This is a genomic window from Streptomonospora nanhaiensis, from assembly GCF_026642255.1.
GTDB classification, from domain to species: Bacteria; Actinomycetota; Actinomycetes; order Streptosporangiales; family Streptosporangiaceae; genus Nocardiopsis; species Nocardiopsis tropica.
This window is the reverse complement of record NZ_CP113264.1, coordinates 2,639,459-2,697,129: the sequence shown is the minus strand read 5'-3', so window position 1 is coordinate 2,697,129 and position 57,671 is coordinate 2,639,459. Positions and strand designations below refer to the sequence as shown.

Annotated in this window: 40 protein-coding genes, 2 pseudogenes and 1 other annotated feature (2 of these 43 running past the window's edge); of the genes and pseudogenes, 21 read left to right on the top strand and 21 right to left on the bottom strand. The window is 73.1% G+C overall.

What is annotated here, in order from left to right; genetic code table 11:
- Both OUQ99_RS11555 and OUQ99_RS11550 read right to left on the bottom strand, forming a co-directional pair.
- Nucleotides 1–575, bottom strand: the 5' end (the start) of a protein-coding gene (locus tag OUQ99_RS11555; protein ID WP_267949436.1) for a glycerate kinase. It extends 625 nt beyond the left edge of the window; 575 of the gene's 1,200 nt are visible here — the first part of the coding sequence; its start codon is at nt 573–575; its stop codon lies off the left edge, out of view.
- 64 nt (nt 576–639) lie between these two features.
- A complete protein-coding gene (locus OUQ99_RS11550) occupies nt 640–1,740 on the bottom strand; it encodes a CdaR family transcriptional regulator (RefSeq protein ID WP_267949435.1) in 1,101 nt (366 codons plus the stop codon).
- A gap of 155 nt (nt 1,741–1,895) precedes the next feature.
- Between OUQ99_RS11550 and OUQ99_RS11545 the strand changes: the two genes are divergently transcribed.
- Nucleotides 1,896–2,540: a VOC family protein gene (locus tag OUQ99_RS11545; protein ID WP_267949434.1), complete on the top strand. Its 645-nt coding sequence runs from the start codon at nt 1,896–1,898 to the stop codon at nt 2,538–2,540.
- A gap of 423 nt (nt 2,541–2,963) precedes the next feature.
- On the opposite strand, the gene menD is transcribed toward OUQ99_RS11545, so the two are convergent.
- From menD to menB, 3 genes are all read right to left on the bottom strand, one after another.
- Nucleotides 2,964–4,676, bottom strand: coding sequence for a 2-succinyl-5-enolpyruvyl-6-hydroxy-3-cyclohexene-1-carboxylic-acid synthase (gene menD, locus OUQ99_RS11540; protein ID WP_267949433.1), 1,713 nt, complete (start codon nt 4,674–4,676; stop codon nt 2,964–2,966).
- A gap of 169 nt (nt 4,677–4,845) precedes the next feature.
- On the bottom strand, nt 4,846–5,832 hold the full coding sequence (locus tag OUQ99_RS11535) for an o-succinylbenzoate synthase (RefSeq protein WP_267949432.1): 987 nt from the start codon (nt 5,830–5,832) through the stop codon (nt 4,846–4,848).
- Nucleotides 5,829–6,668 (bottom strand): 1,4-dihydroxy-2-naphthoyl-CoA synthase, encoded by an 840-nt coding sequence (gene menB, locus OUQ99_RS11530; RefSeq protein WP_267949431.1) that lies wholly within the window; start codon nt 6,666–6,668, stop codon nt 5,829–5,831. Before menB ends, OUQ99_RS11535 begins: the two co-directional genes overlap by 4 nt.
- Nucleotides 6,669–6,905: 237 nt before the next feature.
- Between menB and OUQ99_RS11525 the strand changes: the two genes are divergently transcribed.
- From OUQ99_RS11525 to OUQ99_RS11515, 3 genes are all read left to right on the top strand, one after another.
- Nucleotides 6,906–8,162, top strand: coding sequence for an AMP-binding protein (locus OUQ99_RS11525; RefSeq protein ID WP_431061498.1), 1,257 nt, complete (start codon nt 6,906–6,908; stop codon nt 8,160–8,162).
- 532 nt (nt 8,163–8,694) lie between these two features.
- Nucleotides 8,695–10,104, top strand: a complete 1,410-nt coding sequence (locus tag OUQ99_RS11520; protein WP_267949430.1) for a sigma-70 family RNA polymerase sigma factor — start codon at nt 8,695–8,697, stop codon at nt 10,102–10,104.
- A gap of 136 nt (nt 10,105–10,240) precedes the next feature.
- Nucleotides 10,241–10,597, top strand: coding sequence for a hypothetical protein (locus tag OUQ99_RS11515; RefSeq protein ID WP_267949429.1), 357 nt, complete (start codon nt 10,241–10,243; stop codon nt 10,595–10,597).
- Between the two features lie 28 nt (nt 10,598–10,625).
- On the opposite strand, the gene OUQ99_RS11510 is transcribed toward OUQ99_RS11515, so the two are convergent.
- Together OUQ99_RS11510 and OUQ99_RS11505 are read right to left on the bottom strand one after the other, a co-directional pair.
- Nucleotides 10,626–10,988, bottom strand: a complete 363-nt coding sequence (locus OUQ99_RS11510; RefSeq protein WP_267949428.1) for a GntR family transcriptional regulator — start codon at nt 10,986–10,988, stop codon at nt 10,626–10,628.
- Between the two features lie 112 nt (nt 10,989–11,100).
- Entirely contained in the window at nt 11,101–11,487 is a 387-nt protein-coding gene (locus OUQ99_RS11505) for a hypothetical protein (protein ID WP_267949427.1), read from the bottom strand.
- A gap of 144 nt (nt 11,488–11,631) precedes the next feature.
- Here OUQ99_RS11505 and OUQ99_RS11500 point away from each other — a divergent pair, with 144 nt between their 5' ends.
- Together OUQ99_RS11500 and OUQ99_RS11495 are read left to right on the top strand one after the other, a co-directional pair.
- Nucleotides 11,632–12,231: a TetR/AcrR family transcriptional regulator gene (locus OUQ99_RS11500; RefSeq protein ID WP_267949426.1), complete on the top strand. Its 600-nt coding sequence runs from the start codon at nt 11,632–11,634 to the stop codon at nt 12,229–12,231.
- Between the two features lie 135 nt (nt 12,232–12,366).
- Nucleotides 12,367–13,146 (top strand): sporulation protein, encoded by a 780-nt coding sequence (locus OUQ99_RS11495; RefSeq protein WP_267949425.1) that lies wholly within the window; start codon nt 12,367–12,369, stop codon nt 13,144–13,146.
- 110 nt (nt 13,147–13,256) lie between these two features.
- Here OUQ99_RS11495 and OUQ99_RS11490 read toward each other — a convergent pair whose 3' ends face one another.
- Together OUQ99_RS11490 and OUQ99_RS11485 are read right to left on the bottom strand one after the other, a co-directional pair.
- Nucleotides 13,257–15,065, bottom strand: coding sequence for an ABC transporter ATP-binding protein (locus tag OUQ99_RS11490; RefSeq protein WP_267949424.1), 1,809 nt, complete (start codon nt 15,063–15,065; stop codon nt 13,257–13,259).
- 102 nt (nt 15,066–15,167) lie between these two features.
- Entirely contained in the window at nt 15,168–16,181 is a 1,014-nt protein-coding gene (locus tag OUQ99_RS11485; RefSeq protein WP_267949423.1) for an ABC transporter permease, read from the bottom strand.
- A 369-nt stretch (nt 16,182–16,550) separates the two neighbouring features.
- On the opposite strand from OUQ99_RS11485, the gene OUQ99_RS11480 reads away from it, so the two are divergent.
- Nucleotides 16,551–16,895 carry a hypothetical protein gene (locus OUQ99_RS11480; RefSeq protein WP_267949422.1) on the top strand — a complete coding sequence of 115 codons (345 nt, stop codon included), beginning with the start codon at nt 16,551–16,553 and terminating at the stop codon, nt 16,893–16,895.
- Nucleotides 16,896–17,939: 1,044 nt separating this feature from the next.
- Here OUQ99_RS11480 and OUQ99_RS11475 read toward each other — a convergent pair.
- Nucleotides 17,940–18,242, bottom strand: a complete 303-nt coding sequence (locus OUQ99_RS11475; RefSeq protein WP_267949421.1) for a hypothetical protein — start codon at nt 18,240–18,242, stop codon at nt 17,940–17,942.
- An 8-nt stretch (nt 18,243–18,250) separates the two neighbouring features.
- Nucleotides 18,251–18,427, bottom strand: a complete 177-nt coding sequence (locus tag OUQ99_RS11470; protein ID WP_267949420.1) for a hypothetical protein — start codon at nt 18,425–18,427, stop codon at nt 18,251–18,253.
- Nucleotides 18,428–18,666: 239 nt separating this feature from the next.
- Here OUQ99_RS11470 and OUQ99_RS11465 point away from each other — a divergent pair, with 239 nt between their 5' ends.
- Nucleotides 18,667–18,975, top strand: coding sequence for an HNH endonuclease (locus OUQ99_RS11465; RefSeq protein ID WP_267949419.1), 309 nt, complete (start codon nt 18,667–18,669; stop codon nt 18,973–18,975).
- Between the two features lie 182 nt (nt 18,976–19,157).
- Here the strand turns inward: OUQ99_RS11465 and OUQ99_RS11460 are convergent, their stop codons facing one another.
- Complete coding sequence (locus OUQ99_RS11460; RefSeq protein WP_267949418.1) at nt 19,158–20,969, bottom strand: ABC transporter substrate-binding protein; 1,812 nt, start codon at nt 20,967–20,969, stop codon at nt 19,158–19,160.
- Nucleotides 20,970–21,051: 82 nt separating this feature from the next.
- Complete coding sequence (locus tag OUQ99_RS11455) at nt 21,052–22,077, bottom strand: ABC transporter permease (RefSeq protein ID WP_267949417.1); 1,026 nt, start codon at nt 22,075–22,077, stop codon at nt 21,052–21,054.
- Nucleotides 22,078–22,370: 293 nt separating this feature from the next.
- Between OUQ99_RS11455 and OUQ99_RS11450 the strand changes: the two genes are divergently transcribed.
- Complete coding sequence (locus OUQ99_RS11450) at nt 22,371–23,087, top strand: nucleotidyltransferase domain-containing protein (protein ID WP_267949416.1); 717 nt, start codon at nt 22,371–22,373, stop codon at nt 23,085–23,087.
- A gap of 255 nt (nt 23,088–23,342) precedes the next feature.
- Here the strand turns inward: OUQ99_RS11450 and OUQ99_RS11445 are convergent, their stop codons facing one another.
- The 3 genes from OUQ99_RS11445 to OUQ99_RS11435 form a co-directional block, all read right to left on the bottom strand.
- Entirely contained in the window at nt 23,343–24,965 is a 1,623-nt protein-coding gene (locus OUQ99_RS11445) for an ABC-F family ATP-binding cassette domain-containing protein (RefSeq protein ID WP_267950344.1), read from the bottom strand.
- Nucleotides 24,966–25,457: 492 nt separating this feature from the next.
- A complete protein-coding gene (gene pgi / locus OUQ99_RS11440) occupies nt 25,458–27,158 on the bottom strand; it encodes a glucose-6-phosphate isomerase (protein WP_267949415.1) in 1,701 nt (566 codons plus the stop codon).
- Between the two features lie 212 nt (nt 27,159–27,370).
- On the bottom strand, nt 27,371–28,210 hold the full coding sequence (locus tag OUQ99_RS11435; protein WP_267950343.1) for an ion transporter: 840 nt from the start codon (nt 28,208–28,210) through the stop codon (nt 27,371–27,373).
- Between the two features lie 274 nt (nt 28,211–28,484).
- On the opposite strand from OUQ99_RS11435, the gene OUQ99_RS11430 reads away from it, so the two are divergent.
- Nucleotides 28,485–28,733: a hypothetical protein gene (locus tag OUQ99_RS11430; protein WP_267950342.1), complete on the top strand. Its 249-nt coding sequence runs from the start codon at nt 28,485–28,487 to the stop codon at nt 28,731–28,733.
- 25 nt (nt 28,734–28,758) lie between these two features.
- On the opposite strand, the gene OUQ99_RS11425 is transcribed toward OUQ99_RS11430, so the two are convergent.
- Nucleotides 28,759–29,514, bottom strand: a complete 756-nt coding sequence (locus tag OUQ99_RS11425; protein WP_267950341.1) for a FadR/GntR family transcriptional regulator — start codon at nt 29,512–29,514, stop codon at nt 28,759–28,761.
- A 1,075-nt stretch (nt 29,515–30,589) separates the two neighbouring features.
- On the opposite strand from OUQ99_RS11425, the gene OUQ99_RS11420 reads away from it, so the two are divergent.
- The 5 genes from OUQ99_RS11420 (at nt 30,590) to OUQ99_RS11400 (ending at nt 35,967) form a co-directional block, all read left to right on the top strand.
- The gene (locus tag OUQ99_RS11420; protein WP_267949414.1) at nt 30,590–31,282 is read left to right on the top strand and encodes a 7-cyano-7-deazaguanine synthase; all 693 of its coding nucleotides are present in this window, start codon (nt 30,590–30,592) and stop codon (nt 31,280–31,282) included.
- Nucleotides 31,283–31,676: 394 nt separating this feature from the next.
- Nucleotides 31,677–32,462 carry a (Fe-S)-binding protein gene (locus tag OUQ99_RS11415; RefSeq protein WP_267949413.1) on the top strand — a complete coding sequence of 262 codons (786 nt, stop codon included), beginning with the start codon at nt 31,677–31,679 and terminating at the stop codon, nt 32,460–32,462.
- Entirely contained in the window at nt 32,459–33,886 is a 1,428-nt protein-coding gene (locus OUQ99_RS11410; RefSeq protein ID WP_267949412.1) for a lactate utilization protein B, read from the top strand. The genes OUQ99_RS11415 and OUQ99_RS11410 overlap by 4 nt, the downstream gene beginning before the upstream one ends.
- A gap of 86 nt (nt 33,887–33,972) precedes the next feature.
- Complete coding sequence (locus OUQ99_RS11405) at nt 33,973–34,596, top strand: LutC/YkgG family protein (RefSeq protein ID WP_267950340.1); 624 nt, start codon at nt 33,973–33,975, stop codon at nt 34,594–34,596.
- Nucleotides 34,597–34,743: 147 nt separating this feature from the next.
- Nucleotides 34,744–35,967, top strand: coding sequence for an alpha/beta hydrolase family protein (locus OUQ99_RS11400; RefSeq protein ID WP_267949411.1), 1,224 nt, complete (start codon nt 34,744–34,746; stop codon nt 35,965–35,967).
- A gap of 16 nt (nt 35,968–35,983) precedes the next feature.
- On the opposite strand, the gene OUQ99_RS11395 is transcribed toward OUQ99_RS11400, so the two are convergent.
- Complete coding sequence (locus OUQ99_RS11395; protein ID WP_267949410.1) at nt 35,984–37,501, bottom strand: cytochrome P450; 1,518 nt, start codon at nt 37,499–37,501, stop codon at nt 35,984–35,986.
- 439 nt (nt 37,502–37,940) lie between these two features.
- Here OUQ99_RS11395 and OUQ99_RS11390 point away from each other — a divergent pair, with 439 nt between their 5' ends.
- Nucleotides 37,941–39,242, top strand: a complete 1,302-nt coding sequence (locus OUQ99_RS11390; RefSeq protein WP_267949409.1) for a DUF2786 domain-containing protein — start codon at nt 37,941–37,943, stop codon at nt 39,240–39,242.
- A 223-nt stretch (nt 39,243–39,465) separates the two neighbouring features.
- Here OUQ99_RS11390 and OUQ99_RS11385 read toward each other — a convergent pair whose 3' ends face one another.
- Entirely contained in the window at nt 39,466–40,341 is an 876-nt protein-coding gene (locus OUQ99_RS11385; RefSeq protein ID WP_267949408.1) for an IS3 family transposase, read from the bottom strand.
- Nucleotides 40,270–40,383, bottom strand: a sequence feature (AL1L pseudoknot). (Overlaps the previous gene by 72 nt.)
- A 56-nt stretch (nt 40,384–40,439) precedes the next feature.
- On the opposite strand from OUQ99_RS11385, the pseudogene OUQ99_RS11380 reads away from it, so the two are divergent.
- Nucleotides 40,440–40,988 (top strand): annotated as a pseudogene (locus tag OUQ99_RS11380) (peptidoglycan recognition protein family protein); the annotation flags it as partial.
- Nucleotides 40,989–41,081: 93 nt separating this feature from the next.
- On the opposite strand, the gene OUQ99_RS11375 reads toward OUQ99_RS11380, so the two are convergent.
- Nucleotides 41,082–42,248, bottom strand: a complete 1,167-nt coding sequence (locus OUQ99_RS11375; RefSeq protein ID WP_267949407.1) for a DUF418 domain-containing protein — start codon at nt 42,246–42,248, stop codon at nt 41,082–41,084.
- A gap of 177 nt (nt 42,249–42,425) precedes the next feature.
- On the opposite strand from OUQ99_RS11375, the gene OUQ99_RS11370 reads away from it, so the two are divergent.
- From OUQ99_RS11370 to OUQ99_RS11360, 3 genes and pseudogenes are all read left to right on the top strand, one after another.
- A complete protein-coding gene (locus OUQ99_RS11370; protein ID WP_267949406.1) occupies nt 42,426–43,736 on the top strand; it encodes a sensor histidine kinase in 1,311 nt (436 codons plus the stop codon).
- Nucleotides 43,693–44,346: a response regulator gene (locus OUQ99_RS11365; protein ID WP_267949405.1), complete on the top strand. Its 654-nt coding sequence runs from the start codon at nt 43,693–43,695 to the stop codon at nt 44,344–44,346. Before OUQ99_RS11370 ends, OUQ99_RS11365 begins: the two co-directional genes overlap by 44 nt.
- A 209-nt stretch (nt 44,347–44,555) precedes the next feature.
- Nucleotides 44,556–45,008, top strand: a pseudogene (locus OUQ99_RS11360) (DUF2786 domain-containing protein); the annotation flags it as partial.
- Between the two features lie 1,138 nt (nt 45,009–46,146).
- Here OUQ99_RS11360 and OUQ99_RS11355 read toward each other — a convergent pair.
- The gene (locus tag OUQ99_RS11355; RefSeq protein ID WP_267949404.1) at nt 46,147–46,374 is read right to left on the bottom strand and encodes a hypothetical protein; all 228 of its coding nucleotides are present in this window, start codon (nt 46,372–46,374) and stop codon (nt 46,147–46,149) included.
- Between the two features lie 95 nt (nt 46,375–46,469).
- On the opposite strand from OUQ99_RS11355, the gene OUQ99_RS11350 reads away from it, so the two are divergent.
- On the top strand, nt 46,470–57,671 hold the 5' portion of the coding sequence (locus OUQ99_RS11350; protein ID WP_267949403.1) for an ADP-ribosyltransferase. The gene runs 2,187 nt beyond the window's last position; the window shows 11,202 of its 13,389 coding nt (coding positions 1–11,202); the start codon lies at nt 46,470–46,472; its stop codon lies beyond the right edge, outside the window.

The window sequence follows — 57,671 nt, the reverse complement described above, 5'->3', positions numbered from 1 at the left end:
TCGACGCGGTCCAGGCCGGTGAGGGCCCCTCCCCCGTCGGGGAGCTCGGAGCCGTCCGCGTCGAGGAAGCGCGCCCCCAGCGCGGCGAGGAGGCCGGTGCCCCCGTCGGTGGTGGCGGAGCCGCCGATGCACAGGAGGATCTCCTCCACACCCGCGTCCAGCAGCGACGACACCAGGGGACCGATGCCCCGGGTGGTCGCGGTCAGCGGCCGGAGGGGGACGTCGGAGACCGCGGGCAGCCCGTTGGCCTCGGCGGCCTCGATGACGCCCGTCAGGTGGTCGGGGGAGAGCCCGTACCTGGCCCGGACGGGCCTGCCGAGGGCGTCGGTGGTGTCCGCGGTCAGCGCGGTCGTGCCCCAGGCGCCGAGCAGGGCGTCGAGGGTGCCCTCGCCGCCGTCGGCGAAGGGCAGGGTCCGGACCGCCACCGGCGTGCCCTGCTCGTCGAAGGCGTCCTGGACGCCCCGGGCCATCGCCGCAGCCACGTCCACCGCCCCGGCACTCCCCTTGAAGGAGTCCGGGATGATGGCGACGCGGAGGGGGGATGCCTCGTCATGTGTGCGAAACGCTGTGGACATGCAGGAGAGCCTAAGCACATCACCGGTGCGTTTCGACGGTGATTCGCCCAGTCTTCCTGGGACTTTATGTGAACCCTGTGTGCGATTCGCCCAGAGCATCACACGCGTACAGGGCCATCTGGAGCGTGGTCAGGTGGTCGGCCCGGCGGATGTCCAGACCCGTCACGGACCGGATCCGCTCCACCCGCTGGAGCAGGGTGTTGCGGTGGACGTACACCGAGTCCGCCGCGGCCTGCATCGAGGTCGTCGAGGCCACCGCCACGACCGTGCGGCGCAGCGCGCCGTTGAGCTCCGCGACCCTTCCCGCCAGGTTCTCCAGGGTGCGCGGGGGCAGGTGGGCGACGGCCACGGCGATCGTCCGCGACCACGGCACGCCGCTCGCCGCGGCGGGGATCAGCCCGGCGTAGCGGCACAGGGCGCGCGCCTCCTCCGCGTGGGCGAGCAGGACGCCGACATCGTCGGTGGGCGCGGTGGCGGTGTGGCGGCTCTCGGGCGGCAGGCCCGGGGCGCGCGGCGCGGGGGCGGCACCGGAACCGACCAGCCAGAGGGCCCCGTGCAGGACGGCGGCCCGGTGCCCGGCGTCGGCGTTGATGCGGACCACGGCCGTCTCGGCCAGGCCAGGAGGGGCGGCGGAGCCGTCCGGGCGCGGGGCGGCGGCCGCCCACAGGGCCAGCGACCAGGGCGGGGCGAGCCCGGCGGCGGCCAGCCGGGCCCGGGCCGCCGCAGGGCGGGCGGTGCCCGAGCTGAGGGCGGCGATGAGGTCGCGGGCCTCGGTGTGGCGCCGGGTGACCGCGTCCTGCTCGTACTCCTGGGCGAGGAGGAGCTGGACGGTCAGCGCGACGACCCGGGCCAGCGGCGCGACCTCGTGCGGGTCCCCCGTCACCCCGACCACACCGCGCAGCTCACCGTCCACCACCAGGGGCTCGTTGGCCCCGGGCCGGTCGGAGGTGCCCGGCTCGGGGGACGTGACGAGCACCCCGCGCCCCTCGGCGATCACCCTCTGGGCGCCGCGGTGGAGGGTGCCGCGCCGGTCGGGGTCCAGGCAGGCGATGATGGTGCCGTGCTCGTCCATCACGTTGATGTTGTGGCTGATCGTCGGGGCGATCAGGTCGACCACGCGCTGGGCGAGGTCGCCGCTCAACGGTGGCCTCGCGTGTTCGGCCATGGCCCACAGGATAGGCGCAGGTGGGAGGGCGGCGGGCCGGGCGGGGGCGTCCCGGCCCCGCCGGTCGGCGCGGCCGGGGCGTGCCGCCGCGGGGCGGGTCCGCTCCCCGGCGCCGTGGGCGGCGCGGTGTCGGAGCCGTGGCCTATCGTCGGAACATGGCAGAGCAGACCACCCGCCCCGGGGTCCACCGGGCCGGTCCGGCCGACTGGCGATGGCTGCTGGGAGCGTTGCGCGCCCGGTTCGAGACCGCCTCGTTCGGAGCGGGGGCCGCGTTCGTCGCCGCCGTGGGACGACTCGCCCAGGAGGCCGACCGTCCGCCCGACGCCGACCTGCGGGCGGGGCACGTCCAGCTCGCCCTGCGCGGCCAAGACGCCGGCGGCGTGACCGCACAGGATGTCCGGTTGGCCGAGCGCATCAGCGCGCTCGCGTCCGACCGGGGGCTGTCCGCGCGACCGGACCGGGTACAGGTGCTGGAACTGGCCCTGGACACGCCTGCGCCGGAGGCGGTGCTGCCGTTCTGGTCGGCCGTTCTCGGCGGATGCGGGGCGGACGGCAGCGTGGTCGACCCGGCGGGAGGACTCCCGCCGCTGTGGTTCCAGGCGACCGGCTCGACCGCACCCGGCCGGCAGCGCTTCCACCTCGACGTCACCGTCCCCCCGGAAGCCGCCGACCGGCGGATCGCCGCAGCGGTCGCCGCAGGCGGACGCGTCGTCGACGACAGCCGCGCACCGGCCTTCGTCGTGCTGGCCGACCCCGACGGGAACAGGGCCTGTGTCTGCACCGAGCTCGGGCGGGACTGAACCCCGCCCGCACGGGGCGTGCGCACCGGACCCGTCGCGGTTCCGGCCGACCGCCCTGTCCACCGGGGGCGCGATCGGCGCCGTGCCGACGCACGCGGGCGGCCGTGGAGCCGGTCGGCGCCTTCCGGCCCGGAGCACCGTCCCCGCACGTGTCCGGGTCACGGGCCCGGACGCCGTGGCGGGCCCTGCCGACAGACCTGATGATCCGGTCCGACATCGGTCCGGCCCCGGACGCCGGGGCGGGCTCCCGGTCGGCGTCGCTGTGGACCGTGGTCCGGACGGTGCCCGCGAGGGCTCCGGCGACGCCCCCTCCGCGATCGCACCGCGGCCGTCCCTGCCCCGGAGGGGCCGCGGGACGGGGCCCGTGTCACGGTCGCGCCCGCACGGCCGGCGCCGGTCGCGTGCGACGGCTCCGGCAGGTCCTCACAGGGCCGCTTCGACCGCCGCGTCCACCGCCGACTGCAGCCTGCGGCGCAGCGCGGCGCTCTCCGGTCTCTTCGTGCACACCTCGATGACCCGCAGGCCCTCCCCCAGGAGCGCCTTGGGCAGGTCGGTGGCCCACTCCAGCCGCGTGTAGGGCAGGTCGGCCACGGCCGCCACACGCTCCATCGACACCCCGTGCGGCGTGCCGAAGACCCGCTCGAAGTCGGGGTGCCCCGCCTGCTCCAGGCCGGAGAAGATCCCGCCCCCGTCGTTGTTGACCACCACGACGGCCAGGTCGGGCCGGGGCTCCCCCGGGCCGATGATCAGACCGTTCTGGTCGTGCAGCAGCGCCAGGTCGCCCAGCAGCGCGTAGGCCTGGCCGCCGTCCGCGCCCTGGTGGGCGAGCGCGGCCCCCACGGCGGTGGACACGGTGCCGTCGATCCCGCTCACGCCCCGGTTGCCGACCAGGCGCACGCCGCAGCGCGCCCGCATGGTGGCGTCCAGGTCGCGGATGGGCATGCTCGACCCGGCGAACAGCAGCGAGCCCGCTGACAGGTGGGAGGCCAGGTCGCGGGCGAGCCTGGGCTCGCTCAGCACCTCGTCCCCGTCCAGGACCGCGTCCAGCGCGCCGCGCGCGGCGGCCTCGGCGAGCCGCCACCTCTCGGACCACGCCGTGCGCGGCGGGGAGGCCGGGTCCAGACCCGCCGGCGGCGCGACCGCCGCGACCACGTCGGTGGCGGTGCGGGCCGGGTCGGAGAACGCGTTGGCCAGGCTTCCCGCGGGGTCGCCCACCGCTCCGGCGGTCACCGCGACGTGCCGATCGGCCCTGCGCAGGAACGCCAGGATCTGGCGGGACAGGTTCGGGCGCCCCACGCTCACCACCAGTTCCGGGGCCTGCCCGGAGACGAAGAGGGGCGAGGCCAGGAGCTGGCGGTAGGTGGAGACGGCGTCCCCCCTGCGCGCGTTGGAGGTGGGCTCGGCCAGGAGCGGCCACCCGGTCAGCTCGGCCAGCGCCAGGAACGGCACCGGGTCGTAGTCGCCGTCGCCGCACACGATCACGCCGCGCTCCGCGGCGGGCAGGACGAAGGGTTCGGGCCGGGAGGGCGGTCCGGGGCGGTTGATCCACGGCCGGCGGTGCGGGCGCCCCTCCAGGGGCTCGGGCCACGCGTCGGCGGAGTCGTCGGGGGTCAGGGGGTCGCGGAAGGCCACGTTGAGGTGGACCGGCCCGGGTCTGCCCCCCACCGCCGCACCCCAGGCGCGGCAGGCCAGGGAGCGCCAGTAGGCGACCATCCCCGGCACCGGGTCGGGGGTGCCCACCTCGGCGAACATGCGCACGGCGCCGCCGTACAGGCCGATCTGGTCCACCGTCTGGTTGGCCCCGGTGCCCCTCAGCTCCGGAGGCCGGTCGGCGGTCAGCACCAGCAGGGGCACCGCGCTCTCGTCGGCCTCCATCACGGCCGGGTGGAGGTTGGCGGCCGCCGTGCCGGAGGTGCACACCACCGCCACCGGGCGCCGGGACGCGCGGGCCAGGCCGAGTGCCAGGAACGAGGCGGAGCGCTCGTCGACGCGCACGTGGACGCGGATCTCGGGGTGGGCGACGAGGGCCAGGGCGAGCGGTGTCGAGCGCGACCCCGGCGCGACCACGGCCTCGACCAGGCCGCCTCGGGCCAGCTCGTCGACGAGGACCCGCGCCAGGGCGGTAGACGGATTCATCAACTCTCTCGATCGTCTCAAGGTGTACCAAGTATCGCCGCGTGGACTCGTCCCCTCCAGTCAACCCCCACCCGGGGCGGAGGTCGAACGAATCCCGCTGTTGTTCCCGGCACATCCGCGCCGGGCGCGCCGCTGCCCGACGCGTCGGCGCCGGTCCGCCGGGCCGGGGCTAGCCGGTTCCGAAGACCTCGTCCGCCGCGGCGCGGGCCGCCTCGGCCCGGGCACGCCATCCGGCGGGGTCCACCTCCACCGCGCGCAGGCTCTCCTCGTCCACCGCCACCGGCCGGACCGGCAGGAACCCGTCCAGGGGCAGCAGCGGGTCCGCGGTGACGTCGGCGGTGAGCATCTGCCCGGTGGCGAGCCCGCACGCGTGGGGCAGGTCCGGCAGCGCCGCGGCCAGGGCCACCCCGGCCGCGAGCCCGACGGAGGTCTCCACGGCGCTGGAGACCACCACGGGAAGCCCGCACGCCTCGGCGACCCGCAGCGCGGCCCGCACCCCGCCCAGGGGCTGGACCTTGAGGACCACGATGTCGGCCGCGCCCGCGGCCCTGACCCTGAGGGGGTCCTCGGCCCGGCGGATCGACTCGTCGGCGGCCACCGGGACGTCGACGCGGCGGCGCACCTCGGCCAGCTCCTCCAGGGTCGCACACGGCTGTTCGACGTACTCCAGGCCGAACCGGTCCAGGGCCCGGACCATGCGCACCGCGGTGTCCACGTCCCAGCCGCCGTTGGCGTCCACGCGCACCTTCCCGGAGGGGCCGAGGGCGTCGCGGACGGCCTCGACGCGGGCCAGGTCCTGCGCCGGGTCCTGCCCCCTCTCCGCGACCTTGACCTTGGCGGTCGCACAACCGCCCGCGGCGACGATCGCGCGGGCCCGCTCCGGGCCCAGCGCGGGAACCGTCACGTTGACCGGCACCCGGTCGCGGACCGGTTCGGGCCAACCGAGGAAGGCGGCCTCGTGACAGGCCGCCCACCAGCGGGAGGACTCGCGCGGACCGTACTCGGCGAAGGGCGAGAACTCGCCCCAGCCGGAGGGCCCGCGCACGAGCATCCCCTCCCGGACGGTGACGCCGCGGAAGCGGTCGCGCAGGCCGACCGCGAAGGCGCGCCCCCCGGCGGGGGCGCCCTCCGGGCCGGGCCCGACGGGGGGCGTCACGGGCGGCGCGGGAACTTGTCGAACTCCGGACGCCGCTTCTCCTTGAACGCGTCCCGGCCCTCCTGGGCCTCCTCGCTCATGTAGTAGAGCATCGTGGCGTCACCGGCGAACTGCTGCATCCCGGCGGCGCCGTCGCTGACCGCGTTGATGGCGCCCTTGAGCATGCGCAGCGCCAGGGGGGACTTCTCCAGGAGCTCGCGCGCCCAGGCGACGGTCTCCTTCTCCAGGTCCTCCAGCGGGACCACGGTGTTGATCATGCCCATGTCCAGCGCCTCCTGCGCGCTGTACTGGCGGCACAGGTACCAGATCTCGCGGGCCTTCTTCAGGCCGACGGTCTCGGCGAGCAGCCAGGAACCGTAACCGCCGTCGAACGAGCCGACCTTGGGGCCGGTCTGGCCGAACTTGGCGTTGTCGGCGGCGATGGTCAGGTCGCAGCAGACCTGGAGGACGTTGCCGCCGCCGATGGACCAGCCCGCGACCATGCAGATGACGGGCTTGGGCAGGCGGCGGATCTGCACCTGCAGGTCGAGGACGTTGAGCCGGCCGATGCCCTGGCGGGCCACGGCGTCGTCGCCGATGTACCCGTCGTCGCCGCGGATCTTCTGGTCGCCGCCGGAGCAGAACGCCTGGTCGCCGGCGCCGGTGAAGATGATCACGCCGACCCCGGAGTCGTCGCGGGCGATGTTGAACGCCTGCTGGAGCTCGAACAGGGTCTGGGGCCGGAAGGCGTTGTGCCGCTCCGGGCGGTTGATCGTGATCTTGGCGATGCCCTCCGCGGTCTCGTAGATGATGTCGGAATACTCGCCCGACCGCTGCCAGTCGATCACGCTGCTCACGGCTACTACTTCTCCTCACGGGGACACTGGGGACGACGCGGACGCGCCTTCGTCGGCCGCGTCCAAGCGTCAACCCTACGCATTCTGCCAGGCGAGCCGGGACGAACAGGCACGCACCCGGCCACCCGGTGCCCCGGGGTGCCCCGCCCCCGGTCGCCGCCCGGGGCGCGGGGCCCCGGCCCGGGGTGCGCGGAGCCCGCGGGCGCGGTGGCGGCGGACGGGCGTACCCTGGCGGGCGTGGCACGCGAGAATCAGGTCGAAACCCAGGTCGAGGTCCCCCCGTCCGAGGAGGGCCGCCCCCTCCAGGCCGTCCTCGGACTGGCGCCGGAGCGGTTCGGGGACCTGCTCGCCCGCGCCCTGGACGGCGAGGGCCCCGCCCTGCTGCCCGTCCCCGCGGGCACCCCCGACGCGCGGGTGCGCGACCTGCTCGCCGCGATGCGGCCCTCCTCCCTGCGCGGCCCGGACGGCGTGACCGCGCTCGGGGGCTCCGCGCCGGCGGGCGCCGACACCGCCCTGGTCGTCACCACGTCGGGCTCCACCGGCGCTCCCAAGGGGGTGGAGCTGTCCGCGGAGGCCCTGCGCTCCTCCGCCCGCGCCTCGGTCGCGCGGATCGGCGCCCTCCCGGGCGATCCGTGGCTGTGCGTGCTGCCCGCCGGACACATCTCCGGCATCCAGGTGATGATGCGCGCCCTCGTGACGGGGACCCGGGCGGTGCACGCCCCCTTCGACGTGGACACGGTGCGGGAGGCCGCCGAGCGGCTGCGGCCGCACGTGTCCCTGGTCCCCACGCAGCTGCGGCGGCTCATGGCCGCCGGGGTGGACCCCTCCCTGTTCGGGTCGGTCCTGCTCGGCGGGGCCGCCGCCGAACCCGCGCTGGTCGGGGCGGCCCGCGCGGCGGGTGCGCGGGTGGCGACCACCTACGGCATGAGCGAGACCTGCGGCGGATGCGTCTACGACGGCGTCCCCCTGGACGGCGTCCGGGTGCGGATCGACGCCGAGGCCCCCGGCGGGCCCGGGCGGATCCTGCTGTCGGGGCCGGTGCTCCTGAGCGGGTACCGGCTGCCCCCGGGCAGCCCCGACGATCCGGGAGCGCCGGCCGCCGACGGCGACGGGCGGCTCTGGCTGCGCACCAACGACCTGGGCCGCCTGGACGCGGACGGCCGCCTGACCGTGCTGGGCCGTATGGACGAGGTCGTCAACACCGGCGGCCACAAGGTGGTGCCCGGCCAGGTCAACGCCCTGCTGATGGAGCACCCGGCGGTGGCCGAGTCGGTGGTCGTGGGCCGCCCCGACCCGGAGTGGGGCGAGCGGGTGAGCGCGGTGGTGGTGCCCGCAGACCCGGACGCGCCCCCGACGCTGGAGCAGCTGCGCGCGTGGGTGCGCGAGCGCCTGCCCTCCTACGCGGCGCCGCGGGAGCTGGACCTGCGCGGGTCCCTGCCGATGCTGGCCTCGGGCAAGCCGGACCTGGTGGCGCTGCGGGGCGCCGCCTCCTGAGACCGGGGCCCGACCGGGGCCCGCCCGCCCCGCCGTTACCGCCGCACTCCGCACGCGTGGGACCCTGGGCCCGCCGGGTACCGCGCTCCGCTCCGCGGAGAGGGGCGCTGACCTGGGGGTCGTCGGCGCCGTCCGCCGGCGGTGCCGCCACGGCCGACGACAGCCGGGCCCGGATGGCGGGGAACTTCCCGGAGGTCCCCCGCGTCTACCTGAGTATCCGGTCCCTTCGGCCCCTCTCCCAAGGAGGTCCGCAGTTGGCGCCAGCCATCGGTCCACCCGTTCGTGTCCCTGCGCCCTCCTCGCGGCCCGGCCGGGCAACCGGGCCGGGGCGCGGCCGCACCCGAGCGGGCTCCTTTACCCGCTCGCGCACACGCTTCGCCACTCTCCACCCAGTGATCTGTACCACTCTCGACGATATCCAATCGAGACAGGGAACATTTGACTCCCCGACACGTTGGACATATTGGCGCGTCCAGTCGGCGGGAACCCTCCGCCACGTGCCATACGTCTTGGAAGGGAGGGAGGTGCCCAGATGACGAGCACTGCCCTAGCCGCTTCGGCACACACCGCCGAGGCCCCCGACGGCCCCGCTCAGAACGAGGACGCGGCCGCCGACGCGGCCCTGGCCGACCTGATCACCCGCGGACGCGCCCAGGGACACCTGTCCCTCTCCGAACTGCGTACCGCTTTCACCGCGGCCGGGGTCTCCTCCGGAGACGGCCGATCCATCCTGCGTGAACTCACCGAGAACGGGGTCCGGCTCGCCAACGGGGGCGACGACTCCGCGCTGGTGTCCGATCCTGACGCCGAGGACGACGTGCTGGAAAACACTCTCATCGCCACGGTGCCCGACACCGACGAGGCACCCAAGGCCGCATCCGGCAAGGCAGGGGCGCGCAAGGGCCCCGCCACCCGGAGGAAGGCCCGCACCACGCGGCGCACCAAGAAGACCGAGACCACCCAGGCCACGACCGATCCGGAGACCGGTGAGGCCGACCTCGACGACCAGTCGCCCGCCATGGGCGACTCGGTCCACACCTACCTCAAGGCCATCGGCCGCCGCCAGCTCCTCACCGCGGAGCAGGAGGTCGACCTGGCCAAGCGCGTCGAGGCCGGGCTCTACGCCGAGTACCGGCTGGGCCTGCACGGCGACGTCGACGGCTCCGTCCCGATGTCCGAGGCCGAGGTCGACGAGCTGGAGTGGGTGGCCGAGGACGGCCGCAAGGCCAAGTCCCACATGCTGGAGGCCAACCTGCGCCTGGTGGTGTCGGTGGCCAAGAAGTACAGCGACCGGGGGATGTCGCTGCTGGACGTGGTCCAGGAGGGCAACCTCGGCCTGATCCGCGCTGTGGAGAAGTTCGACTACAGCAAGGGCTTCAAGTTCTCCACCTACGCCATGTGGTGGATCCGCCAGGCCATCCAGCGCGGCTTCGCCGACTCCGCCCGCACCATCCGCCTTCCCGTGCACGTCCTGGAGCTCCTCAGCAAGGTGAGCCGGCTGGAGCGCGACATGCACCAGGCGCTGGGCCGCGAGCCCACCCCCGAGGAACTGGCCCTGGAGCTGGACAAGACCCCGGCCCAGATCGAGGAGCTGCTGCGGGTCACCCGCCAGCCGATCAGCCTCGACTCGACCATCGGCGAGGACGGCGAGACCCGTATCGGCGACCTCATCGAGGACATCGACGCCTCGGAGGCCTCCGAGGTGGTCGACCGCCAGCTCATGGCCGACCAGCTGCGCAACGCGCTCTCCGACCTGGAGCCGCGCGAGGCGACCATCATGTCCCTGCGGTTCGGGCTGATGGACGGCCGCCCGCGCACCCTGGACGAGATCGGCAAGCACCTCGGGCTGACCCGCGAGCGCATCCGGCAGCTGGAGAAGCAGTCGCTGTCCAAGCTGCGCCACCCCAGCCGCGCCCAGCAGCTGCTGGACTTCGCGAGCTAGACGCGGTCCGACACGCGAACGGGGCCGCCTCCCGCACGGGGGGCGGCCCCGTTCGCGTGTCCGGCCTCAGGGATCTCCCCCATTCGCCCCTGGTATGGGGCCCGCGGCCCCGACAGGCGGCCCCCGCGGTGGCACGATGGCGCACATGACGAGCAACCCCCACCGCAGCGACGAGATCGCCGCGGCCCTCAAAGCGAGCCGCGAACTCGGACCCGAGTACGACGAGGCCCTGGCCGCCTCCCTGGTCGAACGCATCGACGACACCATCGAGGACCGGGTCCGCCACCACGTGGCGCGCCAGACCTCCGGAGCCTCCGCCCGGGCCGGGATGCCCTCCAACACCGTGCGCTTCGTGCTCTCGGTGGTGTGCCTGGGCGTCAGCATCCCCCTCAGCGCCGTCGCCGCGACCCTGGGGTCCCCGGGAATGCTGCCGTTCGTGTGGCTGGGCCTGATCGCCTTCTACGTGGTCTCCGTGGTCGGCCTGCGCCGCTGAGGACGCGCGTCCGCTCCGCGCCGGGACCTCAGCGCCTCAGCGCCGCGCGCAGGATCTCCACCGCCTCGTCGTGGTCCAGGCCCACGCGCGAGATCACCTCGGCGTAGTCGCGCGCGGCCGCCAGCGCCTCCGCGCGCTGGTCGTCGCCGCCCGCGGCGACGAAGGTCCCCGAACGCCCGCGGGTCTCGACCACCCCCGCCTGCTCCAGCTCCCGGTACGCCCGCGCGACCGTGTTCACCGCCACCGAGAGCTCGCCCGCCAGGGCGCGCACCGTCGGCAGCCGGTAGCCGACCGCGAGCTCGCCGTTGGCGGCCGCGATCGCCACGATCGACCTGATCTGCTCGTAGGGCGGTACCTTCGACGTCGGATCTATGCGGATGAAATCCGCCATCTCCTACTGCGCTCCCCACGGTCGCCTGCTGCGGTGTCCGGTCCCCGGAGGGACCGAACACCAAACTACCGTGCGCGCCCCGGCCGCCGGCGGCGAACCGGGGGAACCGGCCTCATCCCGGAAGGCGCGGCACCCGCTGGATCCCGTGCATCCGGTGGGCCTCCCGGGCGGTGAGCAGCGTCTCCGCCGTCTGCGTCGCCTCGCGCACCTGCGGCCGGGCCAACCCCTTACGGCGGTGGATCCGGTCCTGGTACCCCTTGAGCCCCACCAGTGTCCGCTCCTTGGCGTAGGCGGCCCTCATGGCCTCGGTGAGCGCCTCGTCCAGCGCCACGCCCCGCTCGTGGACCTCGACCACGGAGGCCCCCGAGCCCCTCACCGCGTCCAGGGCCTCCTGCGCCTCGGCCACTCCCCGCAGGAGCTCGGGCAGGCGCGCGGCCCGCTCCCGGTCGGCCTCCAGGCTCTCGCGCGCCTGTGTCGTGCTCTGCTTGGCAAGTCCCATGTGTGCGCTCCGTACCCGCGTACCGTCGGTCGAGGCCACTCTAGAGGTGACGAAGATCATCCGACGACCCGGGCCGCGCGTCGGTGGTGGCCCCCGTCCCCGGGATCTGCCACCTTGGCGTCCCACACCCCCGAGAGGAACACCGTGAGCAGGAACTACGCCGGACTCAGCCGCGAGCGCATCATCGTCGAGGCGCTCCACATCATCTCCGGGCGCGGGTTGGGCGGCCTGTCGATGCGCCGGCTGGGCGACGCCCTGGAGGTGGAGGCCATGGCCATCTACCACCACTTCCCCCTGGGCAAGGAACAGCTGTTCAACGCCATCGCCGCCTACGTGGCCTCGCCCTCCCCCAGCGGAACCGCCCCCGCGGACGGGGAGGACGGCGCCGAGGAGACGGAGGAGGAGGCCGTCGACACCCGGCCCTGGGACGTCCGCCTGACCGACTGGGCCGACACCCACCGCGCGCGCATGCTCGCCTACTCCGGCGCGCTCTCCCTGCTGGTGCACCGCGCCCCGCACACCCCCGACAGCGACGCCACCCGCGCCCTCATGCACCGCGCCTTCACCGACGCCGGCCTGACCGGCGAGGACGTGGTCCGCGCCGCCGACGCCCTCCACTCCTACTGCGTCGGCGCGGTCGTCCACCAGGTCCGCCACGCCGACGACGAGGACGCCCCCGACGAGGCCGAGGCCGAGGCCCGCTTCCACCTCGGGCTGCGCGCCCTCCTGCGGGGCCTCACCTGAGCCGAACAGGACACACACGGTGACCGGGAACCCCGGACGCCTCCCCCGCGTCTCTTCCCCGGGTGCCGAAACCCGTTCCCCTCATCTGCACGCCGCCCGGCCACGGCACCACCGGCGCGGCACGGAGATCACGCCATGGTCCTCAAACGCCTGCTCGCCGGAATCGGATTCGGCGGAGCCTCCGTCGAAACCGTCCTGGACTCCGCCGGAACCCAACCGGGCGGCGTCCTGCGGGGCGTCGTCCACGTCGAGGCGGGAAGCGTCGAGCAGAGGGTCGAACGGCTCACCGTCGGCCTCCAGGCCCGGGTCGAGACCGAGGTCGGCGACCACGAGGTCAACAGCGACATGGAGTTCCACCGGGTCAGCCTGGGCGAGGGCACCGTGCTGGCGCCCGGGCAGCGCTTCCAGGTGCCCTTCGAGCTCCCCGTCCCCTGGGAGACGCCCATCACCGTCCACCAGGGCCGCCACCTGCACCGGATGCACGTCGGGGTGAACACCCGGCTGCACGTGGCGGGCGCCGTGGACCCCGGCGACCTCGACCCCGTGGCCATCGCCCCGCTCCCCTCCCAGGCGGCGGTCCTCGACTCGCTGGTCGGCCTCGGGTTCGCCTTCAAGCAGGCGGACCTCGAACGGGGGCGCATCCCCCACACCCGCCAGAGGCTCCCCTTCTACCAGGAGATCGAGTTCCGGGCGCCGAGCCGCTATCGGGGGCTGAACGAGCTCGAACTGTCCCTGGTCACCGACGGGCAGGGGTTCGACGCGGTGCTGGAGCTGGACAAGAAGCCCGGCCTGCTCTTCTCCGAGGGCCGCGACAGCTTCCACCGCTTCAGCGCCGACCACGCCCCCGGACGCGACTGGAGGGACCACCTGCACCAGTGGATCGACTCCCTGGCGGGCAGGCGCAGACTGCTCTGAGCGGCGGGGGCCGGGAGCGCGTCCGCCCGGCCCCGCCGGGGCGGCCCCCGGAGCGACTGCGGCGCGGGAGGGCCCGGGGCGGTCGGCGGGGGCCTCCCTCCGCGGAGGGCTCAGGCGTCCGCCGCCCGCTGCCGGACGCGCTCCGCCCGCAGGCGGCGGGCCTCCTCCGGGTCCAGCACGGGCGCCGCCGTGAGCAGCTGGCGCGTGTACTCGCTCCGCGGATCCCCGTAGATGCCGTCGCTGGTCCCCAGCTCCACGATCTCCCCCTTGCGCATGACGGCGACGCGGTCGCTGACCTGGCGCACCACCGCCAGGTCGTGCGCCACGAAGATGTACGTCAGACCGAAGTCGTCCTGCAGCTCCGACAGCAACCGCAGAACCTGGTCCTGCGTGGACACGTCCAGCGCCGAGACCGGCTCGTCGCAGATGATCAGCTTCGGCTTGAGGATCAGCGCCCGCGCGATCGCGATCCGCTGGCGCTGACCGCCCGAGAACGCGTGCGGGAACCGGTTGTAGTGGTTGGGCTCCAGCCCCACCCGCTCCAACAGCTCCTGCACCTGCCGGCGCACCTTCCTGCCGTCCTTCTCCCCCTGCACCCGCAGCGCCGTACCGATCGCGTCCCCCACCGTCAGACGCGGATTCAACGACGAGTACGGATTCTGGAACACCATCTGCACATCACGGCGCAGCGGACGCAGCGCCCGCTCCGACATGTGCGTGATGTCGCGCCCCTCGAACTCCACCCGGCCCCGGGTGGGCTCCAGAAGACGCATCACCATCCGCGACAACGTGCTCTTACCCGACCCCGACTCCCCCACGATCCCCAGGGTCTCCCCCTGGTGCAGATCGAAGGACACACCCTTGACCGCCCAGAAGTCCGTGGAGCGGCCCCAGAGCCCTCCCCTCACCCTGAAGCTCTGCGACACCTCCTCCACCCGCAGCAGGACCTCGCCCCGCTCCGGCCCCCGGGCCGGGGCGAACGCGTCGAAGGACTCCTCCCCGCCCTCCCCCGCCGCCGTCGCCCCCGACGGCTGCCTGCGCTGCTCGGCGCGCGCCTTCGCGGCCCGGTCGGAGCGGTCGCGCACCCGCCGCTGGGCGCGGGAGACCTCCACGCGCGGCACCGCGTCCAGCAGCTCCTGCGTGTAGGGGTGTTCGGGTGCGGACAGGACCCGGCGCACGTCGCCGCGCTCCACGGCCACGCCGTGGCGCATGACCACGACCTCGTCCACCGACCCCGCGACGACGGCCAGGTCGTGGGAGACCAGGATCAGGCCCATGTTCAGGTCGCGGCGCAACTCGTCCAGCAGGTCCAGGATCTGCGCCTGCACCGTCACGTCCAGGGCCGTGGTCGGCTCGTCCGCCAGCAGCACCTTGGGATCGCACATCAGCCCCATCGCGATCAGGACGCGCTGGCGCATGCCCCCCGAGAACTCGTGCGGGTAGGAGTTGATCCGCTTGCGCGCCTGCGGGATGCCCACCCGGTCCAGCGACTCCACGGCACGGTCGCGCGCCTGCGCACGCGACACCTGCGGCCGGTGCACGCGCAGCGCCTCCACCAGCTGGTTGCCGATCGTGTACTGCGGGTGCAGCGACTGCATCGGGTCCTGGAACACCATCGCGATGTCGTTGCCGCGCATCCGCCGCAACTGCTTGTCCGACGCCGACACCACGTCCTTGCCCACCACCTCGATGGAACCGCTGATCCGCGCCCGGCTGCCCCGGTGCAGGCCCATCAGCGCCAGCGACGTCACACTCTTGCCCGAGCCGGACTCGCCCACGATGCCGAGCCCACCTCCCGCGGGCAGCTCGAACGACAACCCGTCCACCGCCCGGACCTCGCCGTCCATGGTCGGGAACACCACCCGCAGGTCGTCCACCCGGACGACGGCCTCGGCGGAGGACGGTGCGGACTCACTCATAGGGGACGCCTCTACTCTCTCGGTCCGGCGGGTCTGTGGACTGCTCCTCGGCGGGCGCCCGGTCGCGCCCGGCGCAGGGCGGCGCGTCCCGCGCGTCCGGCACTAGCCGTGGATGCGCACGCGCGGGTCGATCAGCGGGTACACCAGGTCGACGATCAGGTTGCAGACGACGATGAAGAACGCCCCGAACAGGGTCACCCCCAGAATCACCGGCAGGTCGCTCTGCGTGATCGCGTTGACGGCGTACCGGCCGATCCCGTTCAGCGAGAACACCTGCTCCGTCAGGACCGCGCCGCCCAGCACCAGGCCCAGGTCCAGGCCGAAGATCGTCACGATGGGGGTCAGGGTCGGGCGCAGCGCGTGCTTGAGCACCACCTTCCCCTCGCTCAGCCCCTTGGCGCGGGCGGTGCGGATGTAGTCCTCGCCCAGGGTCTCCAGCATCCCCGCGCGGGTCTGCCGCGCGTACATGGCGGCGTGCAGGAACGCCAGCGTCACCCAGGGCAGGAACAGGCCCTCCGCCCACCCCAGCGGGTCCTCGGTGAAGGGCACGTAGCCCGGCGTGGCGAACAGGCCCCACGCGTGCACGAGGAAGGCCAGCGCCAGCAGGCCGGTGAAGAAGATGGGCAGCGACACCCCCGCCAGGGCGACGGCCATCGCCAGGCGGTCGAACAGGCTGCCCTTCCACACCGCCGACACCACCCCGACCAGGATCCCGCCGACCAGCCAGATGACGCCCGCGCCCAGAGCCAGCGACGCCGTCACCGGCAGGCGGGCCACGATCTCGGGGAACACCTCCTGGTAGCTCTGGAAGGAGTAGCCGAAGCACGGCGCCGAGCACTCGATGGTGTCGCGGCCGAACCGGTACTCGGCGCCGAAGAAGATCCCCCGGACGAACTCCCCGAACTGCACGAACACGGGCTCGTCCAGTCCCAGCCGCTCGATGGTGGCCTGGATCGCCTCGGGGGTCGGAGCGCGGCCCACGTACATGGTCGCCAGCTGCTCGGTGGTCCGTCCCGCCCACCGGGGCACCACGTAGAAGATGGCGAAGGTGACCAGGGTGACCACGGCCAGCAGCAGGAGGCCGGCGCCCAGACGGCGCAGGATGTAGGTCAGCAACGCGCGTGCTCTCCGTTCAGGGGCTCGGACGGGGCAGGTCGCGGCGGGCCGCCGGGACCACGGTGACCGCCCAGGACGCACCCGCACCGGCAACAGTAACCGAGAGTGTTCGATTGATCACGCTCATCCGTGCCGGTGTGTGCCCGGCCCCGGGGAGCCCTCCGCGGCCACGGCAGCACCGGAGCTGGACGAGAACAGGCCCCCCGATCACCCGGAGTTGACCACGTCCGGCCCTTCCCCGTGCTAGTTCTGTTTCCAGGGATGCGCCACCGCCCGGGCCACGGCCCCGGCGTCGGAGCGCACAGGTCGTACGGCGCGCGGGGCGAGAGCACGGCGCGCCCGGGAGACACCGTTTCGAGGAGGACGTCCATGCCGAACCTGTTCAGCGCGTCGGACCGCGCGAGGGTCGCCCGGAGCGTGGCGGACGCCCACGGCGTGGACTACCCGGAGGCGATGCGCATGGTGCAGGACGCGCTCTCGGGCCGGGGGGACCCGGAGCACGACCGGCTGGTGGCGCCGTTCCTGTGGGGGCTGCTCGGACCGGCGGCGGAGAGGCTCCACCGGACCCGCGCGGACGCGCAGGAGGCGCTGGCGGCCTCGGCGGCCGTGCCCCGGGAGGTCGCCCTGTCACGGTGGGCGGGGGCGGTGTTCGGCGAGCACCCGGACCTGGCGCGCCTGGACCGGCAGCTGGAGCACTTCTACGGCGACGCCTGAGGACGGGCCCGGGCCGCCGGTCCGGTGTCAGGGGAACGGGACCCCGTGGAGTTCGTCCAGGCGGCGCAGCCGGGCGCGCAGCTCACGCGCCGGCCGGTTCCGCATGGCGTGGGCCAGGAGGTCGAGAAAGTCCTTGGCCCTCAGCGGATGCCTGATTCACACAAGTCACTTAGGACTCAGGAAGCGCGGCTACCACCACGGAGTTGTTCGCAGGGTGTTAGGTGCTTCGCAGGAGCCAAGGATCGGCATGATGCACGCCCGAAACGCACGGCTGCTTGAGGAAGACGTCGGATACCCCTCCGTCCATACGGTGCCACCCTCTATCCGAGCAGTCCTGAAATCGTCATATCGCCGGTCACCGTCCAGGTCGACTTCGAAGCGAAGGTGCGTACCAGCAACACCGTTTTGAACGCGAGCCCACCCGTACCGAACACCATTACTGTGCACGCCGGTACGAATCTGGAGCCTGGTGCTTCCGTGTGCCACGGTCACGGGGGTCTGCTGGGAGGTGGTCGACGTCATGTGCTCTCGTCCAAGCCAGGGGGGGATTTTAGCTGCGTTGCTCTCAGTGATCTCAGTAGTTTGAAGGGATTGAGGGGTGGCAGCGGCGAGGCTAGGTGCCGCCATACCTGTGGTCATCAGAACAGCTGCGGCAACAGCGACGAGGCTCTTCTTGATCGCGCCCATGAGTCTCCTCGAAGAGAAACTTCACACCAAATGGTGTGTTGGAAGAATTCTTACAAAGTCGACTTTGGCTCGGTGTCCTCTGTCGGTCCGCTGAATCTGGCCACATGGAGGACTGCCTGCCGCCTCGCTCTCCGGTGTAAGGCCACCAGTTTCCGTCCAGCGTGCGGGGACTGGCCACAGCCTTCGACCACAGCCGAAACGCCCAGGTAGCGACAATGCGATCGATCATCGACCCAGTTCAGACCCACCCGGCAGGAAGCCTCCACCCCGTGATGCGTCCCCGACTGTCGGGCGCCCCAACGTCCCGCCCCTGTCTCCGTGTCCCTGAGGGGAGGCACGTCGGGACGGCGCGGGCGACTACTTCCCCGCCGGGTCCCGCTTCTTGCCGACCGACGGGTCCATGATCAGCGCACCGAAGGCCAGCACGGCGCCCGGGACAATCGACCCCCACACAAGCAGAGTTCGGTTCGACCAAGCGGCCGCACACTCCGGGCCTCCGAGGTAGCTGCTCTCTCGATCGAACACTTTCCCGCACTCGCCTATGGCCAGGGGCCCGGACTGGGCGGGGGCGATGGGCTCGATGGGTCGGAGCCCCGCGACGACACCGGTCACCACGAGGGCGACGCCGACCAGGATGAACAGCTTCGTGGAGTGCCGCATGGCGGCCCTCACCGGTAGTAGGTCTTCGTGACGCGCCTCTTCGGCACGATCACCCGGAAGATCCACCACGGGATCCAGATCATCAGCCAGGCGCCGCAGGAGAAGATCGTCAGCAGCAGGTGCGTCGAGTTCTCCAGCCCGCCGAGCCCGCGCCGCTTCTCCACGCTCTTGGAGTACCGGGGCATCGGCGGAGGCGGAGGAAGCTGCTGAGGCGGCGGCGGATAGTACGGCTGTTGGTGGTGCGGCTGCTGATGATGGCCATAGGGGTCCTGGCCCGGGGGCGGGGGGTACGACACAGGCGTCTCCGAAGGCAGCGCAGGGATATGCCGCCACAGTAGACGGGCGCCACGACCCCCTCAGGACGTTTGGCCACAGGCGGACACCAGGGCAACCGCCCATCACCTGGGGCGTCTGGAGGTGCCCGTTGTCCGGAGGGTGGAGGGGCAGCAACCGCAGGGCCGAACTGCCCTCCGACTGGTACAGCCGCGGGCGCCCGCGCATCCTGCGCCGCGACCGTCACGTCTGCCAGTGGCGAATGGCTGTCGGGGGAATCTGCGGTGAGCCCGCAAACCAGGTCGACCACATCGGCGACTGCCACGACCACCGCTACGAGAACCTCCAAGCGCTGTGCGAACGACACCACAAGCACAAGAGCGCGGCCAAGGGCAACGTCTCTCATCGGCCGCTCCCGAACCACTTCCGCAGGCCTGAACGCCACCCCGAAACCTCATAGTCAGCTGAACTGGCAAAACAGGTGATACCCCCTCTCCCGCACCACGGTGTGGACCCCGCCCGGTGGGGGTTCCGGTGGAGCCCACGCGTGTGATGGATCCGGGTGCGGCACGAGGTGCGAAGACAGGCGTCGCGGGTCGGAAGGCCCCTCCCCCGACCCGCGAGGCGTCCTGCCCGCCGCCCCTACTCCCGGGTGGTGCCCAGGGCCATGTAGTCGTACATGGAGTAGCCCGCGTGGTAGTAGACGTTGGTCAGGTGCGGCGGCCGGTACAGGACGGTCCGCTCGAACACGGCCGGGACGATCACGGCCTGCTGCATGGCCCGCTCGTCGATCCGCGTGTAGATCGACGCGCGCTCCTCCTGGTCGTCGACGGTGACCACCTCGTCGAACCAGTCGTTGATCCGGCTGTCGTCCAGCTCCGCGATGTTGGTGTTGCCCGCGTCCTGGATGGCGTCGCCGTCCAGCACCTTGCTCATGAACCCGTAGCCGCTGGGCCAGTCCGGCGCCCACCCGTACACGGTCAGGCCGAGGTCGTTCTCGTGCACGAAGTCCGGGGACCCGGCCTGGGTGTTGGTGTAGCTGTCCGACGGGTACTGCTTGATCTCCACGTCGATGCCCACACGGGCCAGGGCCTGCTGGAGGGCCTCGGCCGTGCTCACGTCGGTGGGACGGTCCGCGCGGGCGCCGATCGCCGTGGAGAACCCGTCGGGCTCACCGCACTCCTCCAGCTTCTCGCGGGCCTTGTCCAGGTCCCCCTTGTCGTCCTGGGAGGGGTACAGGTCGATGCTCGGATCGGCGCCCGGGAGCGCGGCGGGCATCAGCTGCGTCGCGATGTCGCCGCCGGTGTCGCCGCCCCACGCCCGCTGGAGGGCGTCGCGGTCCGCGGCGAACATGACCGCCTCCCGGCAGGCGGGGTCGTCCAGGGGCTCGATGACGGTGTTGATGTTGACGTAGCGCAGCGTGTTGGTCTGCGGGTTGTCGACGCTGTGCCGCTGGGTGTCGTCGGTGATCAGCGTGCCCTTCATGGCAGGGCCCACCCCCGCGCCGGCGAGGTCGACGTCGACCTCGCCGTTGACCAGGCGCTGGTCGATCTCGTTCTGGTCGACCCCGAGCTGGACCTCGATCCGGTCGGGCAGGGCCTTGCGGGTCGGGTCCGTGGCCGCGTCCCACTGGTCGTTGCGCACCAGGTTCAGGGAGACGCCGGGGCGGTAGTCGCCGTCGAACTTGTAGGGCCCGGACGACATGACGTGGCTCTGGTACTGCTCGCCCCGGTCGGCCTCGGCCGGGACCGGAGCCGTCTGGGGCTGCACGAGGACGTACGGGAACTCGGAGAAGCTCGTGTTCAGGTGGAAGACGAGGGTGTGGTCGTCCGGGGTCTCGATGCCGTCGAACCCGGCCAGGGGGTCGGCCTCGTCCGCGTAGGGCCCCTCGTAGTCGTCGCTGTCGGCGAGCAGCTCCTGGAAGTACTTGGGCCCGTTGGGCAGCGCCTGGTCGCCGAAGTTGCTGCGCGCGATGGCGTACTTGACGTCCTCGGCGGTGATCTCGGACCCGTCCTCGTACTTGAGGCCGGGCTTGAGCCTGACGGTCCACTCGGTGGAGTCCTCGTTGCCCTGCGGCATCCCCTCCGCCAGGTCGGGCTGGAGCTCGGTACCGCCCTCCCCCGGCGCCTCGGTGTAGGTGAGCAGGGTGCGCGCGTAGTAGCGGGTGAAGTTCCAGCTGAACGCGTAGTAGGTGTTGCCGGGGTCGGGCGAGTCGAAGTCCGAGGAGATGGCGTACCTCAGGGTGCCGCCGGTCTGGTCGGAGGGGTTGACGATCTCCGTCTCCCCCTGGTTGAACTCCGCGTCGGCCGCGCCTCCCCCACCCCCGCCGCGGCCGTCCCCGCAGGCGCTCAGCAGCAGTGCCACGGCCGCCGCCGCAGCCGTGCACGCGGTGGCCAGGCCGCTCCCGCGGCGCCGCCTGGACGGCCCCGCGTGTGTGAAGTGATGGGTACTCACCTTGCCTCCTGGTCGGATTCGATGGTGGGACCGCGCCCCGCACGGTCCGGTGAACGGTCCGGCCCGGGCCGGACCCGGTGCGTCAGTCGGAGGAGCGGGGGTCGAACGCGTCGCGCAACCCGTCCCCGAAGAGGTTGAAGGCCAGGACGGTGACGAAGATGGCCAGGCCCGGGATGATCACGAAGTGCGGCGAGGTCGTGTAGAAGCGCAGGGCGCCCTCCAGCATCCCGCCCCAGGTGGCGGTGGGCGGGTTGATGCCCACCCCCAGGAAGCTCAGGGCCGCCTCGAAGAGGATGTTCGTGGGGATGAGCAGGGTGGAGTAGACGAGGATCGGCGTGACCAGGTTGGGCAGGATCTCGCGGAAGACGATGTGCGCGCTGCCCGCGCCGAGGCTGCGCGAGGCCTCCACGAACTCGCGCTCCTTGAGGGTGAGGGTCTGTCCGCGCACGATGCGGCCGATGTAGGGCCAGTTGAAGAACCCGATGATGAACACCAGTACGCCGATGCGCAGGTTGTTGCCGGAGAGGCCGAAGGCACCGTCGGGGATGACCCCGACGAGGGCGATGGCGAACAGCAGCAGCGGGAAGGCCAGGAAGATGTCCATGGCCCGGCTGATGACGGTGTCGATCCAGCCGCCGAAGTACCCGGCCACGATGCCGAGGACGGTGCCGATGAGGACGCACACCACGGTGGCGACGGTGGCGACCAGCAGGGAGGTGCGCGCGCCGTAGACGATACGGCTGAACAGGTCGCGTCCGTTGACGGGTTCGACGCCCAGGAGGTGCTGGGCGCTGATGCCGCCCCACGGGTCGAGCCCCTGGGCGGGGTCGTCGGGGTCGCGCAGGACCCCACCGGTGAGCGGGTCGACCAGGTCCTGGTCGAACTGGTTGGGCGGGTGGCCGAACCAGGCGGTGAGGAGGGGCGCGAACAGGGCCACGAGGATGAGGAGGACGACGATGATCCCGCCGGCCATGCCGACCTTGTCCCTACGGAACCTCTGCCAGGCGATCTGGCGCAGGGACCTGTTCGCCGCGTTCGCCGCGCCCGCGACCACCGCCTCGGGGTCGGCGTGTCGGGACGACTCGGGCACGTCCATCGGCGCGGTCATGTGGCCCTGCCCCCGTCATTACTTTGAGTAGTTGTTTGACTACGCAAAGATCGCACGACTGACATGGGCGTTTCCAGCGTCCGCGCCGGTCGCCGACCGGCATGTCCAGCGCGGAACAGAAGGCAACAAACCGTAATAAATCGGGGCACCGGTCCACCCGGGGGGAACGCAGGCGCAGCAGCGTGTCCCCGGCCGCCCACCCGGGGCTCGCCCCGGGCACTGGGGAACGCAGAAGTCCTCCACACCCGCCCGGCCCGCGCGTGGACCGGCCTCCGGTGCGGTAGGACCACGGAATGAGCAGAGAACGGCCGGCCCCCGTCCCCACGGTCATCGACCTCTCCCGCCGCCTGTTCCCCGAGGCCCTGGCGGTGGTCCTCGGCGGCAGCTCGGCCGCCGGGCGCCTCACCCCGACCTCCGACCTGGACGTGGTCGTGGTGACCCCGCCCAGGCCCGCCCCCTACCGCAGCTCCCTGCACTGGCTCGGCTGGCCGGTCGAGGTCCTGGTCCACGACCCGCAGACCCTGGCCGCCTACTGCGAGGACAACCTGGCCCGGCGCTGGCCGGGGATCCCGCGCCTGCTCGCGGAGGGGGTGGTGGTGACCGACACGGGCGGCCTCGGCGCCGGGTTCCGGGAGCGGATGCGGGCCCGGCTGGCGGCCGGTCCCGCGCCCCTGTCCCCGGCGGAACTCGACGAGCACCGCTTCGTCCTCACCGACCTGCTCGACGACCTCTCCGGGGCGACCGACCCCGGGGAGAGGGCCTTCGTCGCCTGGCGGGCGCTGACCGAGGCCTCACGGCTGGCCCTGGCCGCCGCGCGCCACTGGCAGGGATCCGGCAAGTGGCTGCTGCGCGAGCTCCGCGACCTGGACCCCGGCCTGGCCGACCGGGTCGTGCGGGCCATGGGCGAGCCGGATCGGGCGCACCGAGTCGTCCGCGAGGTGCTCGACCGCACCGGAGGGCCGCTGTGGGCGGGCCACACCGTGGTGTGCCCCCGCCGGCCGGGGCGGTGAACCCGGAGAGGAGCGGAACTGCTTGTGTTCGAGCCACCTTTGTCAGGCTCGAAACCTCTCACCTTTATGTCGTAGATTCGTCCATTTTTCCTGTTTCGCGCCGGTCGCTTCCTCCGCCGCTTTCTCGTACCTCCAGCGCGTTCGGGCGTCGAAGCCGCCCAGAAGTACACGTTCCACCGGCCCACCACGGCGGTGGCGGGGAGGGTTCCGACGGGAACCCCCTCCCACCACACCGGCGACGTGCGCGGCCCGGACCTAGAACCCGGCCTCCGCCCCCGCGGCTCCGCCGTCGACCAGCCGCAACTCGTCCCAGGACCAGTTGCGGCGCAGCCAGCGGTCGTGCGAGGCCACCACCACGGCCCCCGGCGCCGTGCCCAGCGCCTCCTCCAGCTCCTCCGCCAGGGACAGCGACAGGTGGTTGGTCGGCTCGTCCAGCAGCAGCACGTCCGGGGAGTGGCCGACCAGCATCGCGAGCGCGAGCCGTCGGCGCTGCCCCACGCTCAGCTCCCCCACCGGCCGGTCCAGGTCGCGCGGCGCCACCAGGCCCAGGTCCGTCAGGCGCGGAGCGTCGGGCAGCGACGCGTTCAACCCGTCGTAGAGCCCGCGCGGGGTCCGCTGCGGGTCGCGGAACACCACGTCCTGCTCCAGCAGCGCCACCGACACGCCCCTCCGCCACAGCACCTCACCGGACTCCGGCCGCAGCCGGCGCCCCAGGACGTACAGCAGTGTGGACTTGCCTGCCCCGTTCGGGCCCGTCACCAGGAGCCGGCCGTCCGAAGGCACGTCCAGGCGGTCCAGGCGCAACCGCCCCGGCACCACCGCGTTCCGCAGCGTGATCGCGTTCCCGCCGGCCTCCCCGGGGTCACGGGTCAGTGCGGCGCCGAACACCAGCGGCCTCGGCGGCCTGCGCACCTGGTCGCGCTCCAGGTCCTCCAGGCGCCCCCGCGCGTTGCGCACGCGGCGCGACACCTGCTTGTCCACGCGCCCGCCCGAGTAGTCGTACGCCATCTTGGCGTTGTCCCGGGGCGCCCGGTCCGGCGCGACCTGCCGCGACGTGGTGCGCACCGCCTCGCGCAGCCCCTTCAGGTCGTTCTGCTCCCGCTGGTAGCGCTGCTCCCAGCGCTCCCGCTCCACCCTCTTCTCCTCCAGGTAGAACGAGTACGCGCCGCCGTAGTACACGGGCCCCTCCACGGCCGGGTCCAGGTCCAGCAGACCCGTGCAGACCGCGTCCAGGAACACCCGGTCGTGGCTGGCCAGCACCACCACCCCCGGCAGCCCTCTCAGGTACCCCTCCAGGAACTCCAGCGCCCGGTCGTCCAGGTGGTTGGTCGGCTCGTCCAGCAGCAGGGCGCGCGGACGGCGGACCAGCAGCGCGGCCAGGCCCAGGCGGCCTCGCTGACCGCCCGACAGCCGTCCCACCGGACGGCCCGGGGAGACCCCGTCCAGTCCGAGCCCGGCCACCACCAGTTCCGCGCGGCGGTCGGCGTCCCACACCTCCCCGCGCTCGGCGTCGGCCAGCGCCTCCGCGTACGCCGCCAGCAGCCCCGCGTCCTCGGGGGCGCCGTCGAGGGCGGCCGCGGTCTCCGTGAGCCGCCGCTCCACACGCCTGGCGGGCGCCAGGGCCTCCTCCAGGACCTGGGCCAGTGTCGTCTCCGGCCCATAGGGAAGTTCCTGGTACAGGAACCCGGTGTCGTCGGGCCGTTCCACCCTGCCGGCGTCGGGCTCCTCCTCCCCCGACAGCAGGCGCAGCAGGGTGGACTTGCCCGCGCCGTTCTCGCCCACGAGCCCCAGCCTCTGGCCCGGGGCGGCGTCGAGGCCGACACCGTCGAGCACCACGCGGTCGCCGTAGACGCGGGCCAGGTCGCGGGCGCGCAGCAGCGGTGGACCGCCCGTGCCGGGAGCCGCCGGGAGGGGCGGCCGCGGGGTCTTCGCCGACGCGGCCGGTGCGGATGTGGATTCACGGGTCACGGAGTGGGACCGCCCTTCGTCTGGGGGCGGGCCTCGACGCCTGACCGGTGCCGTCCCCTCCCGGTGCGCCTCGAAGGCGGATCCGTGGAGCGGCCCGGGACGACGGACAGGGGTCCGTCGCCGACATCGAGACCGCACCACGGGTCCGCGGGTCCGGGGGACGCCGCGAACGGGAAACAGGGAACGTGGGTCCGCCGTGCGGGACAGCGGGCTCGAGCCCTGGACGGGCGAGCCCCGCGCACGCGGCGGATCGGTCTCGATGTCAGTTCAGCATGTCCCCGCCAGGCTAACCGGACCGGCGCGGAACGCGCAAAGGGTTTTCCGGCGCGGCGCGGCCCCGTCTCCGCCTGCGGGAGGGATGGGGCCCTCCCGCAGGCGGAGACGGGATCCGCTCCCCTGGCCCTACCTGCCGCGCAGGGACCGGTAGCGCTCCACCAGGGACGCGGTGGAGGCGTCGAGGCCGGTCACGTCGGCGCCCTCGCTCAACGCGGGTTCGACCCGCTTGGCCAGGACCTTGCCGAGCTGCACGCCCCACTGGTCGAAGGAGTTGATGTTCCAGACCGCCCCCTGCACGAACACCTTGTGCTCGTAGAGGGCGACGAGCTGGCCCAGGACGGACGGGCTGAGCCGGTCGGCCAGGATCGTCGTGGTGGGGCGGTTGCCCTCGAAGGTGCGGTGCGGGACCAGCTCCGCGGCGACGCCCTCCTCGGCGACCTCCTCGGCCGTCCTGCCGAAGGCCAGCGCCTGCCCCTGCGCGAACAGGTTGGCCATGAGCAGGTCGTGCTGGGGCACCAGGGACTCGGGCAGGTCGGGGGCCGGGTTGGCGAAGCCGATGAGGTCCGCCGGCACGAACCGGGTCCCCTGGTGCAGGAGCTGGAAGTAGGCGTGCTGGCCGTTGGTGCCGGGGGTGCCCCACACGACGGGGCCGGTCTGCCAGGCGACGGGGCGCCCGTCCCGCTGCACGGACTTGCCGTTGGACTCCATGTCGAGCTGCTGGAGGTAGGCGGTGAACTTCGACATGTGGTGGCTGTAGGGCAGGACCGCGTGGCTCTGCGCGTCGTGGAAGCCGCCGTACCAGACGCCCAGCAGCCCGAGCAGGAACGGCAGGTTGCGCTCCACCGGGGCGGTCGCGAAGTGGGTGTCCATCAGGTGGAACCCGGCGAGCATCTCCTGGAACCGCTCGCGCCCCAGGGCCACCATCAGGGACAGGCCGATGGCCGAGTCGTAGGAGTAGCGGCCCCCCACCCAGTCCCAGAACTCGAACATGTTGCGTGTGTCGATGCCGAAGGCCTCGACCGCGGGGGTGTTGGTGGACACCGCGACGAAGTGCTTGGCGATGGCGTCCCCGCCGGGCTTCTCCCCCAGCCCGTCCAGCAGCCAGCCGCGCGCCGCGGTGGCGTTGGCGATGGTCTCGACGGTGGTGAAGGTCTTGGACGCGACCACGAACAGCGTGGTGGCCGGGTCCGCGTCGATCAGCGCCTCGTGCAGGTCGGTGCCGTCCACGTTGGACACGAACCGGAACTCCAGGCCCCGGTCGGTGTAGGGGCGCAGCGCCTCGTAGGCCATGGCGGGGCCCAGGTCCGAGCCGCCGATGCCGATGTTGACGATCCGGCGCACGGGCAGGCCGGTGTGGCCGCGCCACTCGCGCGAGCGGACGCGGTCGGCGAAGGCGCCCATGCGCTCCAGGACCCGGTGCACCTCCGGCACCACGTCGTGGCCGTCGTCCTCGATGACCGCCCCGCGGGGCGCGCGCAGGGCCGTGTGCAGGACGGCGCGGCCCTCGGTGACGTTGATGTGGTCGCCGCGCAGCATGGCGTCGCGCAGGTCGGCGACGCCGGTGGCGGCGGCCAGTGCGCCGAGGAGGCCGAGGGTCTCGTCGGTGACCAGGTTCTTGGAGTAGTCGACGTGCAGGTCGCCGACGTCGAGCGTGTACCTCCCGGCCCGGGAGGGGTCGTCGGCGAACAGCTCGCGCAGGTGGGCGGGGCCGAGCCGCGCGCGGTGCTCTCCCAGCGCGGTCCACTCCCCCCTGCGGTCCAGGGGGAGGCCCGGGGCGGCCCCCTCTCCGGTGTCCCCGGTGCGAGGGAGGGGTGTGCTGGCAGACATCCGGTCGCTCCTCGTCGTCCGTGCGGTCAGGTGCGGGCGGCGGCGCACGGATGCCGGGTCCGCGTGCCGCCCCCACCGTGCGGCTGTGCCGCCGAACCGTCCGAAGGCGTCCGGCGCACAGCCCTAGCCTGCCACGAACACCACCGCTTCCGGGGCTTTCCACAGCCCCGGCCGGAAGACGGCGCGCCGCGGGGACCGGCCCCCGCGGGCGGTCACACCTCCTGGCGCTCCCGGCGCAGCTCGGCCACCTCGGCGCGCAGCGTCCGGAGCTCCGCCATGATCATCGCGTGTCCCGGGTCGGGGCCGCCGTCGTCCGGGTCGGGCACCGCGCGGCCGCCCCGCCCGTCCCCGGGGCCGTCCCCGCTCTCCTCGCCGTCGTCCTTCTCCAGCGCCTCCACGGCGACGGCGATGAACAGGTTCAGGGCGACGAGGGTGGACACCAGGACGAAGACCACGAAGAACACCCAGGCCATCGGCGTGTGCTCCATCACGTCCTTGGCGATGGTGCCCCAGCCGTCGGCGGTGGCGATCTGGAAGAGGGTGAACAGCGAGGTGGGGAGGTCCCGGAAGTACTCCGGGGAGTCGTCCGCGAAGAGCCGCGTGGCCATGACCGCCGACACGTAGAGCAGCAGCATCACCAGGAAGAGGATGGACATCATGCCGGGCAGGGCCCGGAACAGGCCGGACACGACGTGCCGCAGGGACGGGATCACCGAGAGCAGCCGCAGCACCCTGAGGACGCGCAGCACCCGGAGCACGGAGAACGGCCCGGAGGTGGGCAGCAGGGCGATCCCGACGATCACCATGTCGAACCAGCTCCAGGGGTCGCGGAAGAACTCCGCCCGGTGGGCGTAGACCCGCAGCCCCAGTTCGAGGACGAACAGGGCGAGGATCACGATGTCGATACCGCGGAGGAGTTCGCCGTGGGCCGCCATCGCCCGGGGGGAGGTCTCCACGCCGAGGATGACGGCGTTGATCAGGATGAGGGTGACGACACTCGCCTGGAACCAGGAGGCGTCGACGATCGTTCGGACCCGGTCGCGCACGGTCACGGGAGAGGGGACTCCGTTCGTCATCTCGGACAACAGCGCCAAATCCTACCGTCCGTGACCACGCGGCGTTCCGGCCCTGGTGACCGCTTCGTCCCCGCCGGGTCCCCGGTCCGCACGCCCCTCTGGCATCCCCTGCCCTGACCAGGCATGATCAGGGGTAGGGACCACGAGAGCGAGGGGGAGGCCGGTGACAGGACGACCCGACGGGTCCGGCGTGGGGCCCTTCGACCCCGCGCCCGGACACGAGAGCGACATCGACGACGTGGACGCGGACATGGACGTGGGCGCGGCGGACCAGGACACGGCGGTGGCCGAGTACCTGTCGGACCACCCGCACGGCCTCCGGATCGAGGAGCTCGAGGACCACGACGCCCTCGGCATCGGCGCGGAACTGCGCCAGGAGGTCCCCGAGCAGGCCCCCGAACCGGCGGAGGAGCAGGACCGGGCGCCGGACGGGGAGGACCTGACGCGCGTGCTCGGGGCGGAGGAGTTCGCGGACGGGATCCGCGACGGGGACGGCTGAGCCCCCGGCGCCGGCGGTGGTCCCCTCACCGTCCCGGCGCCCGCGTTCGGGTTCCGGCCCCGTCCCCCTGCGCGAGGTCGGCCCGGAGCCAGCGCTCCACCCGCAGGACGTGCACGGTCGCGGCGGCCCTGGCCGCGTCGGGGTCGCGCGCGACCAGGGCCTCGTGGATGCGCTCGTGGTCCTCGTGGAGCGCGGCGCTCAGACCGGCCTCACGGTGCCCGGCCCACACGCGGGCGTTGAAGGTGCGGGAGGACAGGCCCTCCCCGATCGCCGCCAGCGTGGCGTTGCCGGTGCTGGCCACGATGGCCTGGTGGAAGCCGAGGTCCGCGCCGGCCGTGTCGAGCACGCCCCCGTCGGGGGACTCCCGGCGGGGGCGTGTGCCGCCCTCCGGCGCCGCGCCCCCCGGAGCCCCCGCGCAGTCCATGGCGTCGGAGCCGTCCATGCGCTCCAGCAGCGCGCCGATGCGTTCCAGGTCGCGCGCGTCGGCCCGCGCCGCCGCCAGGGCCGTGGCGGCGGGTTCGAGCATCCGGCGCACCTGGAGGACCTCCAGGAGGGTCTGCCCCTGGGACACCTCGGCGAGCACCGAGAAGGTCTCCAGCAGGTCCGCGGGGCGCAGCGCCGTGACGTAGACGCCCGCCCCGTGGCGGGCCTCCAGGACACCGAGCGTGGTGAGGGCGCGGATGGCCTCGCGCATGGAACTGCGGGAGACCCCGAGCTGGACCGCCAGGTCGCGTTCGGTGGGCAGGCGCTCGCCGGGGCCGACCTCGCCCCCCGCGATCATCGCCTTGATCCGCTCGACGGCCCTCTGGGTGACGGGCGTGCGCTCTCCGCCGGGATCGTGGGGCACGGATCTCTCCAAGTCGTCGGGCCGTGGCGCACCGCCCTCGCGGGGCGCCCCTCGCTGTGTTCCGGGCGGCGTCCGTGTCCGGTCCGGACTCCGAGAGGCTGCCGCACCGTTCCCTTTGACGGGCGATTCATCATACCAATTTTCTGATACATCATTGCTCTCCGCCGAAAAACCAGCTTATTTCCTCGACTTGCTTCTCCTCACGACAGAGTGGTCCGACCATTCGGCGCTCGTCGGAATGGAGCAGCAAGTCCTGTCGCGGCCGGGGCCCTGGGGGATACCGTGCTCTCCGCCGGGGCGAACCTCGGGCGCCGGGCCGCGGGGCGCCGCCGTGGGCGCCGGGACGGGCTCTCCTGGAACGACGGCCGGGGACCCGTCCAGCGACGCGGTACATCCGGCGGACTCCCCCGCGACGTGCGAACCGGGTTCCGCGAAACCCCTCACACGACGGATCCGGATCTGCTCAACTGGGAGCAGTGTCGCCAAGGATGCTTGGAGCCGACCGTGATCCCTCACCTGTGCCGGGTGCCCGCCGCTCGTGCCGCCGATGATGCGGCCCGGCGCACCCATGGCCCGGCCCACCGCCCGGACGCGAGCGGCGACGGTCCCACGGCGGGCCCGCGCAGGCCCGCATCGAGAACGTGGGCCGGCTCCCTCCTGCGGACCCCGCACCGGGAGACGGTCCTGCCGTCCTGACACGGCCCCGGTCCACCTGCCCCCGAGCCCCGAGCCCGCCCGTCGCCACAGGTGGTGACACACCGTGTCCGACCCGACCGCCTGCCCGCCGACCCCCGCGGCAGGCGTCCGCGGGCTCCCCCGCCGCCACCGGGCCGGCCCCTTGTGCCGGACGCCGGCCCCGTGCCCTCCGTCCGCCCGACCCCGGGCGGCGGACAGAGCCGGGCGGCACACCACCGAGGCCCCGCACGAGGAGTGCCGGGGCGGCCCCACGGGACTCCCCCTCTCACCGTTGAACCCGCACCGACGAAGGCAACCGAAAGGGAGATCTGCAATGAGCGACCTGGTACTGCTGTCCGGCGGCATGGACTCCGCCACCGCCCTGGCCCTCTCCGCCCAGGAGGGACGCGCCGGCGCGGTCCTCAACATCAACTACTCCCAGCGCAACGCGGCCGAGATCCAGTCGGCGAGGAGCCTGGCCGAGCACTACGGCGTGGACTACCACTTCATCGACCTCTCCTCCTGGGGGGCCAAGCTCCGCTCCTCCTTCACCGACCCCACCATCGACGTGCCGAGCGGCCCCTACTCCAACGGCGTGTACGGGGACGGCGGCGCCGACTCCACCGGCGTCACCGTGGTGCCGTCCAGGAACGGCACGTTCGTCTTCGCGGCCCTGGGCATCGCGCAGACCCTGGGGCACGACCGCGTCGTCACCGCGGTCCACGCCGACGACCACGACGTCTACCCCGACACCAGGCCGGAGTTCATCGCCGCGGTCAACACGGCCGCGCTGCTGTCCACCAGCGGCACCGTCACCGTCCACACCCCCTTCTCCCGCACGAGCAAGGCGGGCATCGGGAAGATCGGCCGGAGCCTGGGGGTGCCGTACGAGCTGACGTGGTCGTGCTACTCCGCCGGCCCCTCGCACTGCGGCACCTGCGGGACGTGCATCCTGCGCCACGACGCCCTGACCGCCGGGGGCCACACCGACCCGACCGTGTACGCCGTGGTCCCGGAGCTGGTGTAGCCCGTACGCGCCGCGGTCCGCACCCGTGGCCCGGCAGGTCCGCGCACCGGCTCCTCCGGCGGACCGGGGTACCCGTACGCCGCTCCCGGCGGGGGCGGGCCCCTCCCCGCCGGGAGCGGGCCCGCCGGCGAGCAAACCCGCCGGGACCGCCCGGCCGGACCGGCGGGGCCCGGGAAGCACCGGTGGCCCGGAACGGATCCGCCCGGCTCCGACACGTGTCCCGGGCCACACCACCGAAAAGTGATCGTACCAATCCTGCCTGAGACTCTCCCTCAACACCGATAAACCCCCCTGTTCTTGCCGCACTTCCTCCGGTGTGCAAAAGTGGTCGGACCACTGGAAGGCTCGTGGCGAGCGGGACGCCGACCCCTGGAGGGCGGCTCGAGGGAGGCCCATGCGGATCGCACTCTTCATCACCTGTGTCAACGACACACTCTTCCCCGACACCGGACGGGCGGTGGTGCGGCTCCTGGAGCGGCTGGGCCACGAGGTCGTCTTCCCGGAGGACCAGACGTGCTGCGGCCAGATGCACTACAACACGGGGTACCGCAGACCGGCGACACGGCTGGCCGTGCGCTTCGTCAAGACCTTCGAGGGCGCCGACGCCGTCGTCGTCCCCTCCGGCTCCTGCGCGGCGATGATCCGCGACAACTACCCGCGCCTGGGCGCGGGCGGCAGCCGCCTGTCCCGCAAGGTGGCCGGCCTCGCCCCGCGCGTGTACGACCTCACCGAGTTCCTGGTGGACGTGCTCGGGGTGACCGACGTGGGCGCCTACTACCCGCACAAGGTCGCCTACCACCCGACCTGCCACGGGCTGCGCATGCTCGGCCTGGGCGACCGCCCCTACCGGCTCCTGCGCGCCGTGCGCGGCCTGGAGCTGGTGGAGCTGGAGGGCGCCACCGAGTGCTGCGGCTTCGGCGGCACGTTCGCGGTCAAGAACGGCGACGTCTCCTCCGCCATGGGCGCGGACAAGGCACGGCACGCCGTCGAGACCGGCGCCGAGGTCCTGTGCGCGGTGGACAACTCCTGCCTGATGCACATCGGCGGCATCCTGTCCCGGCAGCGGTCGGGCATGCGGGTGGCGCACATCGCCGAGATCCTGGCCAGTACCGAGAAGGGCGGCTCGGCCGGGCCCGCCCCCGACGACGCACCCGCCGCGAAGGAGGCCGTCACCCGATGAGCGCCACGTTCCTGGGCATACCGCCCTTCCCCGAGGCCGCGAGGGCGGCCGTCGACGACTCCCGGACCCGCCACAACCTGCGCAGGGCGACGCACACGATCCGCGACAAGCGCGCGTCCGTGGTCGGCGAGCTGAACGACGACTGGCAGCTGCTGCGCGCGGAGGGGGCGGCGGTCAAGGAGCACACGCTCCGCCACCTGGACCGCTACCTGGAGCAGTTGGAGGAGTCGGTGACCCGCGCGGGCGGCCGGGTGCACTGGGCCGCCGACGCCGAGGAGGCCAACGCGATCGTCACCCGGCTGGTGAAGGCCACCGGCGAGACGGACGTGGTCAAGGTCAAGTCGATGGCCACCCAGGAGATCGAGCTCAACAACGCGCTGGCCGAGGCGGGGATCACCGCCTACGAGACGGACCTCGCGGAGCTGATCGTGCAGCTGGGCGACGACCTCCCGTCGCACATCCTGGTGCCCGCCATCCACCTGGGACGCGCCCAGATCCGGGAGATCTTCCTGGACCAGATGGCGGAGTGGGGGACCCCGGCCCCGCCGGGGCTGACCGACGACCCCCGCGCCCTGGCGGAGGCGGCCCGGCTGCACCTGCGCGAGCGCTTCCTGCGCACCAGGACCGCGATCTCGGGCGCCAACTTCGCGGTGGCCGACTCCGGGACGCTGGTGGTGCTGGAGTCGGAGGGCAACGGGCGCATGTGCCTGACCCTCCCCCAGACCCTCATCTCCGTGGTGGGCATCGAGAAGATCGTGCCGACCTGGTCGGACCTGGAGGTGTTCATGCAGCTCCTGCCGCGCTCGTCCACCGGCGAGCGGATGAACCCCTACACCTCGACCTGGACCGGGGTGACCCCGGGCGACGGCCCACAGGAGTTCCACCTGGTGCTGCTGGACAACGGCCGCACGGACGTGCTGGCCGACACGGTGGGCCGCCAGGCCCTGCGCTGCATCCGCTGCTCCGCGTGCCTGAACACCTGCCCGGTGTACGAGCGCACGGGGGGCCACGCCTACGGGTCGGTGTACCCGGGACCGATCGGCGCGATCCTCACGCCGCAGCTGCGCGGGATGTCCTCGGCGGTGGACGAGGCGCTGCCGTACGCGTCGTCGCTGTGCGGCGCCTGCTACGAGGTCTGCCCGGTGGCGATCGACATCCCGGAGGTGCTGGTGCACCTGCGCGAGGAGGTCTCCGCGGGCAGGGGACACCTGGGGGAGAAGGCGTTGATGGCGGGCGCCGAGGCGGTCTTCTCGTCCTCGCGCGCCCTGGGGGCCGCCCAGCGCGCGGCGGGGCTGGGCCGCAACCTGGTGCCGGGGCACCTGCCCGGCACGGCCGGGGAGTGGACGGACACCCGGGACGTCCCGGACGTCCCCGCGGAGTCCTTCCGCTCGTGGTGGAACAAGCGTGGGAAGGGGCAGCGGTGAGCGCATCGCGGACGGGACGGACCCCGGGACGGGGAGGGGCCGCCGGAGGCGGGCCGCGGGGCCCCGTTCCGAGCAGCAGGGAGCGGATCCTCGGCCGGGTCAGGGCGGCGCTCGCCGACGTGCCCTCCGACGAGCCCGCGGTGCGGGCGCCGGGGCGCGGCTTCGCGGACAGCCACGCCGCGGGCCCGACCCTGGACGTGTTCGAGGACCGGTTGCGCGACTACAAGGCGCAGGTGCGCCGGGTCCCCGCCGACCGGGTGGCGGCGGAGGTGGCGGCGGCCCTGGACCGGCGCGGAGCGCAGCGGGTGGTGGCCCCTCCGGGGGTGCCGGACGCGTGGTTCGACGGGGCCGCGGCCGAGCGGCTGCCCGACTCCCGGGAGGAGCCCCTGTCCGTGGGGGACCTGAACGGGGTGGACGGCGTGGTCACGGGGTGCTCCGTGGCGATCGCGGAGACCGGCACCATCGTCCTGGACGGGAGTCCCGACCAGGGGCGGCGCGCGATCACCCTGGTGCCCGACTACCACCTGTGCGTGGTGCGCGCCGAGCAGGTGGTGGACGGCGTCCCGCAGGCCGTGCGGCTGCTGGACCCGGCCCGGCCGCTCACGTGGATCAGCGGCCCCTCGGCCACGAGCGACATCGAGCTCAACAGGGTGGAGGGGGTGCACGGCCCGCGCACCCTGGAGGTGCTGCTGGTCGAGGCCGCGCCCTGACCCCGGACGACCGGTGGGGGTGGGGCCGGCCCCACCCCCACCGGTCGTGCGGGCCCCCGGGAGAGGGGACGGCCCGCCGTATGGTCCGGCGGACCGGGGCTTCCTAGGGTCGGAGGCGACACGACCCCACCGAACGACGGGACGCGCATGCCCCACGTACGACGCAACGCCGACCCCCTCCCCCGCGCCGCCCGCACGCGGCGCCGGCAAGCCCCCTCCCGCCTCCGCACCGGGGCCGTGCTCGCCGCGGCCCTGGTGCTGGCCTCGCCTGCGGGCGCGCTGGCGGGCCCGGCGGCCCCACCCGCCCCGGTGGAAGTTCCGCGCGCCTCCCTCCCGGCCCCCACCGGGGAACGCCCGGTCGGCCGCACGACCCTGCACCTGGTGGACGAGGGCCGCGAGGACATGTGGGTCGGCGGTCCCCGCGAGCTGATGGCGACCCTGTGGTACCCGGCCCGGTCGGACGCGGGACGGCGCGCGCCCTACATGACCGAGGCCGAGTCGGCGGCGACGCTCGAGGCGCGCGGGGTGACCGGCCTGCCCGCGGACACCCTGCACCGGGTGCGCACCCACTCCCGTCTCGACGTCGCCCCCGCCCGCACCGGGGACGGCCTGCCCCTGGTCGTCCTGTCCCCCGGCGCGGGGCACAACAGGATCTGGTTCTCCTCCCTCGCCGAGGAGCTGGCCAGCCACGGGTTCGTCGTGGCCGCCGTCGACCACGCCCACGAGTCCGCGCCCGTCGAGTACCCCCACGGGCTGGTGACCGGGTGCGCCGGGTGCGGCAGCGGGGAGTGGGCCCGGGGCGCGGTCAACCGCGCCGGGGACGTCTCCTTCCTCCTGGACCGGCTCACCGGCCCCGACCCGGCCTGGCGGTGGTCGCACGTGATCGACGCCTCCCGGATCGGGATGGCGGGGCACTCCTGGGGCGGCTCGGCCACCGCCGAGACCCTGCGCCTGGAGGAGAGGGTCGACGCCGGGATCAACCTGGACGGCCCCTACTACGCCACGGCGCTGGAGGAGGACCTGGACAAGCCCCTGGCCCTGCTCGGGAACGACCGGGGCATCGCCTGGGAGGGCCACGAGGAGATGTGGCCGCGCCTGACGGGGTGGCGCCAGTGGATCAGGGTCACCGGCTCCGGGCACTCCAACGGCATCGACCAGGGGCTGGTCACCGAGCAGCTGGGGCTCCGTGACATGTATCCGCCCGAGGAGTGGCGCAACCTGTACGGCGACATCCCGGTCGGACACGGCCTGGACCTCGTGCGCGCCTACGGCCTGGCGTTCTTCGACCACCACCTGCGCGGGGGCGACCAGCCCCTCCTGGACGATCCGGAGCGCGTCCACCCGGAGCTGGTCGTGGTGGACCCCGGGTAGCCGCGTCAGGCGCAGGTCAGCCCCCGGGGCGCCAGGCGGCCAGCAGCACCTCCAGGGGGTCCGGCCGGGTCTCCTCCTCGGCGAACGGGGCCTGGTACCGGGCTCCGGCCCCCTGGGGCGGACGGCGCGGCCGGGGCCTGGGAGCCGCCGCCGGGACCCGGGCGGCCCGTTCGTCCGGGTTCTCCTCCCGGGCCAGCGGCGCCTGGTAGCGGGCGCCCTGGGAGGCGGGCCTGCGCTTCTTGCGGATCCACCTGCGCACGGGCGCCTCCGGCTCCTCCTCGGCGGGCTCGGCGCGTTCACCGGTGGCCGTGAACCACACCGGGAGCTCCACCAGGCCGTGGACGGACGGCCCACCGCGGCGGCGCAGCCCGTGCGGCTCGACCGCCAGGACCATGCCGCGCATCCGGTCCACGGCCATGTCGATGGCGGTGCGCACCAGCTCGCGCGTGAACCCGGTGGCGGGACAGCGGTGCGCCCCCGCGCCCCACAGCAGGTGGGAGCGGTTGCCCGCCATCGCCATCGCGTCGTCCCCGCCGTGGAACACGGACGGGTCGGTGTGGGCGGAGGCGAAGCCGAACAGCATCGGCTCGCCCCGCCGGAGGCGGGCGCCCGCGAAGCCCGCGTCCGCCGTGGCGTAGCGCCCGGCGAGCATCCGGATCGGCGGGTCGGTCCACATGACGTAGTCGACGAAGTCCTCGGGGGTGAGGGTGCCGCCCAGGTAGGCGGTCCACACCCCCGGGTCCTCCAGCAGCCTGAGCAGGGCGTTGCCGATGAGGTGGGTGGTCGGCTCGTGCCCGGTCTCCCACAGCAGGGACAGGGACGCGACCGCCTCCTCGTCGGTGAGCCCGTGGGGGTGGGCCAGCAGCCGACTGGCGAGGTCCTCGCCGGGGTCGGCCCGCTTGCGGGCGACCAGGCCCGCGAAGTAGGCGCGGACGGCCCGGGCCGCGGGTTCGGAGCGGTCCGGCTCGCCGCTCCACAGGCGCGTCGTGAGGTCGGCCAGCAGGCGTCCGTAGGCGTCCGGCAGTCCGAAGAGCTCGTTGAGGACGAGCGCCGGGAGCGGGGCCGCGTACTGGCCGATGAGGTCGGCGCTCCCCTCGGCGGCGACCCGGCCGAGCAGGTGCACGGCCGCGCGCTCGACCACCGGCACCAGCTGGGGCGTGCCCACCTGTGCCAGGGCCTCCACGAGGGGCACCCTCAGCCGCTGGTGCTCCTCGCCGTCGCGGGCCAGGGCTCCGCTGCGGACCGGGGCCGTGCCTGCGGGGCTCCACGGGCGCGGGTCCGCGGAGAAGAGGTCGCGGTCGCGCAGGACCTGGAGGTTCTCCTTGTACCCGAGCAGGAGCCAGCCGCGCTCCCCGGGGCCGACCTCGACGGGGACCAGCCCTCCGTGACGGGCACGCAGCAGGTCCCAGGGCACGTCGTCCCCGGGGCCCCCGTGGAGCCGCGGGGCCCGGTCCGCGCCGCGGGGGCAGCCGGCGGCGTCCGCCCCGCCCCGCGGGAGGCCCTCCCGGTCGTCGGCCCCGGTTCCCTGGCGCATGGCGGCTCCTCGGTGGGTACGGATGGGAGCCGACGGTATTCCCCCCGTGTTTCCGCTGTGCTTCGGGGAGGAAAGCACTGCCTTTCCTTCCGGGGCAACGGGCTCCACGGCGGGGCAAGGCGGGATTTCACGACACCGCGCCCAACGGCGGCGTTGTCGCCGCACGGGAGCCGAATCCCCCTTCGGGCGCACCCGATCCGGCACGGGGCCGCCGAACTGCCCCTTCGCCGGCGGAGGGCTCCCGACGGCGCCGCCCGGTCCCTCCCCGCGGGGGAATACGGGCGGCGGGACGCGCAGGGGGCGAAAAGCGCTCCCAGGCGCGCGACCGGCCCTTTTCCCGGAGGTTTCGGTTCTCTCACCGCGAATCCGGCCGACGGGGATCGGTAGGATTGTCCGTCGGCTCCACCGCCGAACGACGACACGACCGGGGAGAAGCACCGTGGGCAAGAAGGGTCGTGGCCGACAGCGTCGCGCCGCCGGGGCGCCGACGGCCGCCTGGGCCGGGCCGGAGGCCGGGGCCTCCCCCGCGGAGGTGGTGTCCGGGGCGGTGGACGCGCTCGTGTCCGGCGGGGAGGGCGGGGGCGTCGACCTCGCCGCGGCCCGGCTCGCCGACACCGAGGACCGCGAGTGGGCGGACGCGGCGGGGCGCGCCCTCCTGGCGGCCCTCCTGGACGCCGCGGCCTCCGCGTGGACCCGCGGCTGGCAGCCCGCCGAGACGGTCCGCCAGGTCGACCGCGTGCTCGGAGCCGTGGCCGCGGCGGTGTGCGCCGACGCCGTGACGGCCGACATGGAGCGCCACTCCCCGGCGACGGTGGACCCGCGCTGGGCCGAGCAGGTGCGCGGGTTCGGCGTGAAGGCGTCGTGGGGCCGCGGCGAGGGGTACCCGGCCCACGTCGGCGCGGAGCACGGGCTGCTGCGGTTCGAGGCCGTGGACGCCGTACTGCGGGTGCTGGCGGCCCTGCGGGTGCTCCCTCCCCTGCGGCGGCTGTGCCCGCCGCCGGGGGCGTACCGGCCGGGCCGCCCGGGCGCGGCGCGACGGCCCGAGCGGGTGGACGCGGGCAAGCTCGCCCGGGTGCGGGCCCTGCTGGCCAAGGCCGAGTCGACGGAGTTCCCGCAGGAGGCGGAGGCGCTGAGCGCCCGCGCCCAGGAGATGATGGCGCGGCACAGCATCGACCGGGCCCTGCTGGCCGAGGGCCCCGGGGAGTCGGAGGCCGCCTCCGGGCGCCGCCTGCCGGTGGACGCCCCCTACGACGAGCACAAGGCGGTGCTGCTGCACGAGGTGGCCGAGGCCAACCACTGCCGCGCCGTGTGGCACCAGGAGCTGGGGCTGTGCACCGTCATGGGTTTCCCCGGGGACGTGGAGGCCGTGGACCTGATGTTCACCTCCCTGCTGGTCCAGGCCGAGACGGCGATGCGGGCCAGCGGCTCGGTACGGGACCGGTCGGGGCGCGCGGCGGGCAAGGCGTTCCGCGCCTCGTTCATGTCGGCGTTCTCGGTGCGGGTGGGAGAGCGGCTGGTCGAGACGGCGCGCGCCGCCGAGAGGGCGGCCCAGGCCGAGACCGGCACGGACCTCGTACCGGTCTTCGCGGCGCGCGAGCGCGAGGTGGAGGCGGCCGTCGCGGAGGCGTTCGGCGAGCTGACCTACTCGCGGGTGCGGGGCCCCTACAGCGAGGACGGCTGGGTCGAGGGGCGCGCCGCGGCCGACGCCGCCTCCCTGGGCTCGCGCCGCCACCTGCCCTGAGCCCCGGTCCCGGAACGGCCCGGGCCCTCGCGGAAGTCGGCGCCACGCCCTGGAGCGTGTCCGCGCCGGCCCGCACCGCGGCCGTGCACAGGCGGGACATGACCTGGCGCATGGAGCGTCCTCGCGAAGACCCGCGACACAGGTGAGCCGCTCCCTGTCTCGTGCCGGGTTTATTGGAGGCTCTGGCATGTACCGGCTTCGGTGGAGCCGTGTTCTCGGATTCTCAGGCCACGGTGCTCGGTAGTCTCTTCTCGAACTCTATGGGTGTCAGCCAGCCAATCGCTGAGTGCCGGCGCTGGCGGTTGTGGAAGATCTCCAGGTACTCAAAGATCGCGTTGGCCAACTCCAGCCGGGTCCGCCACCTGCGCCGATCCAGCAGTTCAACCTGCATACGCGACCAGAACGACTCGATGACGGCATTGTCGTAGGGATCGCCGGTGGTGCCGACCGAGGCCACCGCCCCCGCCTCGGCCAGGCGCTGGGTGGAGCGCACCGCGAGGTACTGCACGCCCCGGTCGGAGTGGTGGACCAGGCCGTCGATGCGCCGCCCGACGTGGGCCCGGTTCCACACCGCCATCTCCAACGCCTCCAGGGCCAGGTCGGTGCGCAACGACCGTGACACCTGCCGGCCCAGCACGCGGCGGGAGAACACATCGATCACGAACGCCGCGTAGACCCACCCGGCAAAGGTGCGGATGTAGGTGGTGTCGGCGACCCACAACCGGTTGGGAGCATCCGCGGCGAAGGAGCGTTCCACCAGGTCCGGGCGCATGTCCAGGCCCGGGGCCGGGGTGGTGGTGCGCGGGCTCTTGGCCCGGGTGATGCCCCGCAAACCGGCCCGGCGCATAAGCCGGTGGACGGCGTGGCGGGCCACCCGGTGGCCCTGCCGGTTCAGCTCGGCGTGGACCTTGCGGACCCCGTAGACGCCGTAGTTGTCGGCGTTCACCTGCCGAATCCTCGCGGTGGTGGCCTCATCGGTGCGCGAACGCAGCGACGGCGCCCGCGATTTGGCCGCGTAGTAGGTGGACGGGGCGACCTGCAGCACGTGGCAGATCGGCTCGACCCCGAACTCCTGGCGGTACAGGTCGATGTAGGCCACTACCTGGTGTGTGGGCCCTCGAGCTCCGCCGCGAAGAAAGCCGACGCGGATTTGAGGATCGCGTTGGCCCGCTTGAGCTCGCGGTTCTCGCGCTCGAGCTCGGCCACGCGCTGAACCTGTCCAAATCGATTCAGAACTACCACATGGACAGCAACGGCTGGATCGACGCCGGCCAGCAGCTGACCATCAGTCGCGGCGGCTACGTCATGGAGGGTCGCGATCGCACCCCGGAAGCCATCGCGGCGGGACAGCACGTCGTGGGCACCCACGTGGCCAACTACAACAGCAGCAGTATCGGTATCGAGAACGAGGGCCTCTACATGACCGTGGGCCCGTCCCAGGCCCTGCCCAACTCACTGGTGCAGACCCTGACGTGGCTGTGCGGTGCCTACGGGCTCAACCCGAACAGCGCGATCCGGGGCCACCGGGGCTTCAACGCCACCGCCTGCCCCGGTGACGTGTTGTACGCGCAGCTCCCCGAGCTGCGCGGCTGGGTCACTCGGACGATGCGGGTCTACGGCATTCCACTCGCTGCCGAACACGCGTCGGACGAGGACGGTCCCACCTGCCCGTCCGTGCCCGAGAACGAGCCGGAGCGCGAGTTCTACCACGGTCCCGCCAGAGGGGAGGACGACTTCACCCGTTAGGAACCGTAGAGGACGCTTCCCCGTTCAGTGTCTCTCTTGGCACCTCCCGATCGCGGTGCCCGCCATCCCCCGGCGGGCACCGCTTTTTTCGTCTCACTTCCTGACGGGAGGCGGGCTGGAGGAGGGTCTGCCCTCGGGGACCCGGGCCAGGATCCAGGTCTGCAACAACTCCATCGGCCCCCGCGCAAAACGGGACAGCCACCAGCGCGAACCTGCCACCAGCACCAGGCTGATCACCGCCCAGGCGGCCACCATCCAGCCCGCGTGGTGCGCGTGAGCGGCCAGGCCGAGGCCCCAGTCGTAGAAGAGCACCGAGGCCAGGAGGTTCTGGAGGATGTAGCAGCTGAGCGCCGTCCTGCCCACGGCGGTCAGGGAGACCGTGACCAGCCCGGTTCGCCGTACCCGGTCCATCAGCAGTCCCACGAGTCCCACGTACCCCAGCATCAGCACCACGGAGAAGACGCGGTTTCCGATTAGGAACAGGGAGTCGTCGGGCCAGACGGGGGGCAGCGCGTTGAGCGGCAGACCCAGCCCCAGGCCCCAGACCGTCATCCGGGACCGCAGGGCCCGACCGACCCGGTCGTCTCCGAACGCTCCGGCCCGGTACAGGCGCACACCGAACAGGAAGAGGAACACCATCAGGGGAAAGGTATGGAGCACCGTCACCCGGGAGTCCAGAAAGTCCGTCGCCCGGTACAGGACCTGGTCGGTGTAGCTTCCTTCCAGGTACAGCTGGCCCTCCTCGGTCTGCATCGGGGGGCTCTGCCTGTGAACGACGGGGAAGAACAGGGTGGTGAGCGCCGTCACCGAACCTATGAAGGTGAGGTGGAGGCCCAAAGCGGTCCACATGACGGCCGAGCGCGTCCGCTCGGAGAGGCCGAGGACGTAGACCACCAGCAGCGCCGTGATCGCGTAGCCCATGAGCACGTCCCAGGAGAACAGGAGGACGACGTGCAGAGCCCCCTCGACCAGCAGGAGGAGGGCGCGCCAGATCTGCTTGCTTGGCCGGGAGTGACCACGTTCGGCCGCGGCCCGGTACTGGATGGCCAGGCCAACGCCGAACAGCAGGGTGAGCATCGCGAAGAACTTGCCGTCGATGAACATGCTCCGCAGCCCTTCGGCAACGGGGCCGTAGCCGCCTGATTCGGGATAGCCGAAGAGCCAGATGTTCATGGCGAGTGTGCCCAGGATGGCGAACCCGCGCAGCACGTCCAGGAGCGGTATGCGCGGGGGCGCGGGCGGTCGTGTGGTTGTGTCCATGGGCGTATGGTCCCGGGGTTTCGCCCGCCGGGGCATCTGCCGAAGGGTATAGGCCGGGCTTCTTCGACCTTCGCGCCCTGCCCGTTGCCCGTACGCCTTTGACCCTCCGAGCCCCGCCGTCGCCCGTACGCCTTTCGGCGGACGCGGACACCGTGCGCCGTACCGCACTATGGACGGATGGGTGCGGCAGAGGTGGGCGAAACGTTCGCGCGGAGGCGGTGGCGATGGCGGTGGCTCCCCGTCCCGGTGCGCGACGCGGTGGTGGCGGTACTGGTGGGACTGGTGGTCTTGGAGTTCTCTCCCGTCAAGGGCAGCGCCGAGGCGGGGTGGCTCTCCCACACGGTCGTGCTGCTCGCCTGCGCCCCTCTGGTGCTGCGGCGGCGGTTCCCGTTGACTGTGGTTCTGGCGACCGGAGCCCTCTCGTTCGTCTCGTACGTGACCGTGGGCTACAGCAGCCCCCTGATCGCCGCCATGTTCGCCGCGGCGTCCGCGGCCTACCGGCGCCCCGGTGCGGTACCGGTGCTGGCCGCGGCGGGGGTCGCGTGTTGGTCTGCCTCCCAGGTGATTCTCTTCCCTGACACCAACGGGATGGTCGAGTGGTCGGGGGACCCGTCCGCCCCAGCCGCGTCCATGACCGGGAACTTCGTGGGCTTCGCCCTGGGGACGCTGCCCGTCCTTATCCCCGTCCTGGCGGGGTACGTGTGGCGGCTGCGGGCCGACCGCGCTGAGGGGGTCCGGCGCGAGGCGCGCAACGCGTTCGAGTATGAACGGTTGCGTGAGAGGGAGCGGATCGCCCGCGAGGTGCACGACATCGCCGGTCACCACCTCAGCGCGATCCGGTTGCTGGCGGTCGGTGGTCGGCAGGCCGTGGCGGGCCGGGACCCCGAGGCGGTTGCCGTGCTCGGGTCGGTCGCGGATCTGTCCGGCCGCGCGGTGCGGGAGGTGCGCGAACTGCTGGAGGCGTTGCGCGAGGACCGGCTGACCGGGGCGGTGCCGGGCACGGGGCTGGCGGACCTTGCGTCCCTGGTGGCGGCTCTGGAGGGTACGGGCGTAAACGTGGAACTGGTGATGTCCGAGGGGGTCGGGGAGGGCCTGTCCGAGCGAGTGGAAGCGGACGCGTACCGGATCGTCCAGGAGTCCCTGGGCAACGTGCTGCGGCATTCGTCGGCGCGGCGGGTCCGGGTGAGGCTGACGCGCACGGCCGACGCGCTGACGGTCATGGTGGAGGACGACGGATGGCGCATCGTGGCGGCGGAGGGCTCCGGCGGGCGCGGTCTAGCGGGGATGCGGGAGCGCGTCAGGGAGCTGGGCGGCGTCCTGGAGGCGGGGAACCGCCCCGGGCGGGGCTGGCGGGTGCGGGCCGTGCTCCCAGCGGAGGGCGTCCGGACGGACAGCGCGGCCAGTCCCGGAACAGCGGAGAACACGCGGAACAGGGAGGGGGCGCATGATCCGGCTGCTGATCGCCGACGACCAGCCAGCCGCCCGTGAGGGGCTGCGGCTGCTGTTCCGGCCGGTCGAGGACGTGGAGGTGGTGGGTGCGGCCGCGAACGGCCGGGAGCTGGTGGCCATGGCACGCCGCCTGCATCCGGACGTGGCGCTCACCGACATCCGGATGCCCGGCATGGACGGCGTCGCGGCGGCCCGGGAGCTGTCGGGGCTCTCACCTTCGCCGCCGACGATCATGCTGACCACGTTCGACACCGACGAGTACCTGTTCGGGGCGCTCCAGGCGGGGGCGGTGGGGTTCCTGCTCAAGGAGAGCGAACCGGAGCTGTACGTGGAGGCGGTGCGGGCGGCGGCCTCGGGCCAGGGGGCGATCGATCCGAGGGTCACACCGCGCCTGGTGAAGCGGTTCGCGAGGACCTCGCCGCGCACACCGCCGCCGCTGGCAGTGGAGCTGACGTACCGCGAACGGGAGGTGCTGGTGCTGGTGGCCAGGGGCCGCAGCAACGCCCGGATCGCCGGGGAGCTGGGCATCACCCACGGCACGGCCAAGGTCCACGTGGCCCGGATCCTGGCCAAGCTGGGTGTGGAGAGCCGGGTACAGGCGGCCGTCTACGCCTACCGCCACGGCCTGACCACCTGGGCGGACGGCTAGGCACTGTTCTCGAAGCGGTGAGATCGCGGAGCCGGGTCCGGCAGGACCACGTCACCTCGTGCGGACGGGTGATCTTGATCAGCAGGCCTGTCGGGGACCCGAGTGGGTGATGCCCGCCTTTCCGACGGCGATCTGGTCGTTCATCCCGGTGCTCGACGATGCCGTGGTGGGCATCGATGTGTTCGCGGGCCCGGCCGTCGCTCGCGCGGTCGAGGAGCAGCGATACGATGGCGCGGCACAGCATCGACCGGGCACTGCTGGCCGAGGGCCCCGGGGAGTCGGAGGCCGCCTCCGGGCGCCGCCTGCCGGTGGACGCCCCCTACGACGAACACAAGGCGGTGCTGCTGCACGAGGTGGCCGAGGCCAACCACTGCCGCGCCGTGTGGCACCAGGAGCTGGGGCTGTGCACCGTCATGGGTTTCCCCGGGGACGTGGAGGCCGTGGACCTGATGTTCACCTCCCTGCTGGCCCAGGCCGAGACCGGCACGGACCTCGTACCGGTCTTCGCGGCGCGCGAGCGCGAGGTGGAGGCGGCCGTCGCGGAGGCGTTCGGCGAGCTCACCTACTCGCGGGTACGGGGCCCCTACAGCGAGGACGGCTGGGTCGAGGGGCGCGCCGCGGCCGACGCCGCCTCCCTGGGCTCGCGCCGCCACCTGCCCTGAGCCCCGGTCCCGGAACGGCCCGGGCCCTCGCGGAAGTCGGCGCCACGCCCTGGAGCGTGTCCGCGCCGGCCCGCACCGCGGCCGTGCACGGCGAGGGCGGCCCGTGAAAGCGTTCTCCCGACGGCCCTTCGGAAGACGGCCGGAACCACCCGGGCCCTGCTGTCCCCCGACGGCGTCCCGGACGCCCTCCGAGCACCGCCGACGCGACCCCCCGGGCCCGCACGGGATTACGGGAGGCCGACGCGCCAGAAATGCGGCCTCGACCACACGGCCCCATGCAACAGAAGACACCGCACCGGCACACTTTCCGGATGAGAAGAAGGACTCCCTTCGCAGTCGGATCCCGCCTGATTCCCCGAGGGCCGGACCCGCTGCCGCCCCGGGAGGCCGGGCACATCCGGGCGGGTCTCAGCCCGCGACCCGGGCACCTGCGATCAGGCCGGGACCCGGCAGGAGGCCCCCCGACAACGCACACCGGAAAAGAAACAGAAAATCAGTCACAGGAAAAAGAAGGACAGAAAAAGTGGACACCCCACACAAAACCGAGCCACCCCGGCGAATCATTCACCTTCAAACGACACAACAGGAATCACACCGAACAAAAGAAATACACCCCGCAGGTTCGTGACAATAAGCATCAGGCCCCCCGCACATTCGGCACCCGACCGAAAAAATCTGTTACACGGAAGCAACAAAAGTCCGCGACCACTCCCCGGGGACACCTCGATCCCGGGGGTCGTTTCCACGCCTCCACACGCCGGTGGTACCTTTACCGTCGCTTCAGATGCAGGTAGCGGAGAAAGGGGTCGGGCATGCTGTTTGACCCCCCGAAAATGGGTGACTCAGCACACAATTTCGTCAAAGTGGTGCTGGGGATCGACCTGCCCCGGGCCGGCACACCGGCCATGCGCGCCGCTTCGGAGGTCTACGACACCCTCGACGAGCAGGTGCACGAGCTCCCCGACGTCATGGACACGACGCGCAACCGCGTCCGGAGGAACTTCGGTGGAGCGGCCTCCGACTACTACGACCGTCCCCTCTCGGCCTTCACCAACGAGGAGAGGGACTACGTCGGCAACGGGGCGAGAACGAGCCGCACGCTCTCGGCCGAGCTGCGCAAGTCGGCGGCGAACGTCGACTACATGGTGGCGATGGTCTGGAGCCAGGTGGCCCAGTTCATCACCGAGACCACCTTGGCCGTCGCGACGGCCAAGGTCACCTTCGGCGCGCTGATCCAGCACGTCCAGATCGACAACGGCGACCGGGACGGGGCCGACCAGTACTTGCTGCGCGACGCGCACGTGGGGGCCGTGATCGAGGAGCTCGTCCCCGCCGGCAGCTCCGGAGGCTTCGGGGTGTTCGTCAACAGCGGTTTCGCGGAGGCCTTCACCCGACACCTCGACGACCTGCGCGGCCGACCGGACCTGCCCGCGCCCCCAATGCCAGAAGGAAGAGTCGCGCATGCCGTTGGACCACAACATGTCCGACTCCTCACGCAAAGCGATCGAGGTCCTCACCGGCATCCAGGTCCCCAGAGCCGGCATCAACAACCTCGGCCGCGCCTCGGAGATCTACACCGCCCTGGACCAACGCCTGGCCGTGCTCGAGGACCTGTTCGACCTCAGCCGCAAACACGCCCGCCGCCACTTCGACGGCCACACCGCCGACCGCTACGAACGCTCCCTGGACCAGTTCACCAGAGGCGAGAACAACTACGTCGGCTCGGCCCGCGACAACTCCACCGTCATGTCCGCCGAACTCTTCAAGGCCCGCGCCAACGTCGAGTACATGCACATGATGGTCATCGGCCAGTTCGTCCAGCTCCTGGCCGAGATCGCCTGGGCCATCGCCATGGCCAAGTTCACCTTCGGCGCCTCCCTGAAGTGGATCCCGATCTTCAAGGCCATCCGCAGCCTGGCCATGCGCCGCATCCTGACCTGGCTGCTCATCACCGTGCCCGGCCACCAGATCATCAGCCAGATCTTCGCGAGCATGGACAGCATCATCCAGCGCATCCAGATCGGCAGGGGGACCCGCCACCACCGCGACAGCGCCCTGACCGCGAGCGCCCACAAGGGCGCCGCGATCGAGGGCGTGCTCTCCGCGGTCTTCTCCGCGGGCATGGACGGGCTGTTCAGCAAACACCTGTCCGACCTGTTCAGCAAAGGCCTCACCGACCTCAAACTCCTGCCCGACCCGCCCCCGCTGATCAAAACCGGCCCCGACGGGCCGCCCCCGCCCGGACCCCCCACCGGCCCGCCGCTGCGCGAGACCCCCGACGGGCCCCCGCCCGGACCGCCCACCGGTCCCCCCGACGGGCCGCCTTCGGGGCCGGTCAGGGACGACCCGCCGCCCCTCAACCGCGACACCGACACCCCGCCACCCCCCGGCGGCGGTGGCGGTCCCGACGGACCCCCCACCAGGCCCAAGGACGACCCCCCGGCCGGACCGGTCAAGGACGACCCCCCGGTCAACCCGGACCGGGGGCCGGACTCCCCCGCACCCAAGGACACGGGTCCCACACCCGTGCCCGCGCCCAAAGAGGGACCGCCCCCGCCGCCGTCGTTGAACAAGGACCTGGCCGAGGTGTTCGGCCGCCACAACGACGAGTTCCTCACCCCCTACAACCCCGCCAGCCCCGTCGGCGCCGGCGCCTTCGACAACGCGACCAAGGCCGCCGCCGCCCGCCAGGACTTCGCCGACCTCTTCGCCCGCAACTTCGGCGACCACCTGGGCGAGGCGGCCGCCCGCGACCTGGGACGCGACTACGCCGCCACCCTGGCCCGCCACTGGAACGACCCCGACCTGGGCCGGCACCTGCGCGACACCATCGGCGACCGCCTGCCCCCGCACATGCGCGACCACCTCGCCGACGTCCCCACCAATTTGCAAAAACCCCTGGGCGAGTACTTCTCCACCACCGGCGCCTACACCCAACAGGTCGGCGGCAGCATCGGCACCGGAGCACTCGAGGGCTACCTCGGCGAAGGCCTGGGCAGCCTCGCCGACGGACGCGGCTGGGAAGCCTCCGGCTACTCCGCCACCGCCGGCGCCACCCAGGCCGGCATCCAACAAGGCGCCACCGACGGCATCCTGCACGGCCTGGACCTGTTCAGCGACAAAGACAAACCCGACATCACCAACCCGCCGCCCACGGAAACCGACAGCACCGGTAACCGAACCGACCACCGCACCGGCCCCGAGATCCCCGGCCCGTGGACGGGCGGGGACGAGGACCCCGGCCGGGGCGGCGACCACGCCCCCGGCCCCGACCGCGACCACGCCCCCGACCGCGACCGCGACCACGCCCCCGACCGCGACCGCGGCGGCCAGGGGTCCCCGGAGCAGGACGGCCACGGCGAAGGCCCCCTCCTGGCCCCGCCGGTCGACGACTCCTCCCGGTACGACCGCGACGACCTCTCCGACATCGACGACGTCCCCGACCTGGTCAGCGACACCGACTCCGACTTCGGCGACAGCGACACCGACTCCGTGTTCGGCGGCTCCGACCTCGGCGACCCCGACGACCGCCACCGCGACCAGCCCAACGACGACACCGTCCGCGTCCACCGGGACGAGGACGTGCGCGCCCCCTACCCCGACCCCTTCAAGTCCCCCGAGGACGCCAAGGACCCCTTCGGGACCAACGAGGCCAAACACCCCGGCCTGGGCAACGACCCCTTCCACCCCGGCATGAACGACGGACCCCTGACCGTCAACTTCCTCAACGCCATCGTCCCCGACAACCCGATGACGGTCCCGCCTCCCGGCACCGAACAGACCACACCCGACACCGGCAACACGAACCAGGCCGACCGCTCCACCCCCGCCCCCGCCCCCGAGCAGCACACCGCCCCTCCCGGCATGGCCGCGCCGATCGGCCAAGCAGCTCCACCGCCCGCGACCACACCGCAGAGTTCGGCCACCGACAACAACCAGCGCTCCACACCCACCGAACGCTCCCCCCAGCGCACCAACGACACCCGCACCCCCGGCTCCTCCACCGACCAGTCACCCCGTGACGGCCACACCCCCCAGGTCACCACCGAGAGCGCCCCACCCGCCCCGGAGACCGAGACCACCGGCAACCCCGTCGACCAGCACGACCAGAACGCGACCGACGAACAGCGGACGACCTCCACAGACGAGCGCGCCCCGGAGCAGCGGACCTCGTCGACCGAATCCCCGACGCTCGCCACCGAGAGCGGACCGCCCCAGGACACGGAGGCCACCGGGCACAACCCCTCCGAACGCGACGGCGAACAGCCCGACCAGCGTGACGAGGACACCCCCCGCGACAACGACCGCTCCCGGAACGACGAGAGGGACCGATCCGGCGACGGAAACGAGCGGTCGGGCGAACAGAGCAGCGACCGCTCCGCAGACGGCGAGGAGAGCCGCGAGGACTCCCCCGCCGGAGAGGGCCAGACCTCCAAAGCAGCCCTGTCCCGGAACACGGACGGTGTCCCGCAGGACCCGGAGACACCGCGGCCCCGTCCGCAACCGCTCCCCGACGCTCAGGCCGGTCCGGGACGCAACAGCCCACCCTCCCCCGCCACCGTGGAGCCCCCAGCCACGACCGACAACCGGGAGACCACAACCCCGCCCAACAGCGAGACGCCGGCACCGGGCGCCGGGCACACCCCGCCCGCCGCCGAGGCCACCACACCCGACACGACCCAGGGCACTCCGACCCCCACCCAGAACACGGACGCGCCTGCGGCGCCGCCCGCCGCCGGCCCCGAGCGCGCCGCGGACAGCGGCTCCCCCACCCCCGGAGCCACGCGCACCGACCCCACCGCTCCCGGGATCGACCCGGGGGCCGACGCCCGCGCCGCGTCGGTCCTGGAGCGCCTGCCCGAACTCACCCGGGCCCTCGCGGACAAGGACATCCCCCGGGCGCGGGCGCTGGGGGCCGAGTTCTGGCGGCTGCTGCGCCCGGTCGACGGCCCGGCCCCGGAGAACCGCTCCATCCACGAGGCGCGCGCGCTGGCCCAGGCACTGGTGTACACCGTCTCCGACCCCTCCAACAGGCGCGTCCCGCTGAGCGGGGAGTCCGTCCCTGCCGAACGCGTCCGGGACGCCGAGTCCCTGGCCCGCGGCATCGGCCGCCACCTGCAAGACCGCCACGACCCGGTCCGCGCCCGGCTCTGGCAGCCCGGCGGGCAGCTCACGACGGACTACGTCCGCTACGCGATGCAGGACCCCGCAGACCGGGGCCCCTCCCCCTACGACGCACCGGACACCGTGAAGACCGTCAACACGGCGCTGGTGGACGGCGACGGAGACGCACCGGCCCCGCAAGAACAGTCCGGGGAGTTGTCGGGCCCGGCGGAGGCGCTCGGATCCGCGGACCAGCCGTCCGCCGAGGCCGCGGAGAGCGTCGCGACCCGCGGCGAGTCCGACGCCGGAGAGGCCCGGGACTCGTTCCCGGATACGCCCGACGCACCGCCGGCGCCGCCGCACCGTCCCGAGAGCGTCGCGTCCCTGAGCGACCGGGCGGAGCCGGAGCCGGGGGAGCGTCCCGAGGCCGCCCCGCTCCTGGAAACGTTCCGCAGCGCACTCAACGAGCAGCCCCCGCCCGTCCGGAGCGGACCGGTGACCGGTGAGGAGTCATCCGCCCCGGGGGGCGGACCGTCCCCGCAGCCGGTTCCGGCCCGATCGGCGCCCGAGTCGAAAACGGACGACGAGATCACCGTGTTCCTGATGGAGACGACGGACCAGGACCCGGCCGAGGTTGACGGGCCCGGGTGGACGCGCGATCGGGGAGACGGGATGGCCGGCCTCCTCGGGCTGGAGGACCCGGCCGCCCGCGCCGCGGAGCTCGACGACCCGGGCACCAACCCGCACACCTTCGACGCGCTGCCCCGGGACCAGCGCGAGGCCGTCGTGGCGCAGGCGGCCACAGGCTGGCTCTCGTCCCTCACCTGGATCCCCTCGCTGGACACCGCCTCCGTCCAGAACAAGCTGGAGGATCTGACGTACGACGCGGGCGACAACGCCAGCGGTGACGACCTCAACGGCTGGCCGCTCTACGAGAAGAACGGGAACCGGTGGCCGACGCTCACCGATATCCGGGAGCTCCACTCCGACGGCGGGAACACCCACACCTTCAACCGGCTCGTCGACGACATCTTCAAGGCGCCCGACCCCGGCCGACGGCTGCGCCACTGGTACGACAACGCGGACGAGGCCGGAGCCCTGGCCAAGGCCGCCGGCGGCGCCTACCCGACGGCCGACCGGGTCCTGGACACCCTGCGCACCCTGGACGCCGCGACCGACCGCCCGCTTCCCGGCCCCGTGGAGGTGACCTTCGCGCTGAGCGGGGACGAAGGCCTCCACGGGCTCGGCGGGTACGTCGAGGGCGACCCCTCCTCGCTGGTGGGCACCGAGCAGCGGGAGGCTGGGTACCTGCGCACCTCCCTGGACCGCTCACCGGCCACGGGAGACGACGGCGACGGTACGGTCCTGGTCCGCCTGAGCGTGCCGGAGGGCGGGCGCGGCCTGTGGATCGGCGACAGGGCGGGCACCTCCGATCCGTACACGCTCCTTCTCCCCCGCGGCACCGGCTACCGCGTCACCGACGTCACGGAGTCGGACGGGATCGTGGAGATCACCGCCGTGGCCCTGCCCGCGGAACCGCGACCGGTGGCCGCGCCCCCGGCGGAGTCCGCCGCGGTCCACGACGACGAGGGCCACGGAGACGACGAGACCGACGCCGGCTCGGAATCGGACGCCTCGGACGCGGACACCTACGGCAGGGGGACCCTCGACGAGGACGGCATCCGCCGCTTCGACTCCCCCGAGGAGGCCGACGGGCAGGACCGGTGGCTCCAGGACCCGGCGAACAACCCCCACGCCTTCGACACCCTCACCCCCGACCAGCGCGGGATGGTCGACACCTACACCAGGTCGGCCTGGATCACCCGTGTCGCCCGCATCCGGCCCTTCCTGCCCCAGACCGTCACGCGACAGCTGATGGAGTGGCGCGCGCAGTCCCGGTCCGAGGCGGCCGACCCCGACACGGCGCAGACGGCCCACGGCTGGGACCTGTACGAGGCCAACGGGCTGTCCTGGCCGTCCGTGGAACGGCTGCGCCAGATCGCGGCCTCCCCGCAGCCGTTGCCCCCGCGGACCCGGGGGCTCATCCGGTACGTCCTCGACGCCCCCGACCCCCGTGCCGAACTCGACCACTGGTTCCACAACGCCGGATACGCGGGGGTCATCGCCCGGCTCAACGGGGGCGTCTACCCCGACGCCGCCGAGACCAGGCGGCTGTTCCGCCTCCTGGACGGCGCGGTCGACCGCCCGCTGCCCGAGGGCATGGCCGTGTCCCGCGGCATGCAGTCGATCGACCACCTCCTGCGCACGACCGGGGGCACGGACCCCCGCAGGCTGGTGGGCACCGTCCACACCGAGCCCGGCTACATGTCCACCACCCTGGGCGACTCCCCGTTCAAGACGGACGTGGACGGATTCCCCTTCCTGCTGCGCCTGGACGTGCCCCAGGGGAGCCGTGGCCTCTGGATCGGTACACGCAGCCACGACCCGGAGCAGATGGAGCTCACCCTCGGCCGCGGCACCACGTACCGCATCACCGGTGTCCAGGACAGGATCGACCCCGAATCCGGCGGACCGCAGACCGTGGTCACCGCGACCGTGGTCCCCCTGCCGCGGGCGGTGCCCGACCTCTTCTCGGAGGGGAGCACGGGTGAGGACGGCGTCCGCAGGTTCTGGAACGCGGAGGAGGCCCACTGGTACGGCCACCGCCTCCACGACCCGGCGCACAACCCGCACGCCGTCACCGCGCTCCCCCGGGCACGGCACGACCTCGTCCGCGCCCTCAGCGCGCTCGCGCCCGGGGTCGACCTCACCCCGGCGGGCCCGGAGGGCGCCCGGGAACTGCTGGACTCCCTACGCGCGGCGAGTCGTGTCACCCAGGCCTCCACCCCCGCGGAGCGGCAGCGGGTCCTCGGGTGGGAGCTGTACGAGGCGAACGGCCTCACCTGGCCCTCCCCCGAGCGGCTGCTCCAGCTCCTGCCCGCGGAGCGGGTGAGCAACCCCGCACGGGCGCGATTCATCACCGACCTCCTCAGGCACGGTCCCCAGGAGGCGGCCCGCAGGCTGGGCGGGCTGTACAACGCCGCCGGGGCCGCCGGGGTCCTGGCCCGCGCGAACGGGGGCGCCTACCCCTCGCCCGAGAGGCTGCTGGACATGCTGGCCTCCTACGAGGACGCCGTCCGCCGTCCGCTGCCCGACACGGTCGAGAGCACCTGGTACCCGGACGCCACGGCGGTGCGGGAGCAGTGGCACGGATTCGACCCGCACGCCCCCTCCGCGCTGGTCGGGACCGAGCAGGTCACCCGGGGATACACCGCGGTCGCGCTCAACCCGCGGTCGGCCGCCCCGGGCGAAGGGGCTGCCGCGGTCGTCCGTCTCGTCCTGCCGTCGGGGGCCCACGGCCTCTGGCTGGGCGGCGCGGGCCCCCGCCCCCAGAACCAGGAGATCATCCTCCCGCCGGGGACCGGGTTCCGGATCGACTCCGTGGACACGTCCGGCGGCCGACCCGTGATCACCGCGCGGGTGCACGTGCCGGCGGACGACACCGCCGCGCCCGCGGCGGTGAGTGCGCCGCCCGTCTCGGCCGGGGCCTCGGTCGACGGGACGAACGACGACGCCGCCGCCGCCGGGCCGGACACGCTCCGCACCGGGAACGTGCCCGGCGACGGACGGGGGTACGTCGACGGGACCGGGATCCGGAGGTTCCGCACCGAGGAGGAACTCGACGCCTACGACCTATGGCTCCACGACCCGGCCAACAACCCGCACGCCTTCAACGCCCTGGACCCTGCGCACCGGAACCGGATCGTCGGCTACACGATCGAGGGCTGGCTCAACACCGTGGCCCGCAATTCCATGAGCGCGGACCAGGTGGGGATCACGCTGGACCTGATGCGCCAGGACACCGTCGCGGCGTTCGAGACCAACCCCATGGGCTCGCGCGGCTGGGAACTGTACGAGATGAACGGCCTCGCGTGGCCGACCCTGGACCGGCTGCGGGAACTCCTGGCCCAGGGGCGCGTTCCGGAGAGGGCCGAGGGCTTCGTCCGGTACATCCTGGACGCACAGGACCCGCAGCAGGAACTCGACCACTGGTACGTGCACGCCGGTGAGGCCGGGGAGATCGCCAGGTCGAGCGGCGACGTGTTCCCGACCCCGGAACTCGCGCTCGAGCACCTCCGGACCCTGACGGAGGCCATCGACAGGCCCCTGCCCGAGGGGATCGAGGTGATCCGCGGTCTGGAGGAGCTGGACCACCTCGAAGGCTTCGACGGCAAGGACCCCTACTCCCTCGTGGGGACCGTCCACACCGAGCGCGGGTTCCTGTCCACGTCGCTGGGGAACGAGCTCGCCGGGGTCACGGCCAATTACGCGCACGCGGTGCACCTGGTCCTCCCCCGCGGCTCCCGGGGCATGTGGATCGGTTCGGAGAGCAGGTACCCCGGAGAGCGCGAGCTGATCCTCCCTCCGGGTACGACCTACCGGATCACCCGGGCGGGCTGGGGAGGCTTCCACGGGCTGGAGGGTCTGTACATCGAGGCCGAGGTGGTCGTGCCGCCGCGGCCGGTTACCGACCCGGCCCCGCCGCAGGTCGAGGGATCCGCGGACCTGCACGTGTTCACCGTGGCGACCGACACGGACGCCACCGTCACGGGCCCCGACGAACCCGGCCTCGGCGCGGAGGAGGAGGCCGGACTGGCCGCGCTCCTGGGACTGGAGGACTCCGGGCACGAGAGCGCCGAGGACGACGCGTACGACGACCGGCCGCCCCTGGACCGCGACGACTCCGACGACGACCGGCCCCTCCTCGACCGCTACGACTCCGACGACGACGCGCCGACGGCCTCGGCCGTGCACACCGACCGGGCTCTGCCCGATCGCACGGACGACGGCGGTACCGCGGCCGCGGCCCCTGAGAAGAGCGGCGGAGAGGTCCGCGGGTTCCGCACCCGGGAGGAGTTGGACGCCTACGCGGAGCGGATGGAGGACCGAGACGGTGAACCGCACACCTACGGCGCTCTCCCGCCGGAGCTGCGCGCCCTCATCGGCGCGCACACCGCGTTCCCGTGGCTCAGCAATCTCGCCCGGCTCGGAACCTCCGACCCGGCGGCCATCCAGGGCAGGCTCGACTACTGGAGCAGGATCAGCCTGGGGAACGCCGCCGACCCCGACACCCCCAACGGGTGGGCGCTCTACGAGGCGAACGGCCTGTCGTGGCCCTCACTCGGCCGGGTGCGCGAACTGTACGCCGAGGGAGGCCGCTCCCCGGGGTTCGGGGCGGTCGCGGCGGACATCTTCGGTTCCTCCGATCCGCGGCTGCGGCTGGACCACTGGTACGAGAACGCGGACGACGCGGGAGAGGTCGCCCGGGCCAACGGCGGTGTCTACCCCACCGGGGACAGGGCCCTGGAGCTCATCCGGGACATGGACACGGCCGTGGACCGGCCCCTGCCCGGCCCGGTCGCGGTGTCCTTCGTGCTGGATGTCGACCGGGACCTGCCCGGACTCGACGGATACGACTGGGACGACCTGTCCGCCATAGTGGGCAGGGACCAGCGCGAGCGGGGGTACACCACCGCCTCCCTGGGCGACTCGCCCTTCACCACCTCACCGCGCGACACCGTGGCGGTCGTCCGCATGGTCCTCCCCGAAGACGCCCGGGGCCTGTGGATCGGTGGCCGGGGCGCGACGGGCGACCCGCACGCGCTGGTCCTGCCCCGGGACTTCGGCTACCGCGTCACCGACGTCCGGATCACCGACGACGGAATGGAGATCGACGCCGAGCCGGTCCCCGCGGACATGTCGGCGCGAGAACCGTCCGCGGAGGTCGGGGACGGCGACTCGGAGACCTCCACGCTCGTCGACGAGGAGTCGCGCCTTCCGGCGGGTGACGGCCGCGGCCAGGTCGGCGACGACGGGTACCGGCGCTTCCGCGCCCTGGAGGAACTGGACGCCTACGACCGGTGGCTCCACGACCCGGCCAACAACCCCCACGCCTTCGACACCCTCACCCCCGACCAGCGCGGGATGGTCGACGCCTACACCAGATCCGCCTGGATCACCCGGCTGGCACGTATCCGGCCCCTGTCCCCGACCGGTGTGGCGAGCCAGCTGGCACTGATACGGGCCAAGGCCCAACAGGAAGCCGGGCAGGCGGCGACCGTGGCGACCGCCCACGGCTGGGACCTGTACGAGGCCAACGGACTCACCTGGCCCACCCTCGACCGGCTGCGCGAGATCCGGGAGAACCCGGACGGCCTTCCTCCGCGCACCGTCGGCCTCGTCGACTACGTCCTCACCGCCCGGGACCCCGCCGCGGAGCTGCGCCACTGGTTCCACAACGCCGGGTACGCCGGGGTCATCGCCCGCCACAACGGCGGGACCTATCCCGACGTGGACCGCGTCCTGGAACTCTTCCGCCTCCTCGACGACGCCACCGGCCGCCCCCTGCCCGAAGGCCTGGTCGTCTCCCGGGGCATGCACTCCATCGACCACCTGCTGCGCGCGGCCGGCAGGTACGACGCCGACGACCTCGAGGGCACGGTCCACACCGAGCCCGGGTACATGTCCACCACCCTGGGCGACCGGGCCTTCAAGACCGACGCCGCCCCCTTCCGCTACCTCCTGCGGCTCAACGTCCCCCAGGAGGCGCACGGCCTCTGGATCGGCTCCCGCAGCCACGACCCCGAACAGCGCGAACTCACCCTCGCCCGCGGTTCCACCTACCGGATCACCGGTGTCCGGGACACGTTCGACATGAACACGGGCGGGATCGTGACCGTGCTCTCCGCGGAGGTGGTCCTGCTCCCGGAGGCCTTCGCGGACCCGCTCTCGGACGGACGGGTGGACGCGTCCGGTGTCCGGAGGTTCCGGACGCCCGCGGAGGCCGACTGGTACGCGCACCGGGCCGCGCGCGCGGAACGCGGCATGCCGGGGCTGGACACCCTCCCCGCGGAGGAACGCCGCGTCGCCACGGCGTTCTCGGACACCCCGTGGCTCGCGGACCTGGCACTGGTGCCCACGGGCGACCTGCGGACGCAACTCGACCGGTTGCGCTCGATGAGCCGTACCGAGCGGCCCTCGGTCGTGGACCCCCACGGCAGCAGCGGCTGGGAGGTCTACGAGGCCAACGGCCTCACCTGGCCCACCCTGGAGCGGCTGCGGGAGATCGTGGACGCCGCCGAGGGGGAAACCCCGACAACGCGCTTCCTACGGACGGTCCTCACGCTGGAGCGCCCCGAGGAACGGCTGGCCGGTCTGTACCGCAGGAGCGGTATGGCCGGGGCGCTGGCCGCGGCCAACGGGGGGACCTACCCCTCCGCCGCGGGTGCGTGGGACCTGCTCGCAACCTACGACGCAGCGGTGGGGCGCCCGCTCCCGGAGGCGGTCGAGACGACGTGGGTCCTGAACCACACCCGCGACCTCCGGTTCCCCGAGGGGTACGACGAGAGGACCCCCTCCGGCCTGGTGGGCACGGTCCAGAGCAGCCCGGGGTACACCACGGTCTCCGTGAACCCGGAACCGGTGGGCCTGGGGCACCCCGCGGTGACCGTCCGGCTGACCCTGCCCGAGGGCGCGCACGGGCTCTGGCTGGGTGCGGAG

Bases quoted from the DNA above. Each gene is read 5' to 3' on its own strand.
- OUQ99_RS11470 (WP_267949420.1), bottom strand. From the start codon at position 18,427: ATGCCCCGGTACTCCAAGAGCGTGGAGAAGCGGCGCGGGCTCGGCGGG.
- OUQ99_RS11450 (WP_267949416.1), top strand. From the start codon at position 22,371: ATGAGCAGAGAACGGCCGGCCCCCGTCCCCACGGTCATCGACCTCTCC.
- OUQ99_RS11455 (WP_267949417.1), bottom strand. From the start codon at position 22,077: ATGACCGCGCCGATGGACGTGCCCGAGTCGTCCCGACACGCCGACCCC.
- OUQ99_RS11410 (WP_267949412.1), top strand. From the start codon at position 32,459: ATGAGCGCCACGTTCCTGGGCATACCGCCCTTCCCCGAGGCCGCGAGG.
- OUQ99_RS11515 (WP_267949429.1), top strand. From the start codon at position 10,241: ATGGCGCACATGACGAGCAACCCCCACCGCAGCGACGAGATCGCCGCG.
- OUQ99_RS11430 (WP_267950342.1), top strand. From the start codon at position 28,485: ATGGACGTGGGCGCGGCGGACCAGGACACGGCGGTGGCCGAGTACCTG.
- OUQ99_RS11510 (WP_267949428.1), bottom strand. From the start codon at position 10,988: ATGGCGGATTTCATCCGCATAGATCCGACGTCGAAGGTACCGCCCTAC.
- OUQ99_RS11550 (WP_267949435.1), bottom strand. From the start codon at position 1,740: ATGGCCGAACACGCGAGGCCACCGTTGAGCGGCGACCTCGCCCAGCGC.
- OUQ99_RS11375 (WP_267949407.1), bottom strand. From the start codon at position 42,248: ATGGACACAACCACACGACCGCCCGCGCCCCCGCGCATACCGCTCCTG.
- OUQ99_RS11505 (WP_267949427.1), bottom strand. From the start codon at position 11,487: ATGGGACTTGCCAAGCAGAGCACGACACAGGCGCGCGAGAGCCTGGAG.
- OUQ99_RS11480 (WP_267949422.1), top strand. From the start codon at position 16,551: ATGCCGAACCTGTTCAGCGCGTCGGACCGCGCGAGGGTCGCCCGGAGC.
- pgi (WP_267949415.1), bottom strand. From the start codon at position 27,158: ATGTCTGCCAGCACACCCCTCCCTCGCACCGGGGACACCGGAGAGGGG.
- OUQ99_RS11425 (WP_267950341.1), bottom strand. From the start codon at position 29,514: ATGATCGCGGGGGGCGAGGTCGGCCCCGGCGAGCGCCTGCCCACCGAA.
- OUQ99_RS11475 (WP_267949421.1), bottom strand. From the start codon at position 18,242: ATGCGGCACTCCACGAAGCTGTTCATCCTGGTCGGCGTCGCCCTCGTG.
- OUQ99_RS11420 (WP_267949414.1), top strand. From the start codon at position 30,590: ATGAGCGACCTGGTACTGCTGTCCGGCGGCATGGACTCCGCCACCGCC.
- OUQ99_RS11400 (WP_267949411.1), top strand. From the start codon at position 34,744: ATGCCCCACGTACGACGCAACGCCGACCCCCTCCCCCGCGCCGCCCGC.
- OUQ99_RS11495 (WP_267949425.1), top strand. From the start codon at position 12,367: ATGGTCCTCAAACGCCTGCTCGCCGGAATCGGATTCGGCGGAGCCTCC.
- OUQ99_RS11365 (WP_267949405.1), top strand. From the start codon at position 43,693: ATGATCCGGCTGCTGATCGCCGACGACCAGCCAGCCGCCCGTGAGGGG.
- OUQ99_RS11490 (WP_267949424.1), bottom strand. From the start codon at position 15,065: ATGAGTGAGTCCGCACCGTCCTCCGCCGAGGCCGTCGTCCGGGTGGAC.
- OUQ99_RS11395 (WP_267949410.1), bottom strand. From the start codon at position 37,501: ATGCGCCAGGGAACCGGGGCCGACGACCGGGAGGGCCTCCCGCGGGGC.
- OUQ99_RS11545 (WP_267949434.1), top strand. From the start codon at position 1,896: ATGGCAGAGCAGACCACCCGCCCCGGGGTCCACCGGGCCGGTCCGGCC.
- OUQ99_RS11415 (WP_267949413.1), top strand. From the start codon at position 31,677: ATGCGGATCGCACTCTTCATCACCTGTGTCAACGACACACTCTTCCCC.
- OUQ99_RS11520 (WP_267949430.1), top strand. From the start codon at position 8,695: ATGACGAGCACTGCCCTAGCCGCTTCGGCACACACCGCCGAGGCCCCC.
- menD (WP_267949433.1), bottom strand. From the start codon at position 4,676: ATGAATCCGTCTACCGCCCTGGCGCGGGTCCTCGTCGACGAGCTGGCC.
- OUQ99_RS11370 (WP_267949406.1), top strand. From the start codon at position 42,426: ATGGGTGCGGCAGAGGTGGGCGAAACGTTCGCGCGGAGGCGGTGGCGA.